Genomic DNA, 54583 nt, shown 5'->3' with positions numbered 1-54583 from the left:
AAGCCAGCGGCCACCGGCCTCGAACCAATTCTGCGGGAAACTCCGGGAATAGGAGGAGATTTCGGAAAGATGCTGCTCGCCGATCTCGGCGAGGATACCCGCTATGACCTTGCCTTGGCCGAGATCGGGCGCGGCTGTTGTGTCAAAACGGATCTTGTTCGCCGGCGCATCCTGGACGCGGGTGCCGCCGAGCGAGACGGTCAGCGGATCGATCTGTTCCCCGGGCGGCGTCTCGGAGCGGTTTAGCACATAGGTGCCGCGCCCGACTTCGCCGGCGACCAGGCCGCGCTCATGCACCAGCGCATAGGCGCGGCCGATCGTGCCGATCGTTACGCCGATATCGTAGGCAAGGTTGCGCTGCGGCGGCAGCTTGCTGCCGGCGGGCAGGGCGCCGCTTGCTATGGCGGATTCGATGCTGTCGGCAAGCCGGAGATAGACCGGACCGGCACCGCGGGAAATATCGGGAAGCCAATTTGTCATGGTGACAATTGTATATATTGGCACATTGTATCGGTCAAGTGTATGAGTCAATTCCAATGGCAAACCGAGAGGATTCCTGGAATGTCTGCCTTGCCTGAGATTAAAATGCCGATTGTACCGATTGTCTCTTACGATGACAGGAGACAAATCATCCTCCCCGACGCGCCCGCCGAGGTGACGACGCGTTTGGGTGGAATCTGGGCTGCCATTCTTCTCTGGCATCAAAAGCGGGAAGGCCGGCGCGCGCTGAGAGGCCTGACGGCGACCGAGCTCAAGGATATCGGTGTGTCGCAGTCCGATGCCGCGCGCGAAGTCGGCAAGTCGTTTTTCTGGGACTGATCATGCTTTCGGGCTGCCGCATCATTCCTTAAATCGGAAGCGATTTCAGGAACATATCCAGCATTCAAGGCGTTGCAGCGCCCTTCGCGCGTCTGATAAGACGCGTGGCGCTGTCATCACCGCGATCAGCTGCAGGCCTTGTTGCCGCCGGACCAGCGATTGACGTCTGTGGTGATGCGGCCAGCGACCGGTTCCTGCATCATCGGACCGAAGGCCTGCAGGCGCGAAGGGCTTCCCTCAGCCTGCACGACGAGCAGCGGCCGGCTTTCCGGGCTGCCCTTATGGACGAGCAGGATGCGCGGACGGCCGGAGAAGGAATTGAGCTCCGGCGCGAGCTTGTAGGCTGCAAAGGCCGGATCACCCGATTTGAACCAGCAGGCATTGGCGCCGAGAGCCACGCGTTCCATCGTCGGCAGCGCGGCGCGGTTCGGGCCTGTCGGCGCCGGCGTCTGGCAAGCTGCCACCATGGCTGCGAGAGCGGTCAACAGGGCGGCATTTGCGACGGAGAGGCGAGGGCGCATCGATTGCTCCAGATCCGAACAGAAGGATTTTCGTGTGCATCCCGTTGCCCAAGACCGCTACGCGCGCTTGGGCAACGTGCGGGTTCAGGCGGCGATGACGTCGAGCGCCGAGGCGAAGAGGCCGCGGCCGTCCGAACCGCCATGGGCGGCCTCGATCAGGTTCTCGGGATGCGGCATCATGCCGAGCACATTGCCCTTTTCGTTCATGACGGCGGCGATATCATTGATCGAGCCGTTCGGATTGGTGCCTTCGGCATAACGGAACACCACCTGGCCATTGCCTTCGATCGCAGCCAGCGTCGCATCGTCGGCGAAATAATTGCCGTCATGATGGGCGACCGGGCAGCGAATGACCTGGCCTTGCGCATAGGCGCGGGTGAAATCCGTCTCGGCATTGACGACTTCGAGTTTGATCTCGCGGCAGACGAATTTCAGCGAGGAATTGCGCATCAGCGCGCCGGGCAGCAGGCCGGCCTCGACGAGGATCTGGAAGCCGTTGCAGACGCCGAGGACTTTCACGCCCTTTGAAGCCTTGTCGATGATCGCCTGCATGACCGGCATGCGGGCTGCGATCGCGCCGCAGCGCAGATAATCGCCATAAGAAAAACCGCCGGGGATGACGATCAGGTCGACATCGGGGATCTCGGTTTCCGTCTGCCAGATCGTTACCGGTGCCTGGCCGGAGATTTTGGTCAAGGCGGCGATCATGTCGCGGTCGCGGTTGAGGCCCGGAAGTTGAACGACGGCTGATTTCATGGGGTCCCTGCGTTTCGCGAAAGATATTGAACTGGAACGCTTTCGGCGAGCCATACTCCATTGTCGGAGACAAAGAAAGAATGACCCTCTGAAAACATGCGGGCCGCGTCCACACGCAGGATGATATGTTCACCCTTGCGGCGCGCTGCGACAATTTTCGCCGTTTCGACATCCGCCGACAGATGAACGTGGTGCCGCTGCATCTTCTTCAAACCTTCGCGCTCGATCGACGGCCAGTTCGCCAGAGACGTGCCGTGAAAAAGAGCGGCGGGCGGTTCGACCTGGTTCAATGCGAGATCGATGTCGACGCTATGACCTTGGTTTGCGCGAATTCTGTTATCGGCGAGGGCGAAGCGCTTCTTTGGACTGTTTTCGACAATCTCGATGATCTCGGCGCGGGAAACGTCGTATTTCGACGCCAACGCTTTTTCGAGCTCATCGAACGACACCCAACCCTCGCTATCAAGCGTCAAGCCCGCAGCATCAGGCGCATGACGCAAAACATAGCTCATATATTTCGAGACTTCCGTCTCCAGCTTTGCTTTCATCATGACGCCAAATCCTCAAAGTCCGCCAGGCGACGGGTCTGTGATCATCAGTCGATCGCGATTGCGTAGTTCTCGATCACCGTGTTGGCGAGCAGTCTTTCGCACATGGCCTTGAGGTCGGCCTCAGCCTGGCCCTTGTCGGCGCCATCAAGCTCCAGGTCGAAGACCTTGCCCTGTCTTACATGGCCGACGCCCGAGAAGCCGAGGGCGCCAAGCGCACCCTCGATTGCCTTGCCCTGCGGATCGAGAACGCCGTTTTTCAGCGTGACGGTGACACGAGCCTTGATCACTTTGTCTTTCCTGCCTTACTTTACGAGAACCGGGCCGGTGCCGCGCACAGGCTCGTTTTCATTGATGATGCCGAGACGGCGCGCGACTTCGGAATAGGCTTCGAGCAACCCGCCGAGATCGCGGCGGAAGCGGTCCTTGTCCATCTTCTCGTGGGTTTCGATATCCCAGAGCCGGCAGCTGTCCGGCGAGATTTCGTCGGCGAGGATGATGCGCATCATATCGCCTTCGAAGAGGCGGCCGCATTCGATCTTGAAATCGACGAGTTGGATGCCGACGCCGAGGAAGAGGCCGGTCATGAAGTCGTTGACGCGGATGGCAAGCGCCATGATGTCATCGAGTTCGGCGGGGTTTGCCCAGCCGAAGGCGGTGATGTGCTCTTCGGAGACCATCGGATCATCGAGCGCGTCGGACTTGTAATAGAATTCGATGATCGAGCGCGGAAGCACGACGCCTTCGTCGATGCCGAGGCGCTTGGCGAGAGAACCGGCCGCGACATTGCGCACGACGATCTCCAGCGGGATCATCTCTACTTCCTTGATCAACTGCTCGCGCATGTTGAGCCGGCGGATGAAATGAGTGGGGATGCCGATCTTGTTCAGATGGCTGAAGATATATTCGGAAATGCGGTTGTTGAGGACGCCCTTGCCATCGATGACTTCGTGTTTCTTTTTGTTGAAGGCAGTGGCATCGTCCTTGAAGAACTGGATCAAAGTGCCCGGTTCCGGGCCCTCATACAGAATCTTTGCCTTGCCCTCGTAGATACGGCGGCGACGGTTCATCGTGGTCATTCTCTGTTGTTGGCGCTCTTGGGATAGCGCGAGTGGATCGATCTCGTGGCGTCCCCTTAAAGGAAAAGAGAGGGTTTCACAATCCGCCTGTCGCTCCTTCCCTGGTTTCCAGATTTCGCGGCCCTGGTTTCCAATTTTACGGAATACCGCCAAGAGAATCGAATGAATTCGCAAGAGGAGTTTAGCGCCTTTTCCTCTACGGTGGAATGAAGGCGAAATGGCGGGCCGCTTATGCAGGTTTTTATTTGGCGGCTCTGCTTGGCAGCGCGCGGCGAAGCTGCGCCTGCAAGGCGCGAGCGGCGATTTGCCCGTGCCGCCAGCTTCCAGCGCGGATGAAGGAGGGGATCTGCATGGCCGGCATCGGCCGGGCAAGCGCGTAGCCCTGCAGCGTGTCACAGTCGAGTTCTTCGAGAATGCGGATGTGCTCCGCCGTCTCGACGCCCTCGGCGATGACGAGGATATTCAGCGAGCGGCCGATATCGATGATCGAGCCGACCAGTTTGCGCTGCTCGGCCGATTGCGGCAGCATGCGGATCAGCTCGCGGTCGATCTTCAGCGTCTTCGGGCTCAGGCGCAGCAGGCTGACGATCGAGGCATGGCCGGTGCCGAAATCGTCGATCTGGATATCGATGCCGAGCTTACGCAGCTTTTTCAGGTTGGCGGCCACCGCCTCGTCGCAATCGTCGAGCGAGATCGATTCCAGCAGCTCGAAGGAGAAGGTGCCGGGCTCGATCTTCAAGGCGCGGAGCTTCTTGCCCAGATCTGGATCTGCGAGCCGTCTGGCGGAGACGTTGACCGATATCTTCGGGATCGGCAGCCCGTCCTTCAGCCACACCTTCCGGTCGGCAATGGCGCGCTCCAGGATGAGGGCGTCGATGGTCGAGACGACGTCGAGATCCTCGGCGATGTCGAGGAAGCGGTCGGGCGTCAGCAGCCCGTGCACCGGATGCTGCCAGCGGGCAAGTGTTTCGACGCCTGCGACATCGAGCGTGCGGGCATCAAACTGCAGCTGATAGAAGGGCACGAATTCATTGCGTTCGAGGCCGATCAGGATCTCGTCGGCAAGGTGCTTGGCGGAGATGATATCGCGGCGGGCAGAGGCCGAGAAGAATTCGAAGCGGTTGCGGCCCAGGCCCTTGGCACGATAGAGGGCGATATCGGCGTCGAGCAGCATCTGCTTGGCGTCGAGCTTCGCTCCGCTGTCGACGGCGATGCCGATGCTGGCGCCGAAACGGCAATCGTGCCCCTCATATCTGACGGGTTTGCGCAATTCGCGGATGACACGCTCGGCAAGGCCGGCGATCTTCTTCGATGCGGGATCGACAATGCAGAGGATGACGAATTCGTCGCCGCCGATGCGGGCGACGAAATCGACGGCGCGAACGGACGTTCTCAGCACGCTTGCGGCATGCTGCAGCATGGCGTCGCCGGCTCGGTGGCCGAGCGTGTCGTTGATCTGCTTGAAGCGGTCGAGATCGATATGCAGGATCGCCATCGCCATGCCCTTGGCCCGGCATTCGGCCGCACGCTCGTCCAGCATCTTGTCGAGATAGCGGCGGTTCGGCAGGCCGGTTAGGTAATCGTGCAGCGCCAGGTGCTCGATGCTCTCCTTGGCGGCTTCGAGCTCGCGGTTGCGCGCCTCGGCCAGATCCTTGGCGCGCTGCAGCTCGTTGCGGAGCGCGACTTCCTCGGTGACGTCCCAGTTGGCGCCGATCAGTTTGCGGTGGCCGTTGCCGTCGACGAAGAAGGCGGAGCGGGCGCGGATGACGCGTTCGGCGCCGTCGCCGCGGATGATGCGGTATTCCTGCTGGAAATCACTTCCGCTTTCGACGCTACGGTCGGACAAGCCAAGCACGCGTTCGCGGTCGTCGGGATGCAGGCTTTTCGCCCAGACGTCGCCGCCGATCTTACGTGAGGCGCCCTGCAGCCCGTAGATGGCGATGAGGCGGTCGTCCCATTCGACGCTATCATGCTCGATATCGGCCTCGAAGACGCCGATGCGGGAAACCTCCAGCGCCAGATCGAGCCGGCGCGACAAACGCGACAGCGTCTCCTCGGCTTCCTTGCGGGCGGTGATATCCGTATCCGTGCCGATGATGCGCGTCGGCACGCCGTTCTCGTCCCATTCCACGCAGGCGCCGCGACACTCGATCCAGACCCAACGGCCGTCCTTGTGGCGCTCGCGATATTCGAAGACCTGGTAATTTGGATCGCCGGCGTTCTGCCGGTCGATTGCATGGACGACGAAATCGCGATCGTCGGGATGAACGAGCTGCAGCCAGGCCTCGTAATCGCCGTCGGCTTCCTCGTCGGGGGCCATGCCGCGGATGGTTTTCCACGTCGGCGAGTAATATTTCCGGTCGAGACGGTAATTGTGATCCCATACGCCGAGGCCCGAGCCGACGAGCGCATAATTCCAGCGGCTCTCCCGCTCGGCCAGGTCGGAATCGTCGGTTGCCCCATTGCCGATGCCTGCCTCAACCGCTGTGGCATCGCCATGCGGATCACCGGCCTCTGGATGGGCTTTCTTCACGGGCATTCTCGCTTATGTCACCTCGGCGCAGTCTGCTGTCATTCCATTAAGAAAGACTTAGAAAGCACCTGCTCAACAAGCGAGGCGGCGTCTTTTCCGCAATCAGGCGGAGAGCCGGCCGAGGAACTGGGCAAAGACCATGGTACCTTCGGGCCAGGGGCCGTGACCGGAATCGGCATTGATATGGCCGGCCTCGCCGGCATCGACGAGGAAGGAGCCCCAACTGCTGGCGACATCGTCGGCGTGTTCGTAGCTGCCGAACGGATCGTTGCGGCTGGCCACGGTTATCGACGGGAAGGGCAGCGGATCGCGCGGATAGGGGCCGAAGGTCATCAGGTGCTTCGGGCGGATGTCGGGATTGGCGACATCGGGCGGGGCGACGAGGAAAGCGCCCGCCACCCGGTTGCGGAAATGCGGGATGGCATGGATCACCGAGGGCACGCCCAGCGAATGGGCGACGAGAACTACCGGGCGGGTCGAGGCGTTCACCTCCTCGGCGATGCGGGCGATCCAGTCCTCGCGGACCGGCTTCGTCCATTCGGCCTGTTCGACACGCCGCGCCGTGCTGAGCTTTGCCTCCCAGCGGCTCTGCCAGTGGCTCGGGCCGGAATTGGTGTAACCGGGGATGATGAGGATATCTGCGTCTGAGGCTTTCATGATGCCGCCGATGTGAGAAAGCTGGTCCAAGATGTCAAGAGGGGGATGTCAAGGGAGGGAGCGACACAGGCCCTGAAAGTTGCTATATTCCTCCAGTGCCGGTTGCGGATTTCGTATCGGCTTGCCCGCCGATGCTGTCCGCCGCCGATCAGGTCTCGGCTGAGGAGGAGAAAGCCATGGCGGCATTTCACGTCATGACGGGTGCAAGCGAGAGCTTAGCGCGGCCCGTCGTCAATCGCATCGGTATCGCCGACGTCTTCGACGCGCTGAAGCGCGGATACGACGATTTCATGGAGAAACCGTCCCACTATGTGTTCCTGTGCCTGATGTACCCGATCGCCGGCGTCTTCCTGACGTTGTGGACCTCGGGCGCCAACCTTTTGCCGATGGTCTTCCCGCTGATGGCGGGTTTCGTGCTGATCGGCCCTATCGCAGCGATTGGCCTCTATGAAATCAGCCGCCGGCGCGAGGCCGGCCTTGACGCGTCCTGGACGCATGCGCTCGACGTGCGCCATTCGCCAGCGCTGCCGTCGATCGTGGCGATCGGCTTGATGCTCTGCGGCCTCTTCATCGTCTGGCTGGTGACGGCTCAGACGCTCTACAGCAATCTGCTCGGCGAGGTCTTTCCGCGCAGCATGGGGGACTTCTTCCGCCAGGTCTTCGGCACGTCGGAGGGCATGCAACTGATCATCTGGGGCAACCTCATCGGCTTCGTCTTTGCGCTCGTCGTGCTGGCGATAACCGTCATCACCTTTCCGCTGCTGCTCGACCGCGATGTCGGGGCTGTTGCCGCCGTCACGGCGTCGATCCGCGCGACGATCCTCAATCCGGTGCCGGTGCTGCTCTGGGGCCTGATCGTCGCCGCGCTGCTCCTCATCGGCACGATCCCGGTCTTTGCCGGGCTTGCGCTGGTTATCCCGATCCTCGGCCATTCAACCTGGCATCTCTATCGCAAGCTGATTGCGCGGGAAGTCACAGCGTAACCACGGCCTGTCTGCGGGCAATTCCGGACCCCGAGGGGAATCTCGGATCCCTTGGGGAATCTGGGATCCCTGGGGAATCTAAGATCCCTGGGAACCTCGAACCTGCCTCGGAGTTTGTTTAACCGGAGCATGATGTCGTCGACATCATGCTCAGGAGGCGTCGAGGGAGGATTCCAGAGGTGACGATGAAGCATCTGTTTGCCCGCTTCGCAACCAAGACATCGGAATGGGCGGGCAAGCCCGCCGCCTTCATCCTGGCGCTGACGGTCGTCGTCATTTGGGCCTCGCTCGGCCCCTTCTTCGACTATTCCGAAACATGGCAGCTAATCATCAATACCGGCACGACGATCATCACCTTCCTGATGGTCTTCGTGCTGCAGAACGCCCAGACGCGCGACACGCGGGCGATCCAGGCCAAGCTCAACGAAATCATCCTGACCAGCCATGCCGAGAACCGTTTCATCGGCATCGAAAATCTCGACGAGGAGGAGCTGAAGCGCCTCAACCAGCTGGTCGCCAAGGCCGCCAAGGGCAGGGGTGAGACGGAGGCTTGCAGAGTATCGGAGTCAACCGAAGCGGCAAATGCGGCGCCGTCGAAAAAGGCGGAGGCGCGGAAACGCCCTGTTGCCGCCAAAGCGCCGAAGCAGAAACAACGGCCGCTTGAGAAAAGCTAAACTATGAAATACAATCGGCACTTATATTCAGTTCATTAAATCCTACTCGGCAGGGGAAAATGAACGACTCCCTTCTTAGAGAGCCGCAGGTCGAGCTGTTCTTTCAGGCTTATTTCATAGGAATGACATTAGGTCATTTGCCATTTTTCTTCGACGATATCGGATTTATCGCGTTTATTCCAAAGTTTATTGTTTCGCTGCCAATCGTTTTTGTATTGTTTATTTTTTATCGCGTTAAATACATTGAAATAAATTCACGGCCATTTCTTTGGTCATCAATCATTTTTATAGTAATTTTGTTGCTTATTGTGGCGGCTTTCTTGTTGTTGTCAGGTGGAAGTATTCAGAGGCTGACCTTGTTAGCTTTTTTCCTAATTATTTCTGTGCCTTCTGTCCTTGTCGCATGCATCTACTTTCCGGTTATGATCAGGCTGCGACTAAGGAAAGAAGCCGTCTGATAGATTCTCGACGGAGAAGTATGCCGGCAGAAAAACGGCGCCTGCAAGGGCGCCGCCATATCGTCGATTGCAGGTCCGCTCAGGCGTTGCCGAACACGCGCCGGAAGATCGTGTCGACATGCTTCGTATGGTAGCCGAGGTCGAATTTTTCGCGGATATCTTCCTCCGAGAGGGCTGCGCGGACTTCGGCATCGGCGAGCAGCTCTTCCAGGAAATCCTTGCCCTGTTCCCATACCTTCATGGCGTTGCGCTGGACGAGGCGGTAGGCATCCTCGCGGGAGGTGCCGGCCTGGGTCAGTGCCAGCAGGACACGCTGCGAATGGACGAGGCCGCGGAATTTGTTGAGGTTCTTTTCCATGTTCTCAGGGTAAACCAGCAGCTTTTCGATGACGCCGGCGAGCCGGGAGAGGGCGAAATCGAGCGTCACCGTGGCATCCGGGCCGATCATGCGCTCGACCGAGGAATGGGAGATATCGCGTTCATGCCAGAGGGCGACGTTTTCCATTGCCGGCATGGCGTAGGAGCGGACCATGCGGGCAAGGCCGGTCAGGTTTTCGGTCAGAACCGGGTTGCGCTTATGCGGCATGGCCGAGGAACCCTTCTGGCCGGGCGAGAAATATTCCTCGGCTTCCAGCACCTCGGTGCGCTGCAGGTGGCGGATCTCGGTTGCCAGCCGCTCGATCGACGAGGCGACGACGCCAAGCGTGGCGAAATACATCGCATGGCGGTCACGCGGGATGACCTGCGTCGAGACAGGCTCGGCCTTCAGCCCGAGGGCTTCTGCCACATGTTCCTCGACGCGCGGATCGATATTGGCGAAAGTGCCGACGGCGCCCGATATGGCGCAGGTCGCGACTTCCTCGCGGGCGGCGACGAGGCGCTGGCGGCAGCGCTCGAATTCGGCATAGGCGAGCGCCAGCTTGACGCCGAAGGTGGTGGGCTCGGCATGGATGCCGTGCGAACGGCCGATGGTGACGGTGTCTTTGTGTTCGAAGGCGCGGTTTTTCAGCGCTTCGAGCAGGCGGTCGATATCGGCAAGCAGGATGTCGGTGGCGCGCACCAGCTGGACGTTGAAGCAGGTGTCGAGCACGTCCGACGAGGTCATGCCCTGGTGGACGAAGCGCGCATCCGGGCCGACGATCTCAGCGAGATGGGTGAGGAAGGCGATGACGTCGTGCTTGGTGACGGCCTCGATCTCATCGATGCGGTCGACGTCGAAGGTGGCGGCGCCGCCCTTTTCCCAGATCGTCTTTGCCGCCGATTTCGGGATGACGCCGAGTTCGGCCAGCGCGTCACAGGCATGCGCCTCGATCTCGAACCAGATGCGAAACTTGGTTTCGGGAGACCAGATGGCGACCATTTCGGGCCGGGAATAACGCGGGATCATGGGCGGCTGCCTTCACTTCAAGAGGTTGAGCGTCTAAGACGCAATTCCCGGCAAAATCGCTTCGCGCTTTGCCTAGCAAAACCGCTGCACAGTTTTGCTGGAATTGCTTTAGCGCCCCTGTAGCAAAGAAGGGCGGCAATCTCAACGCATGCGTTTGGCAAGATGATAGCTGCTTGCGACAAGACAGACGAGGCCAAGCGGCAGGAAGAGGCGCAGGCCGATCACCAGGAACTGATAGACGGCGCTGATACTGGTGAAGACGAACTGGAAAGCCCAGACGATACTGCCGAAGGGCGCATGCCAGCGCGAATAGAACATCCGGTATTCCATGGCGAAGAGGAAGGCGGTCATCAGGATCGTGGCCGCCGTCAGCGTCACGAAAAACGCGGCAAAACGCGTTTCAAGCGGCCTGCCATAGGCAAGGAAGCGGGCAACCGGCAGGGCGAAAGGCCAGGCGAACAGGCCGCCGGCGAAATAGAGTGCGGCGATCTCAGCAAGGCGGCTCGTCTGCAGGCCATTGCGCAAGTAAAGGCCGAGCATGGCGGCGGCGAGCATCTGCATCCCCCAGAGCAACGCGCCGGCGATCAGATCGGGGTAGGGCGGCCGTGCAGCTCTTAGACGATCCATCCTGGGGCGATCCGTCCTCGGGTGATCAGTCCTCGGGCGATCCATGCTCAGGGATGAACCGGAACGGCAATCCAGCGTCCGTTCCTCTCGGCATCGAAGGCCAGGACGAGGGCGATGTGAACCTGGTTTCCGCCTTCCGGCTGATAGACCACGGCGCCGCCGATCCGGTATTCGACGGAACATACGCGCTCGGCGGGAACCGCGGTCGCCTGGCGCGCCGCCTGGCGGTTCGGAGCGCCTTCCTTCTCGATCATCTGAAGGCTGAAGCCGATGACCCGCTTGTCGACCGCAGCGCAATCCTTCGGCGTCGGCACCGGCATCTCGCCGAGCGAGAGCGTATAAGGCGCTTTCGGCGGACCGTCGGTTGCAAGCGTCGTGTAGCGAAGCGTCTTCGAGGGCGAGCCAAGTTCGGTCGGCGGATTGAAGGCGGCGATCAGGCCGGGATTGGTCAGAAGATCGTATTTGTCCATCTGGCTGCGCGCCGCCGTCAGGTTCTGCCGCCGCGCCTTGGAGAGATTGGCGTCCTTGTCGGTCAACTCGGTATGGAAAGGCGTGCCCTCGAGATAGTGGCCGTCTTCGGTATCGATGAAATAGGTGTTGGAGTAGGGAAGGTTGCCGCTCTCCTCAATGCCGAACTCCTGAAATCCGAAGACCTTGCCGTCGGCGGAAAAGCCGATCGGCTGGATATTGGCGATGTCGCCGGCAAGTGACAGGCCGGGCAGGCCGACAAATGCGGCAGCAAGCATGCCACCAATGATCAAGCGTTTGTTCATGCTCGTGCCCCTTCGGCTGCCTGACGCAGATCGGCGACAGTCCGGCGATAATCCTCGACCGTATCGCCCTTGAAAATTGCCGAGCCGGCGACGAGGACGTTGCCGCCGGCGCGCGCGATGTCAGGCGCCGTTTCCACCGTGACGCCGCCGTCGACCTCGAGTTCGATCGGTCGATCACCGATCAGTGACTTTGCCGCCGCGATCTTCTTCGCCATCGCCGGAATGAATTTCTGCCCGCCGAAGCCGGGATTGACCGACATGATCAGGATGAGATCGACATCGTCGAGCACGTTCTCGATGGCGCTGAGCGGTGTCGCCGGATTGATCGTCACGCCGACCTTCTTGCCGAGATTGCGGATAGTCTGCAGCGAGCGGTGCAGATGCGGTCCGGCCTCGGCATGGACGGTGATGCGGTCGCAGCCGGCCTTGGCGAAGGCTTCGAGATAATCGTCGACCGGCGAGATCATCAGGTGGCAGTCGAAGGTGGCTGATGTGTAGGAACGCAGCGACTTGATGACATCGGGGCCGAAGGAGATGTTCGGCACGAAATGGCCGTCCATTACGTCGAGATGGATCCAGTCCGCGCCGGCGGCCGTCACGTCGCGCACCTCTTCGCCGAGCCTGGCGAAATCCGCCGCGAGGATCGAGGGGGCAATGCGAATGGGCAGAGTCATTAAATCTTACTCCGTATGGGGCTCCATCTGTCCGCGGCGCCCGAATTCAAGGCTGACGCCCTCTCATTGCGTAGGCGCGGCAGGTGGAAAAAAGCCGTTGCCCCGCCATTCGAGCAGGCGGTAGGGGTTTTGCGAAAGTTCATGCGCACCGGTGAAGGCGATAGCGCCGACCGGCGTCTGGAATGTCGTGCCGAGAAGCATCTCCTGGAGGGGCTTGCCCGCCGCAACTGCGGCTTGCCCCGCCTGGCCGGCAATGAGGGCCGCGGCCAGCGACGTCAGGACATAACCTTCCGGCTCGACGCCTTTGGCGCGCAGCGCATCGGCTGTAGCTGCGCTTTCCGGCAGAAGGGCGTATTCGGGCAGGGCGACGGCGCGCACGCCATCTGCGAGCGGCAGCGGCTGATTGGCGGCGCGCATGGCATCGCCGCCGAGGATGGACAGCTGGATGTTCTCGGCCTTGGCGTCGCGGCCGATGACGGCGATGTCGTTGCGATCGCCGCCGATGAAGACCCTGGTGGCGCCGGCCCGTTTCAGGCGGCGGACGAGGGCAATCTGCTGCTCCTGTCCCGGCCGGTAGGTATCGGTAAAGACCGGCTTCAGGCCGTTCTGCTCCAGCGCGTTGCGAACCGCTTCCGTCAGTTCGCGGCCATGGATGGTGCCGTCCTCGATCAGGGCGATCGGATCGGCGGCCCAGTCTTTCAGGATCACCTCGATCACCTTTGCCGCCTCGGCGCCGTCGGCGGGCGCCGCCCGGAAGAGCGGCCAGCCGTTCTTCAGCGCATCCTCCATCAGGATGCGGGAGCGCACGGAGACGGTGATCGCCGGAATATTGGCGTCCTTCAGCTTCGGCAGCGCGCCTTCCAGCGTCTCGCTGCAGAGAAAGCCGACCGCGACCTGGACCTTGGCGTTGACAAGCGCATCTGCGACCGCGGCACCACTATTCTCCTCGCAGGTCTCGTTGATGGCGACGAGGGTATTTCCGGACTGCTGGATCTCGAAACCGGCGCCGGCGGCAATCTGGGCGCCGAGGAGGGCGAGCGGGCCGTTCTGAGGGGCGACGACGCCGATCGTCACGCCGGCCGCATGGCTTTCAGCCGCCGCTCCCAGCAGCGCCAGAAAAGCTGCTATGCCACGCAGGTTGATCATGAAAGGCGGAGATCCCTAGCCATCGTCCATGCCCTTTTATCCGCAAGGCCGCGATCGTCAAAGAAAAACAAGCGCAACACGGCGCTTTTCACCGGTCCTATTGTAGAAAAGGTAACCGATGCTCGCCATATTGGCGCGATGGCAAGACAATCCAGGCATAAAGCGCGCGCACGGAGAAGCAGGTGTTGAACAGGCAGCATATCGACCCCGGCCTTTATCGCGATGCCATGAGCCGTTATGCCGGCCATGTGCAGCTCGTGACGACGGCGATGGGCGAGTTGCGCCGCGGCGTCACCATCACTGCCGCCTGCTCGGTCTCCGACAATCCGGCCTCGGTGCTGATCTGCCTCAACAACACCAATCCGAAGAACGAAATCTTCTTCCGCAGCGGCGTCTTCGTGCTCAACACGCTTGGCGCTCATCACCAGGCCGTTGCCGACGCTTTCTCCGGGCGCACCGCGCTTACCAATGACGACCGCTTCGCCAGCGCCCGTTTCGACACACTCGTCACCGGCGCGCCGGTTCTCTTCGATGCGCTCGCCGCCTTCGATTGCCGGGTGATCGATATCAAGGAAATGCCGACGCACAATGTCGTCTTCGGCGAGGTCGCGGCTGTCCGCTTCAGCGAAAAACACCCGGCGCTGATCTATATGAACCGGGATTATCACGCGCTGTAATCCGGCTTGCGGTATTCGAGGAAGCAGAGAATGGACAATGCCGGGATCGAGGAAATGTTTCAGGGGCTCGGGCCTGTCACGATCAAGCGCATGTTCGGTGGAAAGGGCATCTATCATCTCGGGCGCATCATCGCGCTTGAAGTGCGCGACGAAATGCTGCTGAAGGCCGACGAGACGAGCGCCCCGGAGTTTGCCGCCGCCGGCTCCACGCAATGGACCTATGAGGGAAAGAAGGGCAAGCCGGTGAAAATGCCCTATTGGTCGATCCCCGACGAGGCTTACGACGATCCCGATCTGATGGCGAAATGGGTGAGGCTTGCCTATGAGGCGTCGCTTCGCGCCGAATAGTTAGCCGCGTTCAGCGGGCGACAAGGCTGCTATCGCCGCCTTGGTGAAGGCCGACAGTGGCGCGGGCAAATCCGTCAGTGGAAACCAGCCGAAATCCGACAGCTTGTCCGGTTCAGTCAGTTGCGGCTCGCCTTCAACGTCGCGGGCGAGATAGAGAATCGAGATCCAGTGTTGGTGATCGGCATCGATGATCTGCTCGGTCACGCCAAGCCGTTCTATGCGGCCGATCGTCAGGCCGGTTTCCTCTTCGGCCTCACGGCGCGCGGCAGTCTCTGCCGGCTCCATGTGATCGACCTTGCCGCCGACGATATTCCAATAGCCGGCTTCAGGTGGACGCATGCGTTTGTAAAGAAGGATCCTGGCGTCGCGCAGAATCACCAGACCGACGCCGAGGCCCGGAAAATCGAGACCGGGCCTGCCCATTGGAAGGTCAGACCTTGGCGCTGCCGGCGATCAGCATGAAGGCGGGGATATCGTCGCCGAAGCCGACCGGGGTCGGGCCGTCGTCGTGATCGCGGTGACGGCGGCGGTCGCGGCTGTCGTCGTTTGCCGGGTAGGGCCGACTGTTGCGCGCGTTGTTCTGCGGCTTCTGCTCTGCTTTGCGCTCGTTCTTCACGATGTCGGCCTTTACTGGTGCTGCTTCAATCACGTCGACGCCATTATCCTGTATGTCGTTATCAGATTTATGACTCGCGGCGGCGCGATTGCCGCGTCCGCGTCCACGATCCTTGTCGCCATTCTCTCTCGGCGCACGATCTCGGCCTGCACCATCTCTGGCGCCACGCTCGCGGCTGTTGCGGCGCGGGCGTTCGCTGTCCCGGCTGTCTTCTGCCGGCGGCGGCAGCGACGTCAAGTCGCCGCTCAGCCATTCGACCTTTTCGCCGATCAGCTTCTCGATGGCATCGACGAACTTAGTGTCGCGCTTGGTAACGAGAGTGAAGGCGGCACCCGAGCGGCCGGCACGGCCGGTGCGGCCGATGCGGTGGACGTAATCCTCTGAATGGATCGGTACGTCGAAATTGAAGACGTGGCTGACATCAGGGATATCGAGGCCGCGGGCGGCGACGTCGGAAGCGACCAGAAGCTGGAGATTGCCGTCACGGAAGCTCTGCAGCGTCATCGTGCGGGAACGCTGGTCCATGTCGCCATGCAAAGCGCCGACGGAAAAGCCGTGGCGTTCGAGCGACCGGAACAGATCGGCGACATCTTTCTTGCGGTTGCAGAAGATGATGGCGTTCTTGAGCTCGGTCTGGGCGCGGACGAGTTCGCGCAGGACGGCGCGCTTTTCGTAATCCTTGCCGTGCGAGGCGACGAAACGCTGCGTCACGGTCGCGGCGGCGGAAGCCGGCTTTGCGACTTCGATACGCTCTGGATTCTGCAGGAATCGATCGGCGAGCTTCTGGATCTCCGACGGCATGGTTGCCGAGAAGAACAGAGTCTGGCGGGTGAACGGGATCATCTTGGCGATGCGTTCGATATCGGGGATGAAACCCATGTCGAGCATGCGGTCGGCCTCGTCGATGACGAGGATCTCGACGCCACTCATGAGTAGCTTGCCGCGCTCGAAATGGTCGAGCAGGCGGCCGGGAGTGCAAATCAGCACATCGGCGCCGCGTTCGAGCTTGCGGTCCTGGTCCTCGAAGGAAACGCCGCCGATCAGAAGGGCGACGTTAAGGCGGTGGTTTTTGCCGTATTTCTCGAAATTCTCGGCGACCTGGGCAGCGAGTTCGCGCGTCGGTTCGAGAATCAGCGTGCGGGGCATGCGCGCACGCGCACGGCCCTTCTCCAGAAGCGACAGCATCGGTAGAACGAAGGATGCCGTCTTGCCAGTGCCGGTCTGCGCGATGCCGCAAATATCGCGGCGCTCGAGCGCAAACGGGATGGCTCCCGCCTGAATGGGCGTGGGGATCGTGTAGCCCGCATCCGTAACAGCGGATAGCACTTTTTGGCTCAAGCCAAGGTCAGCAAATGTCGTCAAAGGGAAAACTGTTTCCATTCCGTTCGGCCAAACTCTGAACGAGTCGGCGGGATTGCATGCCGCAATGCAGCGCGACATAGCCCCGAATGGCCGGCAAGTCAAGAAATAGAGACGCCGCACCCATTGCAGAGTGAAGCGTTGGTTACCGGGCAGGAGTTACTTGATATAGGTGGCGAGTTTAAGGCCGGCATTCATGAAATATACTGGATCGACGGCATGGCCGTTCTGGCGCACTTCATAATGCAGGTGCGTGCCCGTCGAGCGGCCGGTGCTGCCGGCAAGGCCGATGACGTCGTTGCGATCGACCGCATCGCCGACCTTGACCAGAACCTCCGACATATGCCCGTAGCGCGTCGAGATGCCGTTGCCGTGGTCGATCTCGACCATGTTGCCGTAGCCGCCGGTCCAGCCGGCGGAGATCACCTTGCCGGGTGCCGTCGGGCGGATCCTTTCGCCCGGCGAAAAACGGAAGTCGACGCCGGAATGGAGCGCGAGGCGGCCGAGGAAGGGATCACGGCGATTGCCGAAGGGGCTGGTCACGTCCTTGCCGATAGCGGGATTGCGGAAGGGCAGGGACTCGGCCGTGCTACGCACTGCTTCGAGCCGGGTCAGCGCGCCGTCGAGCGCTGCCAGCGAATTGTTGAAGCCGTCGTTGCTTTCCGGCTCGACATAGGGGCCACCGACAGCATCGTCGTCGTCTTTCCTGGCAGCGGTCTCGGGCATCGGAATCTTGAAGCGGGTCAGCACGGTCTCGATGGCATTGGCGGCATTGCCGGCATCGCTCGTCAGTTGTTCGACCCGGCTGCGCTGGTCCTGCTCGACATCCTTCAGCGACAGCGTCACCTTGGAAAAGACGCGGTCTGCGCGATCACCGACCGTATCGGTGGCCGGCACATAGGCGAGCGTCGAATTGTCGGGCGTCGCATCGGCGGGCGCACCGCTGGCCAGCTGTTTCTCGATCGCCTCGATGCCGCTCCCGGAGAGCGAAGCGCGCTTGTCCTTGACATCGGGCGCATAGGACTGAACGGGCGAAGACGGCGTAGGCGGGGCGCCGTCCGTTTCCGTCAGGCCGGAGCTTTCGGCCCGGTCGAGCAGATTGTCGAGCTTGCCATGGCGCGAGGTCAGCGCCATCTGCTGCTCCATCAGCTTGTCGACCTTGTCTTCCACCACCTGCTGGTCGAGAAGCTGACGGGAGGTGATGCGGTCGACCTGCGCGCGGAGGGCGGCGATGCGGTCTTCATAATCGTGCTGCATGCGGGCCTGGCGGGCCATGGTGGCGCCGATGAGGTCGTCGCGCAGCACGAGATAGGACGTGGCCAGGAGGTAGCTGATAGAGAAGACGCCGACGAAGCAGAAGGCCAGTGCCGCCATCCACGGCCGGACCGTCATATGGCGGACTTTATCGCCGCTTGCGAGGATGAGGATATGTTCCTGCGCCCGCCTGCCGAATACCCGGTGCTGATGTCCGCTGTTCACGCAGGCTCTCCCGATTGATGCTCTACGCCTCTTTCGGAAATTAGACACCGTTATGGTTAATGAATGCTTTCCTCACCGCCATTACATCAAACATTTCAGGCATCTTACGCGTTGCTGATCGATGCCAGCGAGCGGTAGAAGGACGGCGTCAATCCGGCTTCGGCGCGGGCGAGATCATTGAAGGGCGCCTTCAGCGGTCCACGGAAATTGGCGCGCACCAGCTCCTGGAAGGCCTTTGCCGGATCGCGCCTCTCGCGGGCGCAGAGGAAGCGGAACCATTTGGCGCCGACGGCGACATGGCCTTTCTCGTCATTATAGATGACGTCGAGCACCGCTGCACTTTCGAGATCGCCGGTCTGGCGCATCTTAGCCTGCAGCGACGGCGTGACGTCGAGGCCGCGGGCTTCCAGAATCAGCGGCACGACGGCGAGCCTTGCCGTCAGATCGTTGCGCGTCGAATGGGCGGCCTGCCAGAGCCCGTCATGGGCGGGCAGATCGCCGTAATCGGCGCCGAGATCGTTGAGCCTGGCGCGCACCATGCGGAAATGCTTCGCCTCCTCGAAGGCGACCAGCATCCAGCCGTCGAAAAAGGAATTAGGCACCTGCTCGGTCGCGAATCGCGCGACGATATCGAGCGCCAGATCGACGGCGTTGAGCTCGATATGGGCGATGGCATGCAGCAGGGCGATCCGTCCTTTGAGGGTATGCAGCGAGCGCTTCTCCACCTGGGTCGGCGGCGTCAGCACCGGTTTGTCAGGACGGCCGGGCCTGTCGGGCAGGGCTGCATCGAGCGGCGAGCGCAGCGACACCCGGCGGGCGAACCAGCGGGTGGCGCTTTCCTGCGCAAGCGCCGTCTTGCGGTCGAGATCGGCGGAAGAGATCGCACCGATGGCGCCGCCGCGCAGCGAGGTTATCGTGAGATCCCCGGTCACGCCGCCAGGTTCCTCACGGCCTCGAGCACGGTTTCGGCATGGCCCTGCACCTTCACTTTCTGCCAGATGGTGGCGATCGTCCCGTCCTGGCGAATCAGGAAGGTGGTGCGCTCGACACCCATGAAGTTGCGGCCGTACATGCTCTTTTCCTTCCAGACGCCATAGGCCTGCAGCGTCGTCTTTTCCTCGTCCGAGGCGAGCGCCACCGAAAGACGGTGCTTCTTGATGAATTTGTCATGGCAGGCGGCCGAATCGGGCGACATGCCGATGACGGCAGCACCCGCCGCTTCGAACTCAGCTGCTAACGCGGTGAAAGCCAGTGATTCGGCGGTGCAGCCCGTCGTGTCATCCTTGGGATAGAAGAACAACACGAGCGGCTTGCCGTGGAATTCGGCCAGCGAAACGCGGCCGCCGCCGTCGCGGGGAAGGTTGAAATCAGGGGCCGAGACGCCGATGCCGGGAACCGCCATTGGGAAAACCTTTCTTTTGCCGGGTTTGTGGATGACACTTTCTCTCCCCGAATTATATAGTGGACGGATACCCGTCCAGCATGGCCGGGTTCAATTCTTCAGTTAAAGGGAGAGCCCGAGGGCGCATGTCAGCCATCCGCGGCGAAAAGGTCACGTTTCGCAAGAAGGATATCGTTGCGCTGGACCGCTTGCCGTCCGCCCAGACCGAGGATCCGATCATCGTTCATTGCCCGCCGCCGCGTTCGCCGATGCGCCGTACGGCGAAGCTGACCTCAGGATTTCTGGGACTGATCCTCGTTATTCTCGCTGGCATCGTTTTCACCGTCGAGAGCGGCATGTTCGACAAGCCGCTGTCGCAGCAGGCTCAGGCGGCGCTGAATGGCGTGGCCGGACCGCGCTACCGCGCCGAGGTCGGTTCCACCGTCATCCGCTTCACTTCGGACTTTCGGCTGGCGCTGGAAGCGCGCAACGTCAACATGATCGACCAGGAGAGCGGCCAGCACCTGTCGACGACGGGTTCTGTGCGCCTGGGGCTCGATCCGCTGCAGCTTTTCCGCGGCCGCATCGCCGTCGCGGACATCGAAGCGGAGGATATCGCGCTCGATACCGCGCTTCTGCCCTCCGGCAATGCCGTCAAGCTCGACGATCTGCGCATCGACGCCATGCCGGCGGCGATGGAGAAGATCTTCTCGCAGTTCGACATGTTCGACAGCATCGTGACGCGCGGCTCGACCAATTCGGTGCGCATCTCCGGCATCGACATCAAGCTTGCCGATACCGCTAACGGCCCGCTGTCGCTCGTCATCGACAATCTCGTCTTTGCCCATGCCGGTCCGTCCTCGCTGCAATTGACCGGCGAAGTCGCGCTCAACGGCGAAGTGGCGGAGCTCGACGTGCTGGCCGAGAAGGAAGACGGCCACGTGTCCAAGGTCGCGGCGACACTCAGGCATGCGGACCTCGCGCCCTTCGCGCTGAAACGCAACGATCAGGGCATGATCCGGCAAGGGCTGAGCGCCTTTGCCGATCTGACAGTGTCGGCCACCCGCGCGCGCGATGGCGTTCAGCCGGCGCTGGCGGCGACGATCGACATCGATCCCGGCCAGATCTATGCGGATGGCGATCCGCAGCAGCTGTCCGGCGGGCAAATCAATCTCATCTATGATTTCGCCAAGCAGACGATCGAGATCGCCCGATCGAACGCCCGGTTCGGCGCGACTGCGCTTCCCATCAATGGGGCGCTGATCGATCTCGACAAGCTCGACCCGCAGGCGGGCAAAGGCTTCGGCATCGACCTGCTCGTCAGCGGCGGCACGGCGGCTCCCGGCGGCTCCGGCGAGGAGCCGCTCTCCTTCGACATCCAGGCGACCGGGCGCTACATGGTCGCCGGCCGTGAATTCCAGTTTCCCAACATGACCGTCTCCAGCCCGCTCGGCGCGCTCTACGGATCACTGCACGTCAAACTTGGCGACAAATCGCCGGAGATCAGCTTCGCCGGCCAGTCGGCGCAGTTGCAGACGATCGCGATCAAGCAGCTCTGGCCGTTCTGGATGGCGCCCAAGGTGCGCACCTGGGTGCACGGCAATCTCTTCGGAGGCACCGTCACCAACGCCACCCTATCCGTCTTCATTCCTTTCGGCAGGTTGGACGAGGCAGCCGGCGGAAAAGGATTGAAGCTGGACGCCAACCAGATCCGCATCGGCTTCGACATCACGGGCGCGCGGATGAACGTTGCCGGCGACATTCCGCCGATCCGCGACACGTCAGCGCATTTCGACCTGACCGGTCCGGTTGCGACGATCGCGATCAAGAGCGGCACCTCCTATTTCCCGTCCGGTCGGTCGGTCGGTCTCGGGCAGGGCACGTTCATCCTGCCCGCCACCTACGATAAACCGCTGATGGCCGATATCGATCTCGTGGTCTCCGGGGCGGCGGACGCCGTCGGCGAGCTTCTGACCTACCGGCCGATCCGGGTGCTGCAGCGCGCCGGCTTTACGCCCGACGATCTCAAGGGGCGGATCGAGGCGAATGTGAAGGCCCATTTCGGCCTGCTCTCCTCGCAAAACCCGCCGCCGGCCGAATGGACGGCGGCAATGAAGCTCACCGATATCGATCTTGCCAAGCCGTTTTCCGGCCGGATGATCAGCAATCTCGACGGCACGCTGAACGGCAACCCGAAACGGATCACGCTTGACGCCAAAGCCCAGATCGACGGCGTCCCGGCCGATATCGATCTTACCGAACCGGTCGAGGCATCCGACACAGCGGCCAAACAACGGGTGATCACCGCGACGCTTTCCGAGGACCAGCGCAACAAGCTGATACCCGGCCTTTCCGGCATCGTCGGCGGCAGCGTGAAGATGGTGCTGACGCGGATCGACGACGACCGGCAGGACGTCCAGCTCGATCTCACCAAGTCGCTGCTCGAACTGCCCTGGATCGGTTGGGCGAAGGGCAGCGGCATTGCCGCCACGGCGGAATTCGAAACGTCCGGGCCGGCCGACAATACCCAGATCAAGAACTTCCGGCTGAAGGGCGACGGTTTCGGCGCCAATGGATCGCTGAACATCGGCAAGGGCGGGCTGATCTCGGCCGATTTCGACAGCGTCAAGCTCTCCTCGCTCGACGATTTCGCCCTGTCGGTGAAGCGCAGCAAGGGCAATTTCGACGTCTCGGTCTCCGGTGACAGCGCCGATGCGCGGCCGGTCATTGCGCGGTTGAAAGCGGGCTCGGACGGCGATGGTGATGGGGATGCCGGCGACACTGGCGTATCGGTGCGCGCCAGGCTGAAAAACGTCATCGGCTTCAACGACGAGAAGGTCGGCAATTTCCAGGCGCAAATATCACTACGCGGCGACAAGCTGCAGACGCTCAATTTTTCCGCCGTTACCGACAGCGGCGAGGCCGTGGTCAGCCAGATGAAGGACGGCGGCGTCATCAACATCACCAGCGGCGACGCCGGCGCGGTATCGCGTTTCGCCGATCTCTACCAGCACATGCAGGGCGGCCTGCTCAATCTGGCGATCCGGCTGGGGGCGGAAGGCGGCTGGGACGGCTCGCTCGACGTGCGCCGCTTCGCGATCGTCAACGAACAACGCCTGCGCTCGATCGTCTCGACACCGGTCGGAAATGAGCAGCGCAGCCTCAACGAAGCGGTCAAGCGCGACATCGATACCTCGTCGCAGCGCTTCCAGCGCGGCTTTGCCCGTGTCGTCTCGCGCAATGGCATGGTCGGCATCGAGAACGGCGTGCTGCGCGGCGACCAGATCGGTGCAACCTTCCAGGGCATCGTGCGCGACCGCAAGGGCAATATGGACATGACCGGCACCTTCATGCCGGCCTACGGCCTCAACCGCCTTTTTGCCGAACTGCCGCTGATCGGCGTCATTCTCGGTAATGGCAGCGACCGCGGCCTGATCGGCATTACCTTCAAGCTGACAGGCAAGTTCGACCAGCCGAACCTGCAGATCAACCCGCTGTCGATCATCGCGCCTGGGGTTTTCCGGCAGATCTTCGAATTCCAGTGAGGCGGGAAGCGGTCATGGCAGAGGTCGTGGCGAGACGTACCTAAATCTCTGTCCGCCTGAGGAGATAGTCGAGACCGCCGACGCGGTACCAGCGATAGCCGTAGGCATCGAGCACGACGGTATGAAATCCTTTCTCGTCTGCCTTGCTGCTCGCGCCATCGGCGATATCGATCAATTGTCGCCCGTCTTCACCTCTATCGGGATCGAAGGTGACGTCCGCCGGCTGCGGATGCAAATTGTGCAGGATCAATACCGAATTGCCGCGCCAGTCATAACGAAGCGCCAGCACGCCGTCATTCCCGGTGTCGATCACAGAAAAGTCGCCCCAGCCGATCTCAGGGGCTTCCTTGCGCATCCGGATCATCCGCTCGGTCCAGTTCAGCAAAGAATTGGGATCGCGCCGCTGTGCGGCAACATTGACATGCTGGAAACCGTAGGGGCCGTCCTTGATGACCGGCGAGATCGGCTTTTCACTTTTGGTAAACCCGCCTTCCGGTTCCGTCGACCATTGCATCGGCGTGCGTGCGCAATTGCGCTCGGGGAGGCCTAGATCGTCGCCCATGCCGATTTCGTCGCCGTAGCGGATGACGGGCGTTCCAGGCAGCGAAAACAGCAGGCTGTAGGCCATTTCGATCCTGCGGTGGTCGCCGCCGAGCATGGGCGCGAGGCGACGACGAATGCCCCTGTCGTAAAGCTGCATGTCCTTTTCAGGCCCGAAGGCGGCAAATACCGCGCCACGTTGTTTTTCCGTCAATCGCCCGAGATCCAGTTCATCATGGTTGCGGAGGAAGAGGCCCCATTGCGCGGTCGCCGGGCGCGGTTTCGTGGCCTCCATGGCCTTCTTGAGTGGCCGCGTATCGGCGCTGGCGAAAGCATAAAACAGCGCCTGATTGACCTGGAAATTGAACATCATCTGCATGCGGTCGCCATCATCGCCGAAATATTCGAAATTATCCTTCGGCAGGATATTGGCTTCTGCCAGGATTATGGAATCGCCCAGGCGCCACTGCAGGAATTCGCGAAATTTCCTCAGCATATCGAACTGTTCGACAGGCTTGGTAACGTCGGCGCCTTTCGTCGCGATGATGAAGGGGGCCGCATCCATCCTGAAGCCGGAGACGCCGAGCTGGATCCAGAAGCCCATGATCTTGAGAATTTCCGCCTGCACCTCGGGGTTCGACGTATTGAGATCGGGCTGGTGATCGTAGAAGCGGTGAAAATAATAGGCCTTTGCCTTGTCGTCATAGGTCCAGGTCGTCTTCTGGACTCCCGGGAAGACCATGCCCTGATCGGCATTATCAGGCTTTTTCTCCGACCAGACGTACCAGTCGCGATAGCGTGAGCGTGGATCGCTCCTGGCGGCCTGGAACCAGGGATGGTCGCTGGATGTATGATTGATCACCAGATCGATCAGCACCCGGATACCGCGCTGCTTGGCGCCGTGGGTGAATTCGACGAAATCGCCAAGCGAGCCATAGCGCGGGTCGACATTGTAATAATCGGAGACGTCGTAACCGTCGTCGCGACCGGGCGACGCCTGAAACGGCATGAGCCAGATCGCCGTCACCCCGAGGCCGGAGAGATAATCGAGGCGCCGCATCAGGCCCTGAAAATCACCCACGCCGTCACCGTTCGCATCCATGAAGGTCTCAACGGACAGGCAATAGATGACTGCGTTCTTATACCAGAGGTCATTGATCATGCCGGGGCGCTCCAATCCAATCTGGTCGCAAATCCCGGCGGGCGGAAAAGGTTCCGATAAAGCATTCGCTATGTGGGTCGCTAAGCTTCGCAGTAGAAAATGCGCGGGCTCCTCCTCGAGAAAACCGATTCCAAGCCAGGCTGACAAATCCGGCAGTGATGCTTTGCCTATTTTAGGAAAATCTGATGTACTATTGTCCCGGCCAGGAAGCAAAGGCCGGTGCAGTGTCGGAGGATGCGATGCAGTGCACCCGGACAGTTTCGTTTGCATCGGCCGCGATGATGGCCGTCACTATTGACGGCGCTTCGCTTGCTGCGGAAAAGAGCGTGCGGCTTAACTCGCAAGAGGCGGTCATCCGTTCCGAGCACGTCTTAACGGTTCCTCTGGACGCGATGATGACGCCGCCGATTTTCTCGATCAGCTGGTGGTCGCGGGTGAAGCCCGCTGCAAGCGTCGATCCGCCTGGTTACCTTCTTAAGAGACCAGACGAGATGACGAAGAATACCGGCGGGGAGCCGAATGACCTTGCTCGCCGACCCGAATAGTCAGGTAAAGAAAAGCCGGCGTCGGTGCCGGCTTTAGCATCGGTTCGAATTGAAGCCGCTCACGCCGCGCGACGGATCAGGATGTGTTTCTTCTTGCCGAGCGAGAGCTTGATGATGCCGTCAGCGGTGATTTCGCCGCTGCCGATCATCTTGCGTTCGTCGCTCACCGCCTCGTCGTTGATGCGGACTGCGCCGCCCTGGACGTGACGCCGAGCTTCGCCGTTCGACGAGGCAAGGCCGGCACGAACGATCAGCGACAGCAGGCCGATGCCGCCGTCGAGTTCGGTGGCGGGGATATCGACTGAGGGCAGGTTCTCCGAGAGGCTGCCTTCCTCGAAGGTCTTGCGCGCGGTTTCAGCGGCCTGCTCGGCGGCCGGGCGGCCGTGCAGGATTGCCGTTACCTCGGTCGCAAGGATCTTCTTGACCTCGTTGATCTCCGAACCGCCGAGAGCGGAGAGTCGGGCGATTTCATCCATCGGCAGCGTGGTGTAGAGCTTCAGGAAGCGCGAGACGTCGGCATCCTCGGTGTTGCGCCAGTACTGCCAGAAATCATAGGCCGAGAGCATGTCGGCGTTCAGCCAGACAGCGCCGGTCGCCGACTTGCCCATCTTGGCGCCGGATGACGTCGTCAGCAGCGGCGACGTCAGCGCATAGAGCTGCTGTGTCCCCATGCGGTGACCGAGATCGATACCGTTGACGATATTGCCCCACTGGTCCGAACCGCCCATCTGCAGGCGGCAATCGTAGCGCTTGGCAAGCTCGACGAAGTCGTAGGCCTGGAGGATCATGTAGTTGAATTCCAGGAAGGACAGGGACTGTTCGCGGTCGAGACGCGTCTTGACGCTGTCGAAGGACAGCATGCGGTTGACCGAGAAGTGCTTGCCGACGTCGCGCAGGAATTCGAGATAGTTCAGCGAGCGCAGCCATTCGGCATTGTTGATCATCAGCGCGTCCTTCGGACCGTCGCCGTAGTTCAGGTAATTGGAGAAGACGCGCTTGATCGAGGCGATGTTGCCTTCGATCGTATCCACGGTCATGAGCTGGCGCGCCTCTTCCTTGAAGGAGGGATCTCCGACCATGCCGGTGCCGCCGCCCATCAGCGAGATGGCGCGATGGCCGGTCTTCTGCATCCAGTGCAGCATCATGATCTGGATCAGCGAGCCGGCGTGCAGGCTGGGCGCCGTCGGATCGAAGCCGATATATGCCGTCACGGTTTCCTTGGCGAACAGGTCGTCGAGGCCGCTTTCATCGGAGATCTGATGAATGAAGCCGCGCTCTTTCAGCGTGCGGAGGAAATCGGACTTGAACTCGGACATAGGTTTCGTCTCTTGGTGTCTGCTCCGCACCCTATGGGGGCTTGGCGCAAGTTCGTTGTTGTTGATCTGTCGCGGCGCGTTTAGCACTGTTTTTATAAAAGTGCATCCGGGAATCGCATGGGAGGCAAGCCTCATGGATGTCATCAGGACCGCGATCGGGCTGATGAGCGGCACGTCGATGGACGGAATCGACGTCGCGTTGATCAGGACCGACGGCCGCGGCTTCATCGAGCGCGGGCCGTTCATGGGCGTGCCCTATGACGCGGATTTTCGCGGGCAGCTCAAACGGGCGCTGGAACTGTCGCGTCCACTCAGTGAGAGAAGCCAGCGACCGGCTGAGCTTCGCGATATCGAGCTTGAGCTGACGTTGCGGCATGCAATTGCCGTCACGGCATTCATAGAACGTTTCGGCCTTTCTGCCGATGGCGTCGATATTCTCGGCTTCCATGGCCAGACGGTGCTTCATCGCCCTGACGAGGGATTGACGATCCAGATTGGCGACGGCCAGGAGCTTGCAAAGAGAACCGGCATATCGGTGGTCTACGACATGCGCGCCAACGACATGGTTCATGGCGGGCAGGGCGCGCCGCTGGTGCCGGCCTATCACGCGGCACTTGCGGGAAAATTCCAGCAGGCGGGACAGGCGGTGTGCTTCGTCAATATCGGCGGCATCTCCAATCTCACCTTTATCGGCACGGACGGACGGATATCGGCGTTCGACAGTGGTCCAGGCAATACGCTGATCGACCAGTGGGTGGAGATGCAGACCGGCAAAACCTATGACCCTGGTGGTGAGATCGGCGGGCGAGGAAAGGTCGTGGCCAGCCTGGCGGAACGTTATCTGCAAAGCCCGTTCTTCCGCGGCAATGTTCGCCGTTCGCTGGACCGTGGCGATTTTGCGCCGCTTCGGCCGGAGGAGGCGGGTCTTGAAGACGGTGCCCGGACGCTCGCGCATGTCGCCGCCGCCTCGATCATCAAATCCGCCGGTTTTCTGCCGGAGACCCCAGCGATCTATATCGTCTGCGGCGGTGGGCGGCTGAACGCCACCCTGATGGCAGAGTTCTCAGTCATGGCCGAAAGGCTGGGCTCGAGGGTGTTGACGGCGGAGGAGGCGGGCTTCGACGGCGATGCGATGGAAGCCGAGGCCTGGGCCTATCTCGCCGTCCGATCGCTGGACGGGCTGCCGCTGACATTCCCCGGCACGACAGGGGTCGCGACTCCCGTCAGCGGTGGGGTGCTGGCAACGCCATGACAGAGCAAAGGGTCATACTGAAGACGCCGCGGCTTACCGTCGTCATGTGGGACGAAGGCGATGCGATCCTGGTGCAACAGCTGCATTCGACGGTGGCGACGACCCGATACCTGTCCGGCAACGTGCCGTGGAGCCTCCAAAAGGCTGAGGAACGGCTGCACGGCTGGTTCGAGGAACAGGCGCGCGACGGCACGACCAAATATAAGCTCCTCGCCGAGGACGGTCGATTTGTCGGCCGTGCGGGGATTTCAAAGTTCAGGAACGAGCAATTCGAACTCGGCTATTCCCTGCGCGAGGACGCGTGGGGCAAGGGCCTGGCAACGGAAGCGGCGAGCGCGCTTGCCGACTGGTTCTTCGGAAGGGAGCTTGCATCGGGCTTCATCGCCTTCACGCATCCCGAAAACACCGCCTCGCAGCGCGTCCTCAGAAAGATCGGCATGCGCGAACGTGCGCCGATCCTGATCGATGGAGTGCTGGACACCGCCTTTGAACTCACCGCCGATATGCGGTGGGCAAAGTCCTAACTCTTCACGGCGACCGGCCGGACATGGGGTTCGCGCCCAGCCTGATTGCCATCCTCGACGCCCCTGACCTGGGCGATGAACGAGAATTTCTTGCGAAGGCCGAGGATCGGCTTCTCGATGAAATGCCAGGACAGCACCGCAACGGCGAGAGCCGATGGCAGGCCGACGAGATAGAGCGCCAGCGCACCATATTTGGGATAGAGGAAAACCGACGGGAACGAGCTGATCCAGATCTGTAAAAACGGGTCGTGATAAAGATAGACGCCGTAGGAATAGTCGCCTTTCCTGAAAAAGGCCGGGATGGGCACCTCGGACAGGCCGACGAAGACGGTGATGTAAACAAGAGAGGTGATGACCAAGGGCCGGTTGAGCACCGACTCCGTCGCGCGGCTGTCCAGGGTGAGGATGGCGACGATGCAGACCAGGCAGGCAGCGCCGAATATCCAGCGGGAATGCGGAATGACTGCCCTGAACTGAAAGGCGACGATGCCCATCATGAAGGCCGTTATAAGCTGGGAGCCTCGGCTCATAAACAGGAAGCGAGCGATCGGCTTGATCGAGCCTGGCAACAGATAGGGCATCTTCTGCACGATAAGGCCGATGACGATGTAGGCGATCGTCACCGCCAGCAGCTTGTAGCGCGTCTTCACAATGGCGGTGATCATCAGGAACGACATGATGATGTAGCAGAAGATTTCCCAGGGAACCGTCCACAGAGCGCCGTTGACGCGCTGGCTCGGATTATCCTGGAAGACGCCCGGAAGCTCGTAATGGATCCAGCCGACGATATTCAGGAAGTATTTGAAAAACCGCTGATCGGTAAAATATTCGGAATGATAGACGACCGTAATGATCGGCCCGATGATCAGCGAACAAACGACGATATCGACGGCAAGGGCCGGGACGATGCGCAAGCCTCGGTTGATCAGAAAATTCCGGAGGCTCAGGCGCTGGGCGCTGCCGGCGATCAGAAATCCGCTCAACGCGAAGAACATTGGAACAAGAGCGTATTCAGTGAACCAGAATACTGAGCCCCTGATGAAGGCATTGTTGTCGGTTAACAAAAAGGAATGGGTCAATACGATGGAAAAGGCGAGCCCTATTCGAAGGAAATCGAACCCCGGACCAATTCCCCTATACTTATCCAGGACTTCCCCGAACGACTTGGTCATTGCGGACCTCGCTTTTGTTAGGATCGCGAGGACCCTACCGCACTGCAACATGGATTGCAACACGATAGGTGATCTGTTCCGGCACAGCCGGCCCGGTTGTGTTCCGGACCGTCATGGCATTGATGAGGCTGAGATTTTTGGTGTCAGCGAATCCGCTTGGCGGCCGGTTCCGGCACCAGTTCGCCGTTGAGGCGGCGGTCGAGATAATCCTCGCATTCGCCCATCAGCGTTTCCACCTGGCCGTTGAAGAAGTGGTTGGCGTTGGCGACGGTGCGATGGGTAATCAGGATGCCCTTCTGGGACTTCAGCTTTTCTACAAGGCCGTTGACATCCTTCTCAGGCGCCACCTTGTCGGCCTCGCCGTTGATGATCAGGCCGGAGGAGGGGCAGGGCGCCAGGAACGAGAAGTCGTAGGTGTTCGGCTGGGGCGAGATCGACATGAAGCCTTCGATTTCCGGCCGGCGCATCAGGAGCTGCATGCCGATCCAGGAGCCAAAGGAATAACCGGCGACCCAACAGGTTTTGGAATCAGGATGCAGGCTCTGCACCCAGTCGAGCGCCGAGGCGGCATCCGAGAGCTCGCCGGCGCCGTGGTCGAATTCGCCCTGGCTGCGGCCGATTCCCCGGAAATTGAAGCGCAGCGTCGTGAACCCGCGCTTCTGGAACATGTAGAAGAGCTGGTAGACGATCTGATTGTTCATCGTGCCGCCGAACTGCGGATGCGGATGCAGAATCAGGGCGATGGGCGCGCTTTTTTCCTTGGAGGGCTGGTAGCGGCCTTCAAGACGGCCGGCTGGGCCGTTGAAAATAACTTCGGGCATTGGTACTCCGGGTTTTATTTCGCGTTCGCGCTGCGTTGGATGACAACATGACTTGACTAGTGTTGTCAGCTTTTCTAAAACGCAGTTTAGAACAATTCGAAACTTGCATGGCGATCCACGCATCGTGGAACGTGTCATAAGGCAAGCCCGGCGGAAATTTCAAGAAAAATGAACCGCGGCCGCTGAAGCAAGCTCGTCAAGCGCAGGACTGAAGATCATGGCGCCGCCACGCCTTTATCTCGACTGGAATGCCACAGCGCCGCTGCACCCCGCAGCACGCGCGGCGATCATGCGCGCCATCGACGTGTTTGGCAATCCGAACAGCGTGCATGGAGAGGGCCGCGCCGCGCGCGCTGCCATCGAAGGCGCACGACGCAAGGTGGCAGCACTTGCCGGCACCGATGCGGGCAATGTGGTCTTTACCAGCGGCGCGACCGAGGCTGCCAATCTGGTGCTGACGCCGGATTTCCGCATAGGCCGCACGCCGCTTCGCCTTGACCATCTTTATTTTTCGGCGATCGAGCATCCAGCGGTGCGCGAAGGCGGCCGCTTCGCCAAAGAGAAGATGACGGAAATCCCGGTAACGGAAGCCGGCATCGTCGATCTTGATGCGCTCGGCCGCCTGCTCGATGCGCATGACAAGGCCGCCGGCCTGCCGATGGTCGCCATCATGCTCGTCAATAATGAGACGGGCATCGTCCAGCCGGTCGAGGCGGCGGCTAAGATCGTCCACGCCTATGGCGGGCTCTTCGTCGTCGACGCCGTGCAGGCGGCCGGTCGCATCGCGCTCGATATCAATCGGATCGGCGCGGACTTCATGATCGTTTCCTCGCACAAGATCGGCGGGCCGAAGGGTGCCGGCGCGCTCATTGCGCAGGGCGAGGCACTGATGCCCAGGCCGCTGATCCAGGGCGGCGGGCAGGAGCGGGGTCACCGCTCAGGGACGCAGAATTCGCTGGCGCTGATCGGCTTCGGCGCGGCAGCTGAAGCCGCCGCCGACGAACTCGAGGCGCGCAATGCCGCAATCGGCGCGTTGCGCGAGCGGCTCGAGACCGGCATGCGTGAGGCGGCAGCCGATGTGATGATCCACGGCGAGGGTGGCGAGCGTGTCGCCAATACGATCTTCTTCACCCTGCCGGGGCTGAAGGCCGAGACTGGACAGATCGCCTTCGATCTCGAAGGCGTTGCACTTTCCGCAGGTTCGGCCTGCTCATCGGGTCGCCTTGGCGAAAGCCATGTGCTGACGGCGATGGGACGTGACGCCAAGCTCGGCGCTCTGCGCATCTCGCTCGGCTTTTCGACGACGGAAGAGGATATCGACAGGGCGATTGCGGCTTTCGCAAAGATCGCCAACCGGCGCAGGTCGGCTGGGGAGGCGGCTTGCCCCGTGTCAAAACTTGCGGAAACGCAAATTTCTGCTTGCCAATCGGGCTGAAAAGTCCCTTTTGGCCTCTTACATAAGGGGCAAGACAATTGCCCAAACACTACAAGCTGCCGGACCTTGTATCCGGCGAGATTGGAGAATGAGATGGCTGCCGTGCAGGAAACAATCGACCGGGTGCGCCTGATCGATGTGGATCAGTACAAATACGGTTTCGAGACCGTCATCGAGATGGACAAGGCGCCGAAAGGCCTGTCCGAGGATATCATCCGCTTTATTTCGGCCAAGAAGCAGGAGCCGGAATGGATGCTGGAATGGCGTCTTGAGGCCTATCGGCGCTGGCTGACGCTGGAAGAGCCGACCTGGGCGCGCGTCAACTATCCGAAGATCGATTTCAACGACATCTATTATTACGCCGCGCCGAAAAGCACGCCGGGTCCGAAGTCGCTCGACGAGGTCGATCCGGAGCTGTTGAAGGTCTATGAGAAGCTCGGCATTCCGCTGCGTGAACAGGAGATTCTTGCCGGCGTCGAGAGGCCGAAGATCGCCGTCGACGCCGTTTTCGACAGCGTTTCGGTCGTCACCACCTTCAAGGCAGAGCTGAAGAAGGCCGGCGTGATCTTCATGTCGATCTCGGAAGCCATTCGCGAATATCCCGATCTCGTGCGGAAATATCTCGGCTCGGTCGTGCCGACCTCGGACAATTATTATGCGACGCTGAATTCGGCTGTCTTCACCGACGGTTCCTTCGTCTTCGTGCCGAAGGGCGTTCGTTGCCCGATGGAGCTGTCCACCTATTTCCGCATCAATGAGAAGGGCACCGGCCAGTTCGAGCGCACGCTGATCATTGCGGAAGAAGGCGCCTACGTCTCCTATCTCGAAGGCTGCACGGCGCCGCAGCGCGATGAAAACCAATTGCATGCCGCCGTGGTCGAGCTGGTTGCGCTCGACGATGCCGAGATCAAATATTCGACGGTGCAGAACTGGTATCCGGGCGACAAGAACGGCAAGGGCGGCATCTACAACTTTGTCACCAAGCGTGGCGATTGCCGCGGCGACCGTTCGAAGATTTCCTGGACGCAGGTCGAAACCGGCTCGGCGATCACCTGGAAGTATCCGTCCTGCATCCTGCGCGGCGACGACAGCCGCGGCGAATTCTACTCGATCGCCGTTTCGAATGGCCATCAGCAGATCGACAGCGGCACCAAGATGATCCATCTCGGCAAAAATACGTCGAGCCGCATCGTCTCCAAGGGCATCGCTGCGGGCGTTTCCAACAATACCTATCGCGGCCAGGTCTCGGCTCACCGCAAGGCGTCGAATGCCCGCAACTTCACCCAGTGCGATTCGCTGTTGATCGGCGATAAGTGCGGCGCCCATACCGTGCCCTACATCGAGGCGAAGAATTCGACGGCGCAGTTCGAGCATGAAGCCACGACCTCGAAGATCTCCGAGGACCAGCTGTTCTACTGCCTGCAGCGCGGCATCCCGACCGAAGCGGCGATCGCACTGATAGTCAACGGCTTCGTCAAGGAAGTCCTGCAGGAACTGCCGATGGAATTCGCCGTCGAGGCGCAGAAGCTGATCAGCATCTCGCTCGAGGGCTCGGTGGGGTAATGGACGATAAGTCGCCGCTTTGGCAGACGGGCAAACAAAGGCATTGGATAGCAAGTGCTCTGATGTTTTTGTTCTCCACGTCGCTAGCCGGTGTCATCGTGGGAATGTTTGTCGCTTTCGCTAATTGGAATATCGGCAAACTGATCGTCCTTTCGTCTCTTGGCCTGTGTGCCGTTGTGCTGCTGCTTGGTAGAGCAGCCGAACTGGTCGATGAATTGTTAGAATTGATGGAACGCATTTTCCCTGGATGGAAAAGCCCCAAGTGAAAGATCGAGACTATGCTTGAAATCAGAAACCTCCATGCCCGTATCGCCGAAGACGGCACCGAGATCATCCGTGGCCTGAACCTGACGGTGAAGGCCGGCGAAGTCGCCGCGATCATGGGGCCGAACGGCTCCGGCAAGTCGACGCTCTCCTATGTGCTGTCCGGCCGCAGCGACTACGAAGTCACCGAGGGTGACATTCTCTACAATGGCGAGAGCATTCTCGAGCTCGATCCCTCCGAACGCGCCGCCAAGGGCATCTTCCTTGCCTTCCAGTACCCGGTTGAAATTCCGGGCGTCGCCACCATGCAGTTCCTCAAGGTGGCGATGAACGAGCAGCGCAAGGCGCGCGGCGAGGACGAGCTGACGACGCCGGACTTCATGCGCCGCGTCAAGGATGCCGCCGGCAAGCTGCAGATCAATACCGAGATGCTGAAGCGGCCGCTGAACGTCGGCTTCTCCGGCGGCGAGAAGAAGCGCGCCGAGATCCTGCAGATGGCGCTGCTCGAACCGAAGCTCTGCGTGCTCGACGAAACCGATTCCGGGCTCGACATCGATGCGCTGAAGATCGTCGCTGACGGCGTCAACGCGCTGCGTTCGCCGGACCGCGCGGTCGTAGTCATCACCCACTACCAGCGCCTGCTCGACTACATCGTGCCGGATACCGTCCACGTGCTTTACAAGGGCCAGGTGATCAAGTCGGGCGACAAGACACTGGCGCATGAGCTGGAAGCCAACGGCTATGCCGACATCATCGGCACGGCGGCCTGAGTTTCGGGTGGAAAGGACGACGTCCATGAATATGCAGACGACGAGCCGCCTGACTGCGGCCGAGACGGCGCTGATCGAGGCTTTCAACCAGCAGATCGGCGAGCTGCCGGGCAATGGCGCGGTGACGGCACTGCGCGACCGGCTTCTCGACGACCTGAAGAAGGCCGGCCTGCCGACGCGCCGCATCGAGGCCTGGCACTATAGCGACCTCAAGAACCTGCTGCGCACTGTCCCGCAGCAGGCTGGCGATGCCGGCTCGCAGGCTTTGGAGCCGCTCGTTGCCGACTCGACGGTGCTGGCGGTGATCCAGGGCCATTCCAACCAGAAGGCTGCGGTCGACGGTCTTGGCGTTTCGGCCTATTCCGAACGTCTGCTTGACGGCTCTGCCGCGGGTGGCCTGGATGCACTCGGTTCTGACGACGCGGTCGGCCGCATCAATGGCAGCTTCGTGCGCGACGGCTATGTCGTTGACGTGCCTGCCGATACCGCGCTTGAAAACCCCCTTGAAATCCAGTTCATCCATGCCGGTGGGCAGACACATACGCGCCTGCCTGTGTCCTTCGGCGCCGGCGTTGAGGCGACCGTCATCGAGCGTCACCGCACGGTGACCGGCGATGCAGCGCTGGTGTCCCATGTCAGCGACATCACGGTTGGCGAAGGCGCCGAACTGACCTGGGTCATCCTGCAGCAGCAGGGGGCTGACGATACGCATCTCGGGCAGATCCGCATCGATCTGGGCGCTGACGCCAAGCTCCGGCTTTTCGTCATCAATGCCGGCGGCAAGCTGGTCCGGCAGGAGCTGCATATCAAGGTGACGGGCGAGGGCGCCGATCTGACCCTGCGCGGCATCAACCTGCTCGGAGCAGAAAGCCATACCGACGTGACGATGATGCTCGGCCATGACGTGCCGAATACCGGCTCGACCGAAGTGATCCGCAACGTCGTCTTCGACCGTGCCAAGGGTGTGTTCCAGGGCATGATCCGGGTCGCGCCCGATGCGCAGAAGACCGATGCCAAGATGGCCTGCAACACGTTGCTGATGTCCGACGACGCCGAATTCTCGGTCAAGCCCGAGCTCGAAATCTTCGCCGACGACGTGCAGTGCGGCCACGGCGCCACGGTGACCGATATCGACGCCAACCATCTCTATTACATGATGGCGCGGGGTATTCCGGAGAACAAGGCGCGGGCGATGCTCGTCAATGCCTTCGTCGCCGAAATCGTCGAGGAACTGGAAGATGAGGACCTGGTCGAGGCGCTGGAAGGCGTGATTTCGGCCTGGCTCGAAAAGCACGCCTGATCGGATATATCAATGGACAAGATAGTGCCGGCCACGCAATACGACGTCGAAGCCATCCGCCGGGATTTTCCGATCCTGGCGGAGAAGGTGTATGGCAAGGCGCTGGTCTATCTCGACAACGGCGCATCCGCGCAGAAGCCGCAGGTGGTGATCGACGCCATCTCGCATGCCTATTCCCATGAATATGCCAATGTGCATCGTGGCCTGCACTATCTCTCGAATGCGGCGACGGATGCCTACGAGGCAGCGCGCGAAAAGGTCCGCCGCTTTCTCAACGCGCCTTCGGTGAACGACATCGTTTTCACCAAGAATTCGACAGAAGCGATCAACACCGTCGCCTATGGCTGGGGCATGCCGAAGATTGGTGAAGGCGACGAGATCGTGCTGACGATCATGGAGCACCATTCCAATATTGTGCCCTGGCACTTCATCCGCGAACGGCAGGGCGCCAAACTCGTCTGGGTGCCCGTCGACGACGAGGGCGCCTTCCATATCGAGGATTTCGAAAAGAGCCTGACGGAGCGCACCAAGCTCGTCGCCATCACCCATATGTCGAATGCGCTCGGCACGATCGTTCCCGTCAAGGAAGTCTGCCGGATCGCACATGAGCACGGCATTCCGGTGCTGATCGACGGCAGCCAGGGCGCGGTCCATCTGCCTGTCGATGTGCAGGATATCGATTGCGACTGGTACGTCATGACCGGCCATAAGCTCTACGGCCCGTCCGGCATCGGCGTGCTCTACGGCAAGAAGGAGCGGCTTTATGAGATGCGGCCGTTCCAGGGCGGCGGCGAGATGATCTTCGAGGTCGCCGAGGACATGGTCACCTACAACGATCCGCCGCATCGCTTCGAGGCCGGCACGCCGCCGATCGTCCAGGCGATCGGGCTCGGTTACGCACTCGACTATATGGAGAAGATCGGCCGCGAGGCGATCACCAAGCATGAGGCCGATCTTGCCGCCTATGCGGTCGAGCGGTTGAAATCCGTCAATTCGCTGCGCGTCTTTGGCACGGCGCCCGACAAGGGCAGTATCTTCTCTTTCGAGCTTGCCGGCATCCATGCCCATGACGTCTCGATGGTGATCGACCGGCAAGGTGTTGCGGTCCGTGCCGGCACGCATTGCGCCATGCCGCTCTTGAAACGCTTCGGCGTCACCTCCACATGCCGTGCATCGTTCGGCATGTACAATACCCGCGCCGAGGTCGATGCGCTCGCCGATGCGCTTGAATATGCGCGCAAGTTTTTTGCTTGAGGAGTGTTGGTGATGAGCCTGGACGAAAGCGAACAGAAGATCGACGTGCGCGAAGGCATCGTGCATTCCAGCATTCCGGCCGATGAGCTGGCGCGGCTGAGCGACGACGTTATCAGCGCGCTGAAGACCGTCTACGATCCTGAAATTCCTGCCGACATCTTCGAGCTCGGTCTGATCTACAAGATCGACATCGAGGACGACCGGATGGTGAAGATCATGATGACGCTGACCGCGCCCGGCTGCCCGGTGGCCGGCGAGATGCCCGGCTGGGTCGAAAACGCCGTCGGCGCCGTCGAAGGCGTGTCGGGCGTCGAGGTTGCCATGACCTTCGATCCGCCGTGGACGCCGGATCGCATGTCCGAAGAGGCGCAGGTCGCCGTTGGCTGGTATTGACGTCCCGCGGTATTGATCCGTTTACCTCGGACGACTACATTTGAATGACGATGCACCGGATCTTGACCCCGGTTGCGGAAGGAGAATGAGCCGATGGGCTTTGCAATCATGAGCATGACGGACGGTGCTGCGGCCCGCGTCAAAGCGATCGTCGAGAATTCAGGGCCTGATGCCAAGGGCGTGCGCGTCGGCATCAAGAAGGGCGGCTGCGCCGGGATGGAATACACCATCGATCTGGTGACTGAGCCCAATGCCAAGGACGATCTGATTGAGCGCGACGGTGCCAAAGTCTGGGTCGAGCCGTCGGCAGCTCTCTATCTCCTCGGCACGGAGATGGGGTTCGAGGCGACGACGCTCCGCTCCGGCTTCACCTTCACCAACCCGAACCAGACATCGGCCTGCGGCTGCGGCGAATCCGTCGAGCTGAAGCCCGCCGATCTCGCGGCCCTTGCCGCCCAGCGCCAAAGCGAGCCGGCGCATTCCTGACGTCCTTCAGGCCGGCGGAAAATTTTCCGCCAGCCAACTCATGATAAAATCCGGTTCGCTCTCATCCAGGCCATGGCCCGCCGGGAGCAGTCGCGTCGTGACGCCGGCGCCACTTTCTTCGATCTGATCCCTGACCAGCACAACATCCCCAGGCGCGCGACGCTCGTCGCGTTCGCCGGCGAGTATCAGGACGCGATGGCCTCTCAGGTCGGGAAAATCGGCGGCTGGCGCGGGTGACAACGGTCTCAGCAGGATGGCGCCGGCTGCGGTTTCCGGGCGATGCAGCAGGACCGAAGCCGCCATGATCGCACCATTCGAAAAGCCGAGCAGCACAGGTGGCCGTCTCAGCAGACCGTTCTCCAAGGCCCTCGCCAGGAAATCAGCGAGGTGATGGGTCTTGTTGAAGAGATCGATGTAATCGAGCGTCCGGTCCGGGTTTCGACGAAAGAATGCAAAGCCTTCCTCCCACTCGACCGCACCCCTGAGCGCCAGATAAGGACGATCCGGCCCGACCTTGTCCGCAAGCCCGATGAGATTGCGTTCATGCGTGCCGCTGCCGTGCAGCAGCACCAGTGGTGCCGCATCGAGCTCAGCTCTTCCCGTGATGAAAACGAAATCCTGATATTCCGGCATGCATCGATCCCGCATCAATGGCGCGGATTGGCATAGGCCTGATTCGAGACGATTTTATAACAATACCGTCACTTTAGGGGTGCTCAATCGCGCTTGATGCTCATCAGCATTTCCCACATGTCGGCGTCAGTCTCGAAAACCACGGCGTTCGCCTTGTAGCTCTGCTCGGCTTCGATCAGGTCGCTCACTTCGGTGGCCGGATCGACATCCGACGCGGTCGGGCTGACGACGGCCTGAACGCCGCTTGACGCAACGGGGGTGAGGCTGGTGTTCAGCCTGGGATAGCCCGGCGTGCTGCTGTTTGCGATGTTGTTGGCAATTGCGCCGACCCGCGTCGCCTGCGCCCGCATTCCTGAAAGAGCAGTGTTCGTAATGCCGGATATGCTCATCAGCCGTTTCCCTAGAACTGGATGAAATTCTTTTACATGCGAGGGCTTAGAGAATGCTGAAGGCGTTGCGTTAGCAAAGACCTATCTGTTCGCGCATCTTGCCATCCATCTGTTCCGGATTGGCACGGGGATCGAAGGGGGCCAAACCATGGAACAGTTTCCCTATCGCGACACCACCCAGTCGTGCCAATCGCTCTCGTCGCCATTGAACACGTTGAGGTCGATCTTGCCGTCGACGCCTTCGGAAAGGCCGGAGCCGGAATACTGCCAGAAGACCCATTTGCGGCCGGGATAGACCTTGGAGGGGTGAGCGGCTACCGAGCGCAGCCAGAAGGGATAATTGAGCAGTTCGCCCTTCAGGTTGTCGCGATAGAAATCCGGCGCGGTGTAGATGATCGGGCGCTGGCCATAATGGCGTTCCACCTTATCCATGAACACCTGCATCTTCTCCAGGACGCGCTTGCGGGAGAGCCTTTGCTTGCAGCTCGATTCACCGTTCCATTCGACGTCGATGACGGGGGGGAGCGCGTTGGCTTCCTTCGGCACATTGCGGATGAACCAATCAGCCTGTTCGCCGCCAGTTCGGCACCAATAGAAGAAGTGATAGGCGCCATGCTTCAGTCCGGCTTCCTTTGCGCGTCGCCAGTTCTTCCTGAACATCGGATCGAGGTGATCGCCGCCGTCGGTCGCCTTTATGTAGACGAAGTTCGCGCCTTGCTTTCGCAAGGTCTCCCAGTCGATCTCACCTTGCCAGCGCGAGACGTCTACGCCATGCACGGCGAGCTTTCTTGGCGAAATCCTGCCGAAGTTGATCGGCTTGGCATCGCGAAAGCGATGCCCGTAAATACGCGAGCGCGTAGAAGATTTCGGGCCGACATCAGAATTAATTCCCGGCTCGGCGGGCATGAGCATCGCGACTGGCCGTTCCGTCGGCATGGGCATGCCGACAGCCCCGTCCGCGGGCACGAGCGCTTGCGGCTCCGGAACCGGTCCTGTCCAGCTCAACGGCTGCTGCCGAGCGCTTGACTGCGGAGCAGAATCACCCACGACGGCAGCCGGTATGGGGCCGCTCGGCTTTGTGATCGCATTCGTCGTTTCCGCCGACGGCACGGGGGTGAGCACATCTTCGGCGCCGGAGCTTGCGGCGCAGCCCGACAGGATCATGGTGGCGAGGAGAATTGCTGGCACAGCCGATGGACGCATAGGAACCCGCACGCAAACAGAGATCGACGGCAACATCCATGATGATTGGAACCCGCCCATTTCAAATTGCTAACAGAGACTTGCTAAGAAAGGTTAAATTTGAACCCATGCCTCAATATGGATTGCGAGGCTCGCGATTATGCGAGGATCTGCTTCGAATCCGCCGATGCGCGGCACATCCTCGGCACATTGCCGAGGATGAAGTCGCTAAAGAACGAGATACGTCCTAAGGGTGAATCCCCTCCCGTGTGAGGGAATTGCAGAATTTATTACTCCGCCGCCTCCGCGTAGCTTTCCACCGGCGGGCAGGTGCAGACGAGGTTGCGGTCGCCATAGACATTGTCGACGCGGTTGACCGGCGACCAGTATTTGTCGACGCGGAAGGCGCCGGGCGGGAAGCAGGCCTGTTCCCGGCTATAGGGACGATCCCATTCGCCGACGAGGTCTTCCACCGTGTGCGGCGCGTTCTTCAGCGGATTGTTCACCTTGTCCATGCGGCCATCCTCGATGGCGCGGGCTTCCTCGCGGATCGCCAGCATCGCCTCGCAGAAACGGTCGAGTTCGGCCTTGGTCTCGCTTTCCGTCGGCTCGATCATCAACGTGCCGGCGACCGGCCAGCTCATGGTCGGGGCATGGAATCCGCAGTCGATCAGCCGCTTGGCGACGTCGTCGACGGTGACACCCGAGCTGTCGACCAGCGGGCGGGTGTCGATGATGCATTCATGCGCGACACGGCCGGCCTCGGACTTGTAGAGAACGTCATAGGCGCCCTTCAGCCGGGCGGCGATATAGTTGGCGTTGAGGATCGCCACCTTGGTCGCCTGCGTCAGGCCTTCGCCGCCCATCATCAGGCAATAGCTCCAGGAGATCGGCAGGATCGAGGCCGAGCCGAAAGCGGCAGCCGAGACCGCACCCGAACGGCCGTCGGTTTCGGGGTGGCCGGGCAGGTAGGGGGCCAGATGCGCCTTGACGCCGATCGGGCCCATGCCGGGTCCGCCGCCGCCATGCGGAATGCAGAAGGTCTTGTGCAGGTTGAGATGCGAGACGTCGGAGCCGATGTCACCGGGGCGGGACAGGCCGACCATGGCATTCATGTTGGCGCCGTCGAGATAGACCTGGCCGCCATGCTCATGCACGAGATCGCAGATTTCCTTGACGGTCTCCTCGAAGACGCCGTGCGTCGAAGGGTAGGTGATCATGCAGCAGGAGAGGTTTGCCGCATGCTGCTCAGCCTTGGCGCGGAAATCGTCGAGATCGATATCGCCGTTTTCGCGCACCTTGACGACGACGACCTTCATGCCGACCATCTGGGCCGAGGCCGGATTGGTACCGTGCGCCGAGGTCGGGATCAGGCAGACGTCGCGATGGCCGTCGCCATTGGCGATATGATAGTTGCGGATCGTCAGCAGCCCGGCATATTCGCCCTGCGCACCGGAATTCGGCTGCATGGAGAAGGCGTCGTAGCCGGTGACGGCGCAGAGCTTTTCGATCAGGTCGTCGATCATCTCGCGGTAGCCGAGCGCCTGGTCGGCCGGCACGAAGGGATGGATGTCGGAAAATTCCGGCCAGGTGATCGGCAGCATTTCCGCCGTCGCATTGAGCTTCATCGTGCAGGAACCGAGCGGGATCATCGAGCGGTCGAGCGCCAGATCCCGGTCGGAAAGCCGGCGGATGTAGCGCGTCATCTCGCTTTCGGCGCGGTTCATGTGGAAGATCGGATGGGTGAGGTAATCGCTGGTGCGGAGCAGGCCCTTCGGCAGGCGGTAGGAAGGCTCGAAATCGGCAATGGTGAAATTGCCGCCGAAGGCGCGCCAGACGGCTTCGAGCGTCGCCGGCCGGGTGCGTTCGTCGAGGCTCATGCCGATTTTGGTTTCGCCGACCTTGCGCAGATTGACGCCTTCGGCGACGGCTGCACGCAGGATGAGACCCTGCATATGGCCGACATCGACGGTGATCGTGTCGAAGAAGGTGTCCGGTTCAACCTTATAGCCGAGCTTTTCCAGGCCCTTGGCCATCAGCACGGCTTTCTGGTGCACCTGCTGGGCGATCGCCTTGATACCCTTCGGGCCGTGGAAGACGGCATACATCGAGGCCATGACGGCCAGCAGCACCTGGGCGGTGCAGATGTTCGACGTCGCCTTTTCGCGGCGGATATGCTGTTCGCGGGTCTGCAGCGACAGGCGATAGGCGCGGTTGCCGCGGGCATCGACGGAAACGCCGACGAGGCGGCCGGGCATGGAGCGCTTGATGGCATCCTTGACCGACATATAGGCCGCATGCGGGCCGCCGTAACCGACCGGGACGCCGAAGCGCTGCGAGGATCCGACGGCAATATCGGCACCCATTTCGCCGGGCGATTTCAGCAGCGTCAGCGCCAGGATATCGGCGGCGACAACGGCGATGGCGCCGGTCTGATGCAGGCGCGAGATCAGGCCGGTAAAATCATGCACGTGACCGTGCGTGCCAGGATACTGGAAGATTGCGCCGAAGACGTCGACAGGATCGAGATCGGTGAAGGGATTGCCGACGATGACGCTCCAGCCGAGCGGCTCGGCGCGGGTGCGGATCAGGGCGATGGTCTGCGGATGGCAGTCGGCATCGACGAAGAAAGACTTTGCCTTCGATTTGGCGACGCGCTCGGCGATCGCCATGCCTTCGGCGGCGGCGGTCGCCTCGTCGAGCAGCGAGGCGTTGGCAACGTCGAGGCCGGTGAGGTCGCAGATCATCGTCTGGTAGTTCAGCAGTGCTTCCAGGCGACCCTGGCTGATCTCCGGCTGGTAGGGCGTATAGGCTGTGTACCAGGCGGGGTTTTCGAGGATGTTGCGCTGGATGACCGGCGGCGTGATCGTGCCGTAGTAACCCTGGCCGATCAGCGAGACCAGCACCTTGTTCTTGTTGGCGGTCTCGCGCAGCTTGTCGAGCGCCTCGCGCTCGGTCATCGGCGCGCCCCAGACGAGCGGCGCCTTCTGGCGGATCGAGGGCGGCAGCGTCGCGTCGATCAGGCCATCGAGGCTGTTATAGCCGATCACCTTCAGCATATCGGTCATCTCGGCCGGCGAGGGGCCGATATGGCGGCGATTGGCGAAATCGTAGGGCTGATAGTCGGTGAACTGGAATTCTGTCGGCGTCGTCATTACGCAGTGAGCTCCTTGTAGGCCGCCTCGTCGAGCAGGCCATCGGCGTCCGCAGCGTTTGCAAGCTTCAGCTTGAAGAACCAGCCGGCGCCCTGAGGATCGGAATTGACCAGCGACGGGTCTGCAACAATGGCCGGATTGACCTCGGTGATCTCGCCATCCAGCGGACAATAGACATCGGAAGCAGCCTTGACGGATTCAACGGTCGCGGCATTGCCGTTCTTGGAGAAGGTCGCGCCGACTTCCGGCAGCTCGACGAAAACCAGGTCGCCGAGCTGTTCGACGGCATAGGTGGTGATGCCGACCGTCGCAACGCCGCCTTCGATCTTCAGCCATTCGTGTTCTTCGGTAAATTTCAGCATTGTTCGTCCTCTCTGGAAAAGGTTTAGCGTTTGTAGGTCGGTGTGACGAAGGGAAGGGCGCTGACGGTGGTCGGCAGATATTTGCCGCGCACCTCTGCATAGACGAGCGTGCCTGCCGCAGCATGGGAGACCGGCACGTATCCAATGGCGACGGGACCTTCGACGCTGGGGCCGAAGCCGCCCGAGGTGACCTCGCCGATTTCGATCTTGCCCTCGGCATCGGCATAAAGCTTGGCATGGCCGCGCACCGGCGCCTTGCCTTCCGGCTTCAGGCCGACACGGCGGCGCGCGGCGCCGTTTTCGAGTTCGGACAGGATGCGGCCGGAGCCCGGGAAGCCGCCGGCACGCGCACCGTTGCCGCGCCTTGCCTTCTGCATGGCCCATTCGAGCGCTGCCTCCACTGGCGAGGTGGTCGTATCGATATCGTTGCCGTAGAGGCAGAGACCGGCTTCGAGGCGCAGCGAATCGCGGGCGCCGAGGCCGATCGCCTGGACGTCCGGATGTTCGAGCAACCGCATGGTGACATCCACGGCCTTGTCTGATGGAATCGAGATCTCGAAGCCGTCCTCGCCGCTATAGCCGGAGCGGGAAACAAGACAGGAAACGTCGTGCAGGCGGCAGTGGCGCACATCCATGAATTTCATCGCAGCGACGTCGGCCCAGAGTTCGGCGAGAACGGCGACTGCGCGCGGCCCCTGCAGCGCGATCAAAGCGCGGTTGAGAAGGGTGATGTCGCACTGGTCGCCGATATGGGCCTGCAGATGGGCGAGATCGGCCTCCTTGCAGGCGGCGTTGACGACGACGAAGAGGTGGTCGTCGAGATGGGCGATCATCAGGTCGTCGAGAATGCAGCCGGTGTCGTCGGTGAAAAAGCCGTAGCGCTGGCGGCCTTCGGCAAGGCCTAGGATGTCGACCGGCACTAGGCTCTCGAGCGCCAGCGCCGCATCCTCGTAGCTGCCCGACTTCGCCTTCACGATGACCTGGCCCATGTGGGAGACATCGAACAGGCCGGCTTCGGCGCGGGTATGAAGATGCTCCTTCATCACGCCTGCGGGATATTGCACCGGCATGTCGTAACCGGCGAACGGCACCATGCGGGCGCCGAGCGAAAGATGCAGGGCATGCAGCGGGGTTTTCTTCAGGGCAGCAGTATCGTCCAAAAGACGCCTCCGGGGTTTGCGCCTTCTCGCGAAGGCGCGGGCTCAAATCTGAAGGCGCGGCTGCGCGCTTCTCTCCTGAGCCCCCTCTGTCCTTGCGCCTGAGATTGTTATCCCTTCGGCGAGCGTTTCGAGAACGCTTCTCTCCAGAGTTCCGTCTGCCCCTTGCTGGTCCTTTTGCCTGAGAGTTTCCGGGGCGGTTGCTCCTTCGGCACCGGTGGCGAAAGCACCGGCTTCTCCCAACAAGGTTGGCGCAATTATCCGGCGGGTGCAGCACTTGGCAAGGCCAAATGTCGTGACCGGACAAATTTTTGTCGCCATATGCCGGCTGAGCCCTGATCTGCAGCAAATCTGCTTTTGCATTTCGCGGGGAAAACGGCTATCGCGACATGCTGTTGAAGGGGATCTGATGCGACAGACCGGACTGAAAGCGACGCTCTTCCTGCGCATGCTTTGCGCATTGAGCTTGGCTTTGCTCGGGCTCGCCCATCAGGCGCCGCAGGCTGTCACCTCCGAAGGCTACGATGCCGCGGCCTATGTGCTGCCCGACGGCACGTTCGCCTCGCTCTGCGTCACCGTGAAGGATGCCGACGGCAAGACCTTCGCCTTCAAGTCGAATTGCGAAGCCTGCCGGCTGTCGGCATCCGTCATCCTGCCGACGCCGGATGCGGGCTCCTGGCTCGAGCGCAAGTTCGCCTCGCTGATCAACGCGCCGATCGAAACTTCAGCCGTTGCCGGTGCAAGCGCTGTCAGCCGGCCGAATTCGCGCGGGCCTCCCATCCTCGTCTGATCTGCCTTCGCAATCCATGATGCAGAATGCCGGTCCGCCCGAGAGAAGTCCGCGGCCGGCGAGGAGACATCCGATGAAAACTATCAAGACACTTGGCGAGACATTCGGGCTTGCCGCCCTTCTTTCCGTGACCGCCTTTGCCGACGCCGAGGCGCATGTGACCTTCCTCGACAGAGAGGCGAAGCAGGAGAGCACCATTCTCGCTACGCTGCAGGTGCCGCATGGCTGCGACAGCAAGGCGACCACGGAAGTGCGGGTCAAGCTGCCGGAAGGCTTCGTCTTCGCCAAACCGCAGCCGAAGGCCGGCTGGGAACTCGAGGTGATCAAGGGCGACTATCAGAAGACCTATGACAATCACGGCGACAAGGTGAAGACGGGTGCGATCGAAGTGCGCTGGAAGAACGGCAATCTCTCCGACGATTTCTACGACACCTTCGTCATCCAGGGTAAGGTATCGGGCGTCGAAGCCGGCACCTCGCTCGCTTTTCCGGTGACGCAGATGTGCGGCGACACGGTCGAGGCCTGGGATCAGGTGGCCAAGGAAGGCGGTGACGCGCATGGGATGAAAAGCCCGGCGCCGCTGTTGAAGGTCGTTGCCGGTGAAGATCATGGTCACGATCATGCCGATATGGCCGGCATGGACATGTCCGCTATGGCGGGCGCTGCCGCACCGGCTGGCGACACGGTCAAGGCCGGCGATCTCGAAATCTCCGGCGGCTTCGCCAAGGCAATGCTGCCCGGCCAGCCGGTCGGCGGCGGCTTTTTCACGGTGAAGAATAACGGCCAGACGGACGATCGCCTGGTGTCCGTCAGCTCGCCCGCAGCTGGTGAGGTTCAGATCCACGAGATGGTGACGAAGGACAATGTTATGCGGATGCGCCAGCTGAAGGACGGTATCGCCATCGGTGCCGGCGAGACGGTCAAGCTCCAGCCCGGCAACCTGCACCTGATGTTCCAGAAAGTGAAGACGCTGTTCAAGCAGGGCGATACGGTGCCGGTGACGCTGACCTTCGAAAAGGCCGGCAAGGTCGATCTGGTCCTGCGGGTGCTGTCCGCCCAAGGCAAATGAAGTAGACTGATTAAACAGAAAAGCCTGCGACTGTAACCGCAGTCGCAGGCTTTCGTTTGGAAGGTGATGGGCCTCAGAAGTCTTCGTAGGATCGCAGCGCCTGCTTCAGGCCGGCCTGCGGCTGGCGGTTGCCTTTGGCCATCAGGTCGAGGGCCACTTCGGTCGACTGGATGATGCTGGAGGGCTCGTCTATTTCCTGAGTGCCTTCGGCCTTCAACTGCCGGTCGGCAACGCGGCGCGCATCGCGGGCGGCGGTGCTCGTCGCGACACGCTGCGGGATTCGGAGCGAGTCGAAGGCAATGGCGGCGGTGCTCGCCGATATGGACAGGAGCTGGGTCATGTCGTCAGCGTATCGGTACGACCTTGGCGCCATTATAAAAAAATCATCGGCATTTTACCGGATGGTAAGAATTCATTCCTTCCCGATTGGAATCGCTGCAGAGTTGCGATAAATCCGGCTGATGATCCAGGCTCTTCTCGTCGCCGTCGGCGGCGCCATCGGTTCTCTTCTCAGATATTATGTCGGCCAATGGGCGCTGAGACTCATGGGTCCGGCATTTCCCTGGGGCACGCTCGCCGTCAATGTCGTCGGCTGTTTTGTCATCGGCGTCTTCGCCGAGCTGATTGCGCGGAAGTTCAATGCTTCGGTGGAGCTGCGCCTCCTGCTGATCACCGGCTTCCTCGGCGGCTTCACAACCTTCTCGGCCTTCTCGCTGGATGCAATCTCGCTGTTCGAGCGCGGCGAGGCCGTCGCCGGCGGTATTTACATCGCGGCGAGCGTCGGGCTTTCGATGGCGGCCGTCATCGCCGGGCTCGCCGTCATGCGCGCTTTGGCCTGATTTCTTTTCCGGTTTCCGTTTTGCATGAAAATGCTCTAAAGGCTGCGGCAAGAACGCCGGCTCGGCCTGCGCTGCAATTTCCGAAAGATTTTTTATGGCTGGCATAGAACATATCAAGGTTGAACCCGACGAAGCCGGCATGCGGCTCGATCGCTGGTTCAAGGTGCACTTTCCCGGGCTCGGCTTCGGTCCGCTGCAGAAGCTCTTGCGCTCCGGCCAGGTGCGCGTCGACGGTGGACGTGTCAAATCGGATGCGCGCGTGCAGCCCGGCCAGACGGTGCGCGTGCCGCCGATGGATGTCGATGCCAAACTGAAATCCGGACCGATCGCCGGCAAGGATCTCAAACATTCGACGGATTTCCAACTCTTATCGCGCATGGTGCTGCACGAGGACGAAAAGGTAATCGTACTCAACAAGCCCCCTGGTCTTGCGGTGCAGGGTGGCTCGGGTGTGGCCAGGCATATCGACCAAATGCTCGAAGCCTGGACTAGCCCGAAGGGCGAGAAGCCGCGGCTTGTTCACCGTCTCGACCGCGACACCTCGGGTGTTCTCGTCATCGCCCGCACGCGCGGCGCGGCGCAGAAGCTGACGGCGGCCTTCCGCGAGCGCGACACCAAAAAGACCTACTGGGCGCTGGTCAAGGGCGTGCCGCGCAAGCACGAGGACAAGATTTCGACCTGGCTCGTCAAGGAGCCGACCGTTGACGGCGACCGCATGCGCATCGCCAAGCACGGCGAGGACGGCGCCGACCATGCGATTTCCTTCTACCGCGTGCTGGAGACGGCGGCACAGAACCTCGCATGGCTGGAGATGGAGCCCTATACCGGCCGTACCCACCAGTTGCGCGTCCATGCCCTGCATATCGGCCACCCGATCATCGGCGATCCGAAATATTTCGACGACGATCCGAATTGGGATTTTCCAGGCGGCGTTCAGAAGAAGCTGCATCTGCACGCCCGTCACATCGACATTCCGCACCCCTCCGGCGGCCGCCTGCGTGTCAGCGCGCCGCTGCCGGCGCATATGGTGCAGACCTGGAACCTTCTCGGTCTCGACCTTGCCGGCGCTGAAAGGGACAGCGAATGAAACTTGCCCTTTTCGATTGCGACGGCACGCTGGTCGACAGTGCTGCGCTGATCCACGAAACCATGCGCCGGACCTTCGACAAGTTCGGCAAGCCTGAACCGCGGTTTGAAGTCACCAAGGCCATTATCGGCTTGTCCCTCGATATCGCGATCGCCCGCATGCAGGGCAGGCCGCATGTGGAGCAGGAAGACATCGACATGACGGCGCATTACAAATCGCTGTTCTCGATCGTGCGTCAGGATCTCGACTACAAGGAGCCGCTGTTTCCCGGCATCCGCGAAATGATCGATGCACTGACTGGCCGAGAAGACCTGCTGATCGGCGCGGTGACAGGCAAATCCAGGCGCGGGCTCAAGGTCGTGATGGAGACGCATGGCTTCGACAAGCATTTCATCGTCGCACGCACCGCCGACGATTGCCCCTCTAAACCGCATCCGGCCATGGTGACGGAATGCTGCGATGAAACCGGCATGAATGCCACTGACACCATTGTCATCGGCGATGCGGTTTACGATATGCAGATGGCCAAGGCTGCCGGGGCCAAGGCGATCGGCGTTGCCTGGGGCTATGCCAGCGTGGATGAGCTGATCGCCAACGGCGCTGATGCGATCGCCTACCATCCGAACGAGATATTGCGTCATTTTTCCTGAGGTGAGCCCATGCGCGATCTGCTGAACGACCTTTCCGAAGGCCTGAGCCATCCCGATCCCATCCGCCGCGCGCAGATCCAGATGAAGAAGCCGCTGCCGAAGCGCTTCTATACCGACGTCTCCGTTGCCGAGCACGAGGGTGGTTTTGCGATCACGCTCGACGGCAAGATGGTGCGTACGCCGGCGCGTCAAGTTCTCGCCGTGCCGACTGAGGCGCTGGCGCGGCTTGTCGCCGCCGAATGGCAGGCGCAGGGCGAAGAGATCAATCCCGTGAGCATGCCGGTGACCCGGCTCGTCAACACCGCACTCGACGGCGTTGCCGCCAACGCGCAGGCGATTTTCGAGGATATATTGCGTTTTTCCTCCAGCGACCTCATCTGCTACCGCGCCGAGGAGCCGGAACTGCTGGTCGAGCGCCAGGCCGAGCACTGGGATCCCGTGATCGACTGGGCGGCGACCGATCTCGGCGCCCGCTTCATCCTCGTCGAAGGGGTGATGCCTCATGAGCAGCCGCGCGAGGCGATTGCCGCCTTTGCCGTCACGCTCGCGAGATATGATAGCCCGATGGCGCTGGCCGCCCTCCACACAGTCACCACGCTGACGGGCTCGGCGATCCTGGCGCTGGCCTTCGCCGAGAGCCGTGTGACGGTGGAGGAGGCCTGGTCGCTTGCCCATCTCGACGAGGATTGGACGATCGAGCATTGGGGCAGCGACGAGGAAGCGGAGCAGCGGCGGGCCAAGCGCTTTGCCGAGTTCAAAGCCGCAGCGGATGTTTTTTTCGCCCTAAGCGCCTGAAACATATTGCCTTCCAATGCATTATGACGAAGTCTGCGACTCCAACGGGGTGGTGCGGGATTTTTGCAATGAATTGGCTGAGGTCGTGTTTTTGCCGGACGACACTCGTCTGTGTCGCGCTCACGGCCTGTGGCAGCCTCTCGGCCACCAAGCCGGCGGCGCCGGTCTATGATGTGCGCAGCGCCGTCGTTCTCTCCGGTCCGAACATGCCGGCCGAGCTGCTTTCCGGTATCAACGACCGCGTCAACGCGGCGATCAACGCCACCGTGCGCGACACCGTGCTGCCGCGTGTGGTGCTGACGATCCGCGTGGTATCCGTCCAGAAGGGCCTCGGCTTCCAGAAGGACCGCAACGTCGCCAAGATCAGCATCGACGCGGCCTCGGTCGAGGACGGCTCGGTCATCGCCGTCAGCGCCTTCGACGTCACCAGCATCGCTGCCGATCCCAAGCTTGCCGACGAGATCCTGGCCGAGGACGCCGCCGCAAGGATACGCTCGGTTTTCTCACTCAGCGGGCGCGCTCAGTAGCGCGACGCCCTAACCGCCGGATTGCCGCCGCAGCGGCGAGGGAGATCGCATGAAGGAAATTCTCGAAGAACTGGAACGGCGCCGCGACGTCGCCCGCCTTGGCGGCGGCGAGGCGCGCATTGACGCCCAGCACAAGCGCGGCAAGCTGACGGCGCGCGAGCGCATCGATCTCTTCCTTGACGAAGGCTCGTTCGAGGAGTTCGACATGTTCGTCGAACACCGCTCCACCGATTTCGGCATGGACAAGAGCCGTATCGCCGGCGACGGCGTCGTCACCGGCTGGGGCACGGTCAATGGCCGCACCGTGTTCGTCTTCGCCAAGGACTTCACCGTCTTCGGCGGCTCGCTGTCTGAAGCGCACGCCGAGAAGATCATGAAGGTGCAGGACATGGCGCTGAAGAACCGCGCGCCGATCGTCGGTATCTATGATGCGGGTGGCGCTCGTATCCAGGAGGGCGTGGCGGCTCTCGGCGGTTATGCCGAGGTATTTCAGCGCAATGTGCTCGCTTCCGGCGTCATTCCGCAGATCTCGGTGATCATGGGTCCTTGCGCCGGCGGCGACGTCTATTCGCCTGCGATGACCGATTTCATCTTCATGGTGCGTGATACCTCCTACATGTTCGTCACCGGGCCGGACGTGGTGAAAACCGTCACCAACGAGACGGTGACATCAGAAGAGCTCGGCGGCGCCGTGGTGCATACTGTGCGCTCATCGATTGCCGACGGCGCCTATGAGAATGATGTCGAAACGCTGCTGCAGGTGCGCCGGCTGATCGATTTCCTGCCGCTTTCGAACACCGCGCCGCTGCCGGAGATCGAATGTTACCAGTCGGTGACAGATGTCGATGCCTCGCTCGATACGCTGGTGCCGGCGAGTTCCAACAAACCTTACGACATCAAGGAACTGATCCGGAAGGTGGCGGACGAGGGGGATTTCTTCGAGATCCAGGCGAGCTTTGCCAAAAATATCGTCTGCGGCTTCGGCCGCGTCGAAGGCTCGACCGTCGGCTTTGTCGCCAATCAGCCGATGGTGCTGGCCGGCGTTCTCGACAGCGACGCCTCGCGCAAGGCGGCCCGCTTCGTGCGCTTCTGCGACTGCTTCAACATTCCGATCGTCACCTTCGTCGACGTGCCGGGCTTCCTGCCGGGTACGGCGCAGGAATATGGCGGCCTCATCAAGCACGGCGCCAAGCTGCTCTTCGCCTATGCCGAGGCGACGGTGCCGAAGCTCACCGTCATCACCCGCAAGGCCTTCGGCGGCGCCTACGACGTGATGGCATCGAAACATCTGCGCGGCGACCTCAACTATGCCTGGCCAACGGCGCAGATCGCCGTGATGGGCGCCAAAGGCGCCGTCGAGATCATCTTCCGCAAGGATATTGCCGATCCGGAGAAGATCGCCGCGCATACGAAAATGTACGAGGACCGGTTCCTCTCGCCCTTCGTCGCCGCCGAGCGCGGTTATGTCGACGAGGTGATCATGCCGCATTCGACCCGGCGGCGGCTGGCGCGCGGTTTGAAAATGCTGCGCAACAAGGATCTCGCCAATCCGTGGAAGAAACACGACAACATTCCGCTTTGACGTTTTCCGCCGAATAAAGCTGTGCGATCGGGTGTTTACCTGCTGTCGAAAAAGTGAACGGTCGTCAGCGATCCGTGTGTTCATTCCTTGCCAAGGACAAGCTAACGCTCGGCACTTACTGTTTTAAAGGAGAGGTTTAATGTCAACTTTTGAGCGTCTTTCTGCCTATCGCCCCTATGGGCTGGCCGCTCTCAGAATCATCACCGCGCTGCTGTTCATCGAACACGGCACGATGAAGCTTTTCGCTTTCCCGGTTGCGCAAATGGAAGGCTCGCTGCCGCCGCTGATGCTGTTCGCCGCCCTACTCGAGCTGATCGGCGGCATCCTCATTCTCGTCGGCCTGCTGACGCGCCCGGTCGCCTTCCTGCTGGCCGGCGAAATGGCCGTCGCCTATTTCATGGCGCATGCCCCGAGCAGCTTCTTCCCGGCCGTCAACCAGGGCGACGCAGCGATCCTGTTCTGCTTCGTCTTCTTCTACCTGGTCTTCGCCGGTCCCGGCGCTTTTGCCGTCGATAACCGCAAGACAGCCTGAACGATACACTGAGGGGCGTCGGCGACGCCCCTCCACCTCACATCAGGCGGTGAGCTTGAGACCGGCGATGCCGGCGACGATCAGCGTGATGCAGGCAAGACGGGAGACACTTGCCTCATCACCCAGCAGCCAGATGCCGAGAAATACGGTGCCGACTGTGCCGATGCCGGTCCAGACCGCATAGGCGGTACCGATCGGCAGATGCTTCACCGCCAGGCCGAGCAGCACGATGCTGATCACCATCGATATGACGGTCAGCGCCGTCGGCATCGGCCGTGTGAAACCCTCGGTATATTTAAGGCCGATCGCCCAGCCACATTCGAAAAGACCGGCGAGAAAAAGCAGAAACCAGGCCATACGACTCTCCTTGTTCAAGAGCGAGGCCGTCCCCGCGACAGTTGCATCCCAGAGGATGCCGCAGTCGTCTGCGATAGCGCCTATATGCGTGAGGAAACGGCCGGCTTCAAGATAGGAATCGGCATGGCTGCCATGCCACCCGTTTCCTGCGAGCCTGTGTGAGCCACATCAAGATTGCCCGCCAGCCTCCGTGGCAAGGCTTTTGGCGCGGCGGCAGAGGCGATCGAAGGTTTCGAGGAAGCGTGAGCGGTCCTTCGGGCTGAAAGCGGCGTTGTAGCCCTTGCTCTCGCCGGTTTCGCGCAAGTGCGCGCCGAGATCGCGCATGGCGCTCGCCATGCCGATATTGGTCTCGTCGAAGACGCGCCCGGTGGGGCCGCTGACGAAGGCGCCGGTCGCGACACAGCGCACGGCAAGCGGCACATCGGCGGTGACGACGACATCGCCCGCGCCGGCGCGTTCGGCGATCCAGTTGTCGGCGGCGTCGAAGGCGTTGGAGACGATGACGTTGTGGATCATCGGATCGCGCGAGGGGCGCAGGCCGGAATTGGCAACGAAGGTGACTTCGAGGCCGTGACGTTCGGCCACCTTCAGGACTTCCGGCTTCACCGGGCAGGCATCGGCGTCGACATAGATCATGGCAATATCCTCATGCCGGTTGCGTGGCCTGCTGGCGGACCATATCGATATGCGGAATGCCGTCTTCCAGATATTCCTGTGACACCGCGATGAAACCGAAAGATTCGTAGAACCGGCGCAAATGGGCCTGTGCCGACAAGGCAATGGGATTTTCCGGATAAAGCCGCTCGCAAGCGGCAATCGCCTCGCTCATCAGTACAGCGCCCAGCCGCTTGCCGCGATGCTCGGGTGAGACGACAACGCGGCCGATCTTCGACGGATCCTGTGGCTCATACGGTTTCAGGATTCGCGCCGCGCCCAGGAGTTCGGCACCTTCCAGCAGCCGCAGATGCAAGGCATCGATATCCTTGCCGTCAAGTTCCGGGTAGAGGCAGTTCGGCTCGACGACGAAGACATCGACGCGCATTCTCAAGAGGTCGTAGAGCTCCCGCGTGGAAAGTTCATCGAGACTCCTGAGGTCTACCCTATAGGTGGCAGCAGCCCCCGTCGCCTTGACCTCCACCAGCACTTCGCCGGCCCGCGCCCCCTCCAGCTGGGCGGTCATCACTTCCAGCGGTTTTCCTGCCTGAACGGCAACGGCAGCGCGAACGTCCATTTGATATCTCCCTGCTGATTTTGTCGGTATCCGGCTGCTTGTCGGGCTGAGCTTGGCATGCTCGGCAAGCCCCGCTGACGAAGCCGGCCGCCTGGCTTATCTCAGGCAAATTCCATGATCACGGCATCGACCGCCAGGCTTTCGCCGGCTGCGGCATTGATCTTCGAGACGACGAGATCGCGGTCGGCGCGCAGCACGTTTTCCATCTTCATCGCTTCAACGATCGCAAGCGTCTCACCGGCCTTGACCTCCTGGCCCTCGGCCACCGCGATGGCGACGACGAGGCCGGGCATCGGGCAGAGCAGGAGCTTGGAAGTATCGGGCGGCAGCTTCACCGGCATCAGCCGGTCGAGTTCGGCATGACGCGGCGAAAAGACCTTGGTCGTCACCGAAAGCCCCTGCCAGTCGA

General features: G+C 61.4%; 60 protein-coding genes and 1 riboswitch (2 of these 61 cut by a window edge). Of the genes, 27 read left to right on the top strand and 33 right to left on the bottom strand.

Features of this window, described 5'->3' with window-relative positions; translation table 11 throughout:
- Window positions 1-480, bottom strand: partial view of an aminotransferase-like domain-containing protein gene (locus RlegSU303_RS11815; protein ID WP_131718547.1) — the start only. 939 nt of this gene lie to the left of the window's left edge; the window shows 480 of its 1419 coding nt (coding positions 1-480); the start codon lies at window positions 478-480; the stop codon falls past the left edge of the window.
- 81 nt (window positions 481-561) lie between these two features.
- Between RlegSU303_RS11815 and RlegSU303_RS11810 the strand changes: the two genes are divergently transcribed.
- Window positions 562-819 (top strand): DUF1127 domain-containing protein, encoded by a 258-nt coding sequence (locus RlegSU303_RS11810; RefSeq protein WP_131709153.1) that lies wholly within the window; start codon window positions 562-564, stop codon window positions 817-819.
- A 125-nt stretch (window positions 820-944) separates the two neighbouring features.
- Here the strand turns inward: RlegSU303_RS11810 and RlegSU303_RS11805 are convergent, their stop codons facing one another.
- The 7 genes from RlegSU303_RS11805 to RlegSU303_RS11775 all read right to left on the bottom strand — a co-directional run bounded on the left by RlegSU303_RS11805 (window position 945) and on the right by RlegSU303_RS11775 (window position 6913).
- Window positions 945-1340 carry a hypothetical protein gene (locus tag RlegSU303_RS11805; protein ID WP_029874238.1) on the bottom strand — a complete coding sequence of 132 codons (396 nt, stop codon included), beginning with the start codon at window positions 1338-1340 and terminating at the stop codon, window positions 945-947.
- Window positions 1341-1424: 84 nt separating this feature from the next.
- Window positions 1425-2096: a phosphoribosylformylglycinamidine synthase subunit PurQ gene (purQ, locus tag RlegSU303_RS11800; protein WP_131709152.1), complete on the bottom strand. Its 672-nt coding sequence runs from the start codon at window positions 2094-2096 to the stop codon at window positions 1425-1427.
- Entirely contained in the window at window positions 2093-2647 is a 555-nt protein-coding gene (locus RlegSU303_RS11795) for an RNA 2'-phosphotransferase (protein WP_017960636.1), read from the bottom strand. Before RlegSU303_RS11795 ends, purQ begins: the two co-directional genes overlap by 4 nt.
- A gap of 44 nt (window positions 2648-2691) precedes the next feature.
- Window positions 2692-2934, bottom strand: coding sequence for a phosphoribosylformylglycinamidine synthase subunit PurS (purS, locus tag RlegSU303_RS11790; protein WP_017960635.1), 243 nt, complete (start codon window positions 2932-2934; stop codon window positions 2692-2694).
- Window positions 2935-2949: 15 nt separating this feature from the next.
- The gene (gene purC, locus RlegSU303_RS11785; protein ID WP_018242191.1) at window positions 2950-3714 is read right to left on the bottom strand and encodes a phosphoribosylaminoimidazolesuccinocarboxamide synthase; all 765 of its coding nucleotides are present in this window, start codon (window positions 3712-3714) and stop codon (window positions 2950-2952) included.
- Between the two features lie 250 nt (window positions 3715-3964).
- Entirely contained in the window at window positions 3965-6262 is a 2298-nt protein-coding gene (locus tag RlegSU303_RS11780; protein WP_231283811.1) for a bifunctional diguanylate cyclase/phosphodiesterase, read from the bottom strand.
- A gap of 96 nt (window positions 6263-6358) precedes the next feature.
- Window positions 6359-6913, bottom strand: coding sequence for an RBBP9/YdeN family alpha/beta hydrolase (locus RlegSU303_RS11775; protein ID WP_026158703.1), 555 nt, complete (start codon window positions 6911-6913; stop codon window positions 6359-6361).
- Window positions 6914-7089: 176 nt separating this feature from the next.
- Here RlegSU303_RS11775 and RlegSU303_RS11770 point away from each other — a divergent pair, with 176 nt between their 5' ends.
- From RlegSU303_RS11770 to RlegSU303_RS11760, 3 genes are all read left to right on the top strand, one after another.
- Window positions 7090-7896: a DUF2189 domain-containing protein gene (locus RlegSU303_RS11770; RefSeq protein WP_026158702.1), complete on the top strand. Its 807-nt coding sequence runs from the start codon at window positions 7090-7092 to the stop codon at window positions 7894-7896.
- 185 nt (window positions 7897-8081) lie between these two features.
- Window positions 8082-8570, top strand: coding sequence for a low affinity iron permease family protein (locus RlegSU303_RS11765; RefSeq protein WP_017960630.1), 489 nt, complete (start codon window positions 8082-8084; stop codon window positions 8568-8570).
- A gap of 59 nt (window positions 8571-8629) precedes the next feature.
- Window positions 8630-9028 (top strand): hypothetical protein, encoded by a 399-nt coding sequence (locus tag RlegSU303_RS11760; protein ID WP_131619845.1) that lies wholly within the window; start codon window positions 8630-8632, stop codon window positions 9026-9028.
- Between the two features lie 79 nt (window positions 9029-9107).
- Here RlegSU303_RS11760 and purB read toward each other — a convergent pair whose 3' ends face one another.
- From purB to RlegSU303_RS11735, 5 genes are all read right to left on the bottom strand, one after another.
- A complete protein-coding gene (gene purB, locus RlegSU303_RS11755; protein WP_017960628.1) occupies window positions 9108-10415 on the bottom strand; it encodes an adenylosuccinate lyase in 1308 nt (435 codons plus the stop codon).
- A gap of 141 nt (window positions 10416-10556) precedes the next feature.
- Window positions 10557-11042, bottom strand: a complete 486-nt coding sequence (locus RlegSU303_RS11750) for a hypothetical protein (protein ID WP_026158701.1) — start codon at window positions 11040-11042, stop codon at window positions 10557-10559.
- A gap of 47 nt (window positions 11043-11089) precedes the next feature.
- Window positions 11090-11815 carry a DUF2259 domain-containing protein gene (locus RlegSU303_RS11745; protein WP_017960626.1) on the bottom strand — a complete coding sequence of 242 codons (726 nt, stop codon included), beginning with the start codon at window positions 11813-11815 and terminating at the stop codon, window positions 11090-11092.
- Window positions 11812-12489 (bottom strand): ribulose-phosphate 3-epimerase, encoded by a 678-nt coding sequence (gene rpe, locus RlegSU303_RS11740; protein WP_003559730.1) that lies wholly within the window; start codon window positions 12487-12489, stop codon window positions 11812-11814. Before rpe ends, RlegSU303_RS11745 begins: the two co-directional genes overlap by 4 nt.
- A gap of 63 nt (window positions 12490-12552) precedes the next feature.
- The gene (locus RlegSU303_RS11735) at window positions 12553-13635 is read right to left on the bottom strand and encodes an ABC transporter substrate-binding protein (RefSeq protein WP_017960625.1); all 1083 of its coding nucleotides are present in this window, start codon (window positions 13633-13635) and stop codon (window positions 12553-12555) included.
- A 182-nt stretch (window positions 13636-13817) separates the two neighbouring features.
- Here RlegSU303_RS11735 and RlegSU303_RS11730 point away from each other — a divergent pair, with 182 nt between their 5' ends.
- Together RlegSU303_RS11730 and RlegSU303_RS11725 are read left to right on the top strand one after the other, a co-directional pair.
- On the top strand, window positions 13818-14312 hold the full coding sequence (locus RlegSU303_RS11730; protein ID WP_017960624.1) for a flavin reductase: 495 nt from the start codon (window positions 13818-13820) through the stop codon (window positions 14310-14312).
- Window positions 14313-14342: 30 nt separating this feature from the next.
- Window positions 14343-14660 (top strand): TfoX/Sxy family protein, encoded by a 318-nt coding sequence (locus tag RlegSU303_RS11725; RefSeq protein WP_065280095.1) that lies wholly within the window; start codon window positions 14343-14345, stop codon window positions 14658-14660.
- On the opposite strand, the gene RlegSU303_RS11720 is transcribed toward RlegSU303_RS11725, so the two are convergent.
- From RlegSU303_RS11720 to RlegSU303_RS11700, 5 genes are all read right to left on the bottom strand, one after another.
- Window positions 14661-15083, bottom strand: a complete 423-nt coding sequence (locus RlegSU303_RS11720; RefSeq protein ID WP_017960622.1) for an NUDIX domain-containing protein — start codon at window positions 15081-15083, stop codon at window positions 14661-14663.
- 7 nt (window positions 15084-15090) lie between these two features.
- Window positions 15091-16656, bottom strand: a complete 1566-nt coding sequence (locus tag RlegSU303_RS11715) for a DEAD/DEAH box helicase (RefSeq protein ID WP_017964466.1) — start codon at window positions 16654-16656, stop codon at window positions 15091-15093.
- Window positions 16657-16794: 138 nt separating this feature from the next.
- Window positions 16795-18114: a peptidoglycan DD-metalloendopeptidase family protein gene (locus RlegSU303_RS11710; protein WP_131718546.1), complete on the bottom strand. Its 1320-nt coding sequence runs from the start codon at window positions 18112-18114 to the stop codon at window positions 16795-16797.
- Window positions 18115-18218: 104 nt separating this feature from the next.
- A complete protein-coding gene (locus RlegSU303_RS11705; protein ID WP_131718545.1) occupies window positions 18219-19046 on the bottom strand; it encodes a ferritin-like domain-containing protein in 828 nt (275 codons plus the stop codon).
- Entirely contained in the window at window positions 19043-19516 is a 474-nt protein-coding gene (locus RlegSU303_RS11700) for a peroxiredoxin (protein ID WP_012757610.1), read from the bottom strand. Before RlegSU303_RS11700 ends, RlegSU303_RS11705 begins: the two co-directional genes overlap by 4 nt.
- 125 nt (window positions 19517-19641) lie before the next feature.
- Here RlegSU303_RS11700 and RlegSU303_RS11695 point away from each other — a divergent pair, with 125 nt between their 5' ends.
- The gene (locus tag RlegSU303_RS11695; protein WP_131718544.1) at window positions 19642-23040 is read left to right on the top strand and encodes a YhdP family protein; all 3399 of its coding nucleotides are present in this window, start codon (window positions 19642-19644) and stop codon (window positions 23038-23040) included.
- A gap of 40 nt (window positions 23041-23080) precedes the next feature.
- Here RlegSU303_RS11695 and RlegSU303_RS11690 read toward each other — a convergent pair whose 3' ends face one another.
- A complete protein-coding gene (locus RlegSU303_RS11690) occupies window positions 23081-24742 on the bottom strand; it encodes an alpha-amylase family protein (protein ID WP_131718543.1) in 1662 nt (553 codons plus the stop codon).
- Window positions 24743-24981: 239 nt separating this feature from the next.
- Between RlegSU303_RS11690 and RlegSU303_RS11685 the strand changes: the two genes are divergently transcribed.
- The gene (locus tag RlegSU303_RS11685) at window positions 24982-25287 is read left to right on the top strand and encodes a hypothetical protein (protein ID WP_094087623.1); all 306 of its coding nucleotides are present in this window, start codon (window positions 24982-24984) and stop codon (window positions 25285-25287) included.
- A gap of 59 nt (window positions 25288-25346) precedes the next feature.
- Here RlegSU303_RS11685 and tyrS read toward each other — a convergent pair whose 3' ends face one another.
- Window positions 25347-26603, bottom strand: coding sequence for a tyrosine--tRNA ligase (gene tyrS / locus RlegSU303_RS11680; RefSeq protein WP_131718542.1), 1257 nt, complete (start codon window positions 26601-26603; stop codon window positions 25347-25349).
- A gap of 133 nt (window positions 26604-26736) precedes the next feature.
- On the opposite strand from tyrS, the gene RlegSU303_RS11675 reads away from it, so the two are divergent.
- Window positions 26737-27855, top strand: a complete 1119-nt coding sequence (locus RlegSU303_RS11675; protein ID WP_131718541.1) for an anhydro-N-acetylmuramic acid kinase — start codon at window positions 26737-26739, stop codon at window positions 27853-27855.
- The gene (locus tag RlegSU303_RS11670) at window positions 27852-28379 is read left to right on the top strand and encodes a GNAT family N-acetyltransferase (RefSeq protein WP_131718540.1); all 528 of its coding nucleotides are present in this window, start codon (window positions 27852-27854) and stop codon (window positions 28377-28379) included. The genes RlegSU303_RS11675 and RlegSU303_RS11670 overlap by 4 nt, the downstream gene beginning before the upstream one ends.
- Here the strand turns inward: RlegSU303_RS11670 and RlegSU303_RS11665 are convergent.
- Window positions 28376-29551: an acyltransferase family protein gene (locus tag RlegSU303_RS11665; RefSeq protein ID WP_131718539.1), complete on the bottom strand. Its 1176-nt coding sequence runs from the start codon at window positions 29549-29551 to the stop codon at window positions 28376-28378. The genes RlegSU303_RS11670 and RlegSU303_RS11665 overlap by 4 nt on opposite strands.
- Before the next feature lie 143 nt (window positions 29552-29694).
- Window positions 29695-30372 carry an alpha/beta hydrolase gene (locus RlegSU303_RS11660; protein ID WP_094085875.1) on the bottom strand — a complete coding sequence of 226 codons (678 nt, stop codon included), beginning with the start codon at window positions 30370-30372 and terminating at the stop codon, window positions 29695-29697.
- Window positions 30373-30589: 217 nt separating this feature from the next.
- Here RlegSU303_RS11660 and RlegSU303_RS11655 point away from each other — a divergent pair, with 217 nt between their 5' ends.
- The 8 genes from RlegSU303_RS11655 to sufA all read left to right on the top strand — a co-directional run bounded on the left by RlegSU303_RS11655 (window position 30590) and on the right by sufA (window position 37837).
- Complete coding sequence (locus RlegSU303_RS11655; RefSeq protein WP_131718538.1) at window positions 30590-31807, top strand: cysteine desulfurase family protein; 1218 nt, start codon at window positions 30590-30592, stop codon at window positions 31805-31807.
- 93 nt (window positions 31808-31900) lie between these two features.
- Window positions 31901-33370: a Fe-S cluster assembly protein SufB gene (gene sufB / locus RlegSU303_RS11650; protein ID WP_017960609.1), complete on the top strand. Its 1470-nt coding sequence runs from the start codon at window positions 31901-31903 to the stop codon at window positions 33368-33370.
- Window positions 33370-33636 carry a hypothetical protein gene (locus RlegSU303_RS11645; protein ID WP_017960608.1) on the top strand — a complete coding sequence of 89 codons (267 nt, stop codon included), beginning with the start codon at window positions 33370-33372 and terminating at the stop codon, window positions 33634-33636. Before sufB ends, RlegSU303_RS11645 begins: the two co-directional genes overlap by 1 nt.
- Window positions 33637-33648: 12 nt before the next feature.
- Window positions 33649-34404 (top strand): Fe-S cluster assembly ATPase SufC, encoded by a 756-nt coding sequence (gene sufC, locus RlegSU303_RS11640; protein ID WP_025394710.1) that lies wholly within the window; start codon window positions 33649-33651, stop codon window positions 34402-34404.
- Window positions 34405-34429: 25 nt separating this feature from the next.
- A complete protein-coding gene (sufD, locus tag RlegSU303_RS11635) occupies window positions 34430-35704 on the top strand; it encodes a Fe-S cluster assembly protein SufD (protein WP_131718537.1) in 1275 nt (424 codons plus the stop codon).
- 12 nt (window positions 35705-35716) lie between these two features.
- Entirely contained in the window at window positions 35717-36958 is a 1242-nt protein-coding gene (locus tag RlegSU303_RS11630; protein WP_131718536.1) for a cysteine desulfurase, read from the top strand.
- 12 nt (window positions 36959-36970) lie between these two features.
- Window positions 36971-37351, top strand: coding sequence for an SUF system Fe-S cluster assembly protein (locus RlegSU303_RS11625; RefSeq protein WP_003559708.1), 381 nt, complete (start codon window positions 36971-36973; stop codon window positions 37349-37351).
- 93 nt (window positions 37352-37444) lie between these two features.
- On the top strand, window positions 37445-37837 hold the full coding sequence (gene sufA, locus RlegSU303_RS11620) for a Fe-S cluster assembly scaffold SufA (protein ID WP_131644166.1): 393 nt from the start codon (window positions 37445-37447) through the stop codon (window positions 37835-37837).
- Window positions 37838-37843: 6 nt separating this feature from the next.
- Here the strand turns inward: sufA and RlegSU303_RS11615 are convergent, their stop codons facing one another.
- The 6 genes from RlegSU303_RS11615 to gcvT form a co-directional block, all read right to left on the bottom strand.
- The gene (locus RlegSU303_RS11615) at window positions 37844-38470 is read right to left on the bottom strand and encodes an alpha/beta hydrolase (RefSeq protein WP_131718535.1); all 627 of its coding nucleotides are present in this window, start codon (window positions 38468-38470) and stop codon (window positions 37844-37846) included.
- A gap of 83 nt (window positions 38471-38553) precedes the next feature.
- Window positions 38554-38859, bottom strand: coding sequence for a flagellar basal body rod protein FlgC (locus RlegSU303_RS11610; RefSeq protein ID WP_231283810.1), 306 nt, complete (start codon window positions 38857-38859; stop codon window positions 38554-38556).
- A 162-nt stretch (window positions 38860-39021) separates the two neighbouring features.
- Window positions 39022-40062 (bottom strand): GH25 family lysozyme, encoded by a 1041-nt coding sequence (locus RlegSU303_RS11605; protein WP_131629941.1) that lies wholly within the window; start codon window positions 40060-40062, stop codon window positions 39022-39024.
- Window positions 40063-40331: 269 nt separating this feature from the next.
- On the bottom strand, window positions 40332-43196 hold the full coding sequence (gene gcvP / locus RlegSU303_RS11600; RefSeq protein ID WP_168290025.1) for an aminomethyl-transferring glycine dehydrogenase: 2865 nt from the start codon (window positions 43194-43196) through the stop codon (window positions 40332-40334).
- Window positions 43196-43558, bottom strand: a complete 363-nt coding sequence (gene gcvH / locus RlegSU303_RS11595; RefSeq protein ID WP_003539971.1) for a glycine cleavage system protein GcvH — start codon at window positions 43556-43558, stop codon at window positions 43196-43198. The genes gcvP and gcvH overlap by 1 nt, the downstream gene beginning before the upstream one ends.
- A 23-nt stretch (window positions 43559-43581) precedes the next feature.
- Window positions 43582-44718 carry a glycine cleavage system aminomethyltransferase GcvT gene (gene gcvT / locus RlegSU303_RS11590; protein WP_168278384.1) on the bottom strand — a complete coding sequence of 379 codons (1137 nt, stop codon included), beginning with the start codon at window positions 44716-44718 and terminating at the stop codon, window positions 43582-43584.
- Window positions 44719-44874: 156 nt separating this feature from the next.
- A riboswitch (glycine riboswitch) is annotated at window positions 44875-44967 on the bottom strand.
- A gap of 157 nt (window positions 44968-45124) precedes the next feature.
- Between gcvT and RlegSU303_RS11585 the strand changes: the two genes are divergently transcribed.
- On the top strand, window positions 45125-45505 hold the full coding sequence (locus RlegSU303_RS11585; protein WP_168278386.1) for a hypothetical protein: 381 nt from the start codon (window positions 45125-45127) through the stop codon (window positions 45503-45505).
- 73 nt (window positions 45506-45578) lie between these two features.
- Window positions 45579-46574: a DUF1775 domain-containing protein gene (locus RlegSU303_RS11580; RefSeq protein ID WP_017960596.1), complete on the top strand. Its 996-nt coding sequence runs from the start codon at window positions 45579-45581 to the stop codon at window positions 46572-46574.
- A gap of 73 nt (window positions 46575-46647) precedes the next feature.
- On the opposite strand, the gene RlegSU303_RS11575 is transcribed toward RlegSU303_RS11580, so the two are convergent.
- The gene (locus RlegSU303_RS11575; protein WP_017960595.1) at window positions 46648-46914 is read right to left on the bottom strand and encodes a hypothetical protein; all 267 of its coding nucleotides are present in this window, start codon (window positions 46912-46914) and stop codon (window positions 46648-46650) included.
- Between the two features lie 121 nt (window positions 46915-47035).
- Here RlegSU303_RS11575 and crcB point away from each other — a divergent pair, with 121 nt between their 5' ends.
- The 7 genes from crcB to RlegSU303_RS11540 all read left to right on the top strand — a co-directional run bounded on the left by crcB (window position 47036) and on the right by RlegSU303_RS11540 (window position 52586).
- A complete protein-coding gene (gene crcB, locus RlegSU303_RS11570) occupies window positions 47036-47413 on the top strand; it encodes a fluoride efflux transporter CrcB (RefSeq protein WP_003539962.1) in 378 nt (125 codons plus the stop codon).
- A 94-nt stretch (window positions 47414-47507) separates the two neighbouring features.
- A complete protein-coding gene (locus RlegSU303_RS11565) occupies window positions 47508-48500 on the top strand; it encodes an RluA family pseudouridine synthase (protein WP_003559680.1) in 993 nt (330 codons plus the stop codon).
- Window positions 48497-49150: an HAD-IA family hydrolase gene (locus RlegSU303_RS11560; protein ID WP_017960593.1), complete on the top strand. Its 654-nt coding sequence runs from the start codon at window positions 48497-48499 to the stop codon at window positions 49148-49150. Before RlegSU303_RS11565 ends, RlegSU303_RS11560 begins: the two co-directional genes overlap by 4 nt.
- A gap of 9 nt (window positions 49151-49159) precedes the next feature.
- Window positions 49160-49945 (top strand): ATP12 family chaperone protein, encoded by a 786-nt coding sequence (locus RlegSU303_RS11555; RefSeq protein ID WP_094085886.1) that lies wholly within the window; start codon window positions 49160-49162, stop codon window positions 49943-49945.
- Window positions 49946-50013: 68 nt separating this feature from the next.
- Entirely contained in the window at window positions 50014-50472 is a 459-nt protein-coding gene (locus tag RlegSU303_RS11550) for a hypothetical protein (protein ID WP_094085887.1), read from the top strand.
- Window positions 50473-50521: 49 nt separating this feature from the next.
- Window positions 50522-52054 (top strand): acyl-CoA carboxylase subunit beta, encoded by a 1533-nt coding sequence (locus RlegSU303_RS11545; RefSeq protein ID WP_094085888.1) that lies wholly within the window; start codon window positions 50522-50524, stop codon window positions 52052-52054.
- A 139-nt stretch (window positions 52055-52193) separates the two neighbouring features.
- Window positions 52194-52586, top strand: coding sequence for a DoxX family protein (locus RlegSU303_RS11540; RefSeq protein WP_017960589.1), 393 nt, complete (start codon window positions 52194-52196; stop codon window positions 52584-52586).
- A 42-nt stretch (window positions 52587-52628) separates the two neighbouring features.
- Here the strand turns inward: RlegSU303_RS11540 and sugE are convergent, their stop codons facing one another.
- The 4 genes from sugE to RlegSU303_RS11515 all read right to left on the bottom strand — a co-directional run.
- Entirely contained in the window at window positions 52629-52943 is a 315-nt protein-coding gene (sugE, locus tag RlegSU303_RS11535) for a quaternary ammonium compound efflux SMR transporter SugE (protein ID WP_027667501.1), read from the bottom strand.
- Window positions 52944-53111: 168 nt separating this feature from the next.
- On the bottom strand, window positions 53112-53579 hold the full coding sequence (locus tag RlegSU303_RS11530; RefSeq protein WP_094085889.1) for a YaiI/YqxD family protein: 468 nt from the start codon (window positions 53577-53579) through the stop codon (window positions 53112-53114).
- Between the two features lie 10 nt (window positions 53580-53589).
- Window positions 53590-54174 (bottom strand): GNAT family N-acetyltransferase, encoded by a 585-nt coding sequence (locus RlegSU303_RS11525; RefSeq protein WP_094085890.1) that lies wholly within the window; start codon window positions 54172-54174, stop codon window positions 53590-53592.
- A gap of 101 nt (window positions 54175-54275) precedes the next feature.
- Window positions 54276-54583, bottom strand: partial view of an acetyl-CoA carboxylase biotin carboxylase subunit gene (locus RlegSU303_RS11515; RefSeq protein ID WP_094085891.1) — the 3' portion only. It continues 1714 nt past the right edge of the window; the window shows 308 of its 2022 coding nt (coding positions 1715-2022); the start codon falls outside the window, past its right edge; the stop codon is at window positions 54276-54278.

The sequence above is a fragment of the Rhizobium sp. SU303 genome (genome assembly GCF_021052345.1).
In the GTDB taxonomy this organism is placed as follows: Bacteria; Pseudomonadota; Alphaproteobacteria; order Rhizobiales; family Rhizobiaceae; genus Rhizobium; species Rhizobium laguerreae.
Note: the sequence above shows the minus strand (reverse complement) of the source record. Positions and strands in the feature narration are given on the sequence as shown.

Excerpts from the sequence above, each read along its gene's own strand:
- RlegSU303_RS11550 (WP_094085887.1), top strand. The coding sequence starts at position 50,014 with ATGAATTGGCTGAGGTCGTGTTTTTGCCGGACGACACTCGTCTGTGTC.
- RlegSU303_RS11765 (WP_017960630.1), top strand. The coding sequence starts at position 8,082 with ATGAAGCATCTGTTTGCCCGCTTCGCAACCAAGACATCGGAATGGGCG.
- RlegSU303_RS11760 (WP_131619845.1), top strand. The coding sequence starts at position 8,630 with ATGAACGACTCCCTTCTTAGAGAGCCGCAGGTCGAGCTGTTCTTTCAG.
- RlegSU303_RS11715 (WP_017964466.1), bottom strand. The coding sequence starts at position 16,656 with ATGGAAACAGTTTTCCCTTTGACGACATTTGCTGACCTTGGCTTGAGC.
- RlegSU303_RS11585 (WP_168278386.1), top strand. The coding sequence starts at position 45,125 with ATGCGACAGACCGGACTGAAAGCGACGCTCTTCCTGCGCATGCTTTGC.
- RlegSU303_RS11750 (WP_026158701.1), bottom strand. The coding sequence starts at position 11,042 with ATGGATCGTCTAAGAGCTGCACGGCCGCCCTACCCCGATCTGATCGCC.
- purQ (WP_131709152.1), bottom strand. The coding sequence starts at position 2,096 with ATGAAATCAGCCGTCGTTCAACTTCCGGGCCTCAACCGCGACCGCGAC.
- RlegSU303_RS11615 (WP_131718535.1), bottom strand. The coding sequence starts at position 38,470 with ATGCCGGAATATCAGGATTTCGTTTTCATCACGGGAAGAGCTGAGCTC.
- RlegSU303_RS11805 (WP_029874238.1), bottom strand. The coding sequence starts at position 1,340 with ATGCGCCCTCGCCTCTCCGTCGCAAATGCCGCCCTGTTGACCGCTCTC.
- purB (WP_017960628.1), bottom strand. The coding sequence starts at position 10,415 with ATGATCCCGCGTTATTCCCGGCCCGAAATGGTCGCCATCTGGTCTCCC.
- RlegSU303_RS11685 (WP_094087623.1), top strand. The coding sequence starts at position 24,982 with ATGCAGTGCACCCGGACAGTTTCGTTTGCATCGGCCGCGATGATGGCC.
- RlegSU303_RS11720 (WP_017960622.1), bottom strand. The coding sequence starts at position 15,083 with ATGGGCAGGCCCGGTCTCGATTTTCCGGGCCTCGGCGTCGGTCTGGTG.
- RlegSU303_RS11770 (WP_026158702.1), top strand. The coding sequence starts at position 7,090 with ATGGCGGCATTTCACGTCATGACGGGTGCAAGCGAGAGCTTAGCGCGG.
- RlegSU303_RS11725 (WP_065280095.1), top strand. The coding sequence starts at position 14,343 with ATGGACAATGCCGGGATCGAGGAAATGTTTCAGGGGCTCGGGCCTGTC.
- RlegSU303_RS11605 (WP_131629941.1), bottom strand. The coding sequence starts at position 40,062 with ATGCGTCCATCGGCTGTGCCAGCAATTCTCCTCGCCACCATGATCCTG.
- sufA (WP_131644166.1), top strand. The coding sequence starts at position 37,445 with ATGGGCTTTGCAATCATGAGCATGACGGACGGTGCTGCGGCCCGCGTC.
- RlegSU303_RS11545 (WP_094085888.1), top strand. The coding sequence starts at position 50,522 with ATGAAGGAAATTCTCGAAGAACTGGAACGGCGCCGCGACGTCGCCCGC.
- RlegSU303_RS11775 (WP_026158703.1), bottom strand. The coding sequence starts at position 6,913 with ATGAAAGCCTCAGACGCAGATATCCTCATCATCCCCGGTTACACCAAT.
- sugE (WP_027667501.1), bottom strand. The coding sequence starts at position 52,943 with ATGGCCTGGTTTCTGCTTTTTCTCGCCGGTCTTTTCGAATGTGGCTGG.
- RlegSU303_RS11560 (WP_017960593.1), top strand. The coding sequence starts at position 48,497 with ATGAAACTTGCCCTTTTCGATTGCGACGGCACGCTGGTCGACAGTGCT.
- RlegSU303_RS11575 (WP_017960595.1), bottom strand. The coding sequence starts at position 46,914 with ATGACCCAGCTCCTGTCCATATCGGCGAGCACCGCCGCCATTGCCTTC.
- crcB (WP_003539962.1), top strand. The coding sequence starts at position 47,036 with ATGATCCAGGCTCTTCTCGTCGCCGTCGGCGGCGCCATCGGTTCTCTT.
- RlegSU303_RS11745 (WP_017960626.1), bottom strand. The coding sequence starts at position 11,815 with ATGAACAAACGCTTGATCATTGGTGGCATGCTTGCTGCCGCATTTGTC.
- RlegSU303_RS11555 (WP_094085886.1), top strand. The coding sequence starts at position 49,160 with ATGCGCGATCTGCTGAACGACCTTTCCGAAGGCCTGAGCCATCCCGAT.
- RlegSU303_RS11630 (WP_131718536.1), top strand. The coding sequence starts at position 35,717 with ATGGACAAGATAGTGCCGGCCACGCAATACGACGTCGAAGCCATCCGC.
- RlegSU303_RS11695 (WP_131718544.1), top strand. The coding sequence starts at position 19,642 with ATGTCAGCCATCCGCGGCGAAAAGGTCACGTTTCGCAAGAAGGATATC.
- RlegSU303_RS11540 (WP_017960589.1), top strand. The coding sequence starts at position 52,194 with ATGTCAACTTTTGAGCGTCTTTCTGCCTATCGCCCCTATGGGCTGGCC.
- gcvP (WP_168290025.1), bottom strand. The coding sequence starts at position 43,196 with ATGACGACGCCGACAGAATTCCAGTTCACCGACTATCAGCCCTACGAT.
- RlegSU303_RS11665 (WP_131718539.1), bottom strand. The coding sequence starts at position 29,551 with ATGACCAAGTCGTTCGGGGAAGTCCTGGATAAGTATAGGGGAATTGGT.
- RlegSU303_RS11795 (WP_017960636.1), bottom strand. The coding sequence starts at position 2,647 with ATGATGAAAGCAAAGCTGGAGACGGAAGTCTCGAAATATATGAGCTAT.
- RlegSU303_RS11580 (WP_017960596.1), top strand. The coding sequence starts at position 45,579 with ATGAAAACTATCAAGACACTTGGCGAGACATTCGGGCTTGCCGCCCTT.
- RlegSU303_RS11735 (WP_017960625.1), bottom strand. The coding sequence starts at position 13,635 with ATGATCAACCTGCGTGGCATAGCAGCTTTTCTGGCGCTGCTGGGAGCG.
- RlegSU303_RS11690 (WP_131718543.1), bottom strand. The coding sequence starts at position 24,742 with ATGATCAATGACCTCTGGTATAAGAACGCAGTCATCTATTGCCTGTCC.
- RlegSU303_RS11780 (WP_231283811.1), bottom strand. The coding sequence starts at position 6,262 with ATGCCCGTGAAGAAAGCCCATCCAGAGGCCGGTGATCCGCATGGCGAT.
- RlegSU303_RS11530 (WP_094085889.1), bottom strand. The coding sequence starts at position 53,579 with ATGATCTATGTCGACGCCGATGCCTGCCCGGTGAAGCCGGAAGTCCTG.
- RlegSU303_RS11670 (WP_131718540.1), top strand. The coding sequence starts at position 27,852 with ATGACAGAGCAAAGGGTCATACTGAAGACGCCGCGGCTTACCGTCGTC.
- RlegSU303_RS11645 (WP_017960608.1), top strand. The coding sequence starts at position 33,370 with ATGGACGATAAGTCGCCGCTTTGGCAGACGGGCAAACAAAGGCATTGG.
- sufC (WP_025394710.1), top strand. The coding sequence starts at position 33,649 with ATGCTTGAAATCAGAAACCTCCATGCCCGTATCGCCGAAGACGGCACC.
- RlegSU303_RS11610 (WP_231283810.1), bottom strand. The coding sequence starts at position 38,859 with ATGAGCATATCCGGCATTACGAACACTGCTCTTTCAGGAATGCGGGCG.
- RlegSU303_RS11660 (WP_094085875.1), bottom strand. The coding sequence starts at position 30,372 with ATGCCCGAAGTTATTTTCAACGGCCCAGCCGGCCGTCTTGAAGGCCGC.
- RlegSU303_RS11655 (WP_131718538.1), top strand. The coding sequence starts at position 30,590 with ATGGCGCCGCCACGCCTTTATCTCGACTGGAATGCCACAGCGCCGCTG.
- purC (WP_018242191.1), bottom strand. The coding sequence starts at position 3,714 with ATGAACCGTCGCCGCCGTATCTACGAGGGCAAGGCAAAGATTCTGTAT.
- sufB (WP_017960609.1), top strand. The coding sequence starts at position 31,901 with ATGGCTGCCGTGCAGGAAACAATCGACCGGGTGCGCCTGATCGATGTG.
- RlegSU303_RS11675 (WP_131718541.1), top strand. The coding sequence starts at position 26,737 with ATGGATGTCATCAGGACCGCGATCGGGCTGATGAGCGGCACGTCGATG.
- tyrS (WP_131718542.1), bottom strand. The coding sequence starts at position 26,603 with ATGTCCGAGTTCAAGTCCGATTTCCTCCGCACGCTGAAAGAGCGCGGC.
- rpe (WP_003559730.1), bottom strand. The coding sequence starts at position 12,489 with ATGACTCTGCCCATTCGCATTGCCCCCTCGATCCTCGCGGCGGATTTC.
- gcvH (WP_003539971.1), bottom strand. The coding sequence starts at position 43,558 with ATGCTGAAATTTACCGAAGAACACGAATGGCTGAAGATCGAAGGCGGC.
- RlegSU303_RS11625 (WP_003559708.1), top strand. The coding sequence starts at position 36,971 with ATGAGCCTGGACGAAAGCGAACAGAAGATCGACGTGCGCGAAGGCATC.
- RlegSU303_RS11565 (WP_003559680.1), top strand. The coding sequence starts at position 47,508 with ATGGCTGGCATAGAACATATCAAGGTTGAACCCGACGAAGCCGGCATG.
- sufD (WP_131718537.1), top strand. The coding sequence starts at position 34,430 with ATGAATATGCAGACGACGAGCCGCCTGACTGCGGCCGAGACGGCGCTG.
- RlegSU303_RS11525 (WP_094085890.1), bottom strand. The coding sequence starts at position 54,174 with ATGGACGTTCGCGCTGCCGTTGCCGTTCAGGCAGGAAAACCGCTGGAA.
- RlegSU303_RS11810 (WP_131709153.1), top strand. The coding sequence starts at position 562 with ATGTCTGCCTTGCCTGAGATTAAAATGCCGATTGTACCGATTGTCTCT.
- RlegSU303_RS11700 (WP_012757610.1), bottom strand. The coding sequence starts at position 19,516 with ATGGCGGTTCCCGGCATCGGCGTCTCGGCCCCTGATTTCAACCTTCCC.